This is a genomic window from Enterobacter sp. NFIX58, assembly GCF_900110475.1.
GTDB lineage: Bacteria > Pseudomonadota > Gammaproteobacteria > Enterobacterales > Enterobacteriaceae > Enterobacter > Enterobacter quasiroggenkampii.
Genome location: NZ_FODW01000003.1, coordinates 461910 through 519580 on the forward strand (window position 1 = coordinate 461910; position 57671 = coordinate 519580).

Annotated in this window: 54 protein-coding genes and 2 tRNA genes (1 of these 56 only partly in view); 23 read left to right on the forward strand and 33 right to left on the reverse strand. The window is 57.1% G+C overall.

Going from position 1 to position 57671, the window contains the following annotated elements; genetic code table 11:
- Position 1: 1 nt before the first annotated feature.
- Together BMW97_RS15495 and BMW97_RS15500 are read left to right on the forward strand one after the other, a co-directional pair.
- Positions 2-77, forward strand: a tRNA-Val gene (locus BMW97_RS15495).
- A 4-nt stretch (positions 78-81) separates the two neighbouring features.
- Positions 82-157, forward strand: a tRNA-Lys gene (locus BMW97_RS15500).
- A gap of 43 nt (positions 158-200) precedes the next feature.
- Here the strand turns inward: BMW97_RS15500 and BMW97_RS15505 are convergent.
- The 3 genes from BMW97_RS15505 to xapA form a co-directional block, all read right to left on the reverse strand.
- Entirely contained in the window at positions 201-1085 is an 885-nt protein-coding gene (locus BMW97_RS15505; protein ID WP_048226142.1) for a LysR family transcriptional regulator, read from the reverse strand.
- A 67-nt stretch (positions 1086-1152) separates the two neighbouring features.
- Positions 1153-2409, reverse strand: a complete 1257-nt coding sequence (locus BMW97_RS15510; RefSeq protein ID WP_045909440.1) for a nucleoside permease — start codon at positions 2407-2409, stop codon at positions 1153-1155.
- Positions 2410-2460: 51 nt separating this feature from the next.
- Positions 2461-3285 carry a xanthosine phosphorylase gene (gene xapA / locus BMW97_RS15515; RefSeq protein ID WP_045909441.1) on the reverse strand — a complete coding sequence of 275 codons (825 nt, stop codon included), beginning with the start codon at positions 3283-3285 and terminating at the stop codon, positions 2461-2463.
- Positions 3286-3491: 206 nt separating this feature from the next.
- Here xapA and BMW97_RS15520 point away from each other — a divergent pair, with 206 nt between their 5' ends.
- Positions 3492-3830, forward strand: coding sequence for a FlxA-like family protein (locus tag BMW97_RS15520; RefSeq protein ID WP_045909442.1), 339 nt, complete (start codon positions 3492-3494; stop codon positions 3828-3830).
- Here the strand turns inward: BMW97_RS15520 and BMW97_RS15525 are convergent.
- Positions 3827-4762, reverse strand: coding sequence for a LysR family transcriptional regulator (locus BMW97_RS15525; protein WP_045909443.1), 936 nt, complete (start codon positions 4760-4762; stop codon positions 3827-3829). The genes BMW97_RS15520 and BMW97_RS15525 overlap by 4 nt on opposite strands.
- 89 nt (positions 4763-4851) lie before the next feature.
- Between BMW97_RS15525 and BMW97_RS15530 the strand changes: the two genes are divergently transcribed.
- The gene (locus tag BMW97_RS15530; RefSeq protein ID WP_045909444.1) at positions 4852-5847 is read left to right on the forward strand and encodes a bile acid:sodium symporter family protein; all 996 of its coding nucleotides are present in this window, start codon (positions 4852-4854) and stop codon (positions 5845-5847) included.
- On the opposite strand, the gene BMW97_RS15535 is transcribed toward BMW97_RS15530, so the two are convergent.
- From BMW97_RS15535 to zipA, 3 genes are all read right to left on the reverse strand, one after another.
- Positions 5844-6059, reverse strand: coding sequence for a DUF3820 family protein (locus BMW97_RS15535; protein WP_003861328.1), 216 nt, complete (start codon positions 6057-6059; stop codon positions 5844-5846). The two genes, BMW97_RS15530 and BMW97_RS15535, sit on opposite strands and share 4 nt — an antisense overlap.
- Position 6060: 1 nt before the next feature.
- On the reverse strand, positions 6061-8076 hold the full coding sequence (gene ligA / locus BMW97_RS15540) for an NAD-dependent DNA ligase LigA (protein WP_045909445.1): 2016 nt from the start codon (positions 8074-8076) through the stop codon (positions 6061-6063).
- Positions 8077-8145: 69 nt separating this feature from the next.
- Entirely contained in the window at positions 8146-9129 is a 984-nt protein-coding gene (gene zipA / locus BMW97_RS15545) for a cell division protein ZipA (RefSeq protein ID WP_045909446.1), read from the reverse strand.
- A 230-nt stretch (positions 9130-9359) separates the two neighbouring features.
- Between zipA and cysZ the strand changes: the two genes are divergently transcribed.
- The 5 genes from cysZ (at position 9360) to crr (ending at position 14153) form a co-directional block, all read left to right on the forward strand.
- Positions 9360-10121, forward strand: a complete 762-nt coding sequence (gene cysZ / locus BMW97_RS15550) for a sulfate transporter CysZ (RefSeq protein ID WP_045909447.1) — start codon at positions 9360-9362, stop codon at positions 10119-10121.
- Between the two features lie 163 nt (positions 10122-10284).
- Positions 10285-11256, forward strand: coding sequence for a cysteine synthase A (gene cysK, locus BMW97_RS15555; RefSeq protein WP_045909448.1), 972 nt, complete (start codon positions 10285-10287; stop codon positions 11254-11256).
- 317 nt (positions 11257-11573) lie between these two features.
- Positions 11574-11831 carry a phosphocarrier protein Hpr gene (ptsH, locus tag BMW97_RS15570; protein ID WP_045909449.1) on the forward strand — a complete coding sequence of 86 codons (258 nt, stop codon included), beginning with the start codon at positions 11574-11576 and terminating at the stop codon, positions 11829-11831.
- Positions 11832-11875: 44 nt separating this feature from the next.
- On the forward strand, positions 11876-13603 hold the full coding sequence (gene ptsI / locus BMW97_RS15575) for a phosphoenolpyruvate-protein phosphotransferase PtsI (RefSeq protein WP_023332954.1): 1728 nt from the start codon (positions 11876-11878) through the stop codon (positions 13601-13603).
- 40 nt (positions 13604-13643) lie between these two features.
- Positions 13644-14153 carry a PTS glucose transporter subunit IIA gene (crr, locus tag BMW97_RS15580; protein ID WP_003861316.1) on the forward strand — a complete coding sequence of 170 codons (510 nt, stop codon included), beginning with the start codon at positions 13644-13646 and terminating at the stop codon, positions 14151-14153.
- 44 nt (positions 14154-14197) lie between these two features.
- On the opposite strand, the gene pdxK is transcribed toward crr, so the two are convergent.
- The 10 genes from pdxK to BMW97_RS15630 all read right to left on the reverse strand — a co-directional run bounded on the left by pdxK (position 14198) and on the right by BMW97_RS15630 (position 22543).
- The gene (pdxK, locus tag BMW97_RS15585) at positions 14198-15034 is read right to left on the reverse strand and encodes a pyridoxine/pyridoxal/pyridoxamine kinase (RefSeq protein WP_023308730.1); all 837 of its coding nucleotides are present in this window, start codon (positions 15032-15034) and stop codon (positions 14198-14200) included.
- Between the two features lie 5 nt (positions 15035-15039).
- Entirely contained in the window at positions 15040-15951 is a 912-nt protein-coding gene (gene cysM / locus BMW97_RS15590) for a cysteine synthase CysM (protein WP_044597836.1), read from the reverse strand.
- A 118-nt stretch (positions 15952-16069) separates the two neighbouring features.
- Positions 16070-17164, reverse strand: coding sequence for a sulfate/thiosulfate ABC transporter ATP-binding protein CysA (gene cysA, locus BMW97_RS15595; RefSeq protein ID WP_008501607.1), 1095 nt, complete (start codon positions 17162-17164; stop codon positions 16070-16072).
- Positions 17154-18029: a sulfate/thiosulfate ABC transporter permease CysW gene (gene cysW, locus BMW97_RS15600; protein WP_045909450.1), complete on the reverse strand. Its 876-nt coding sequence runs from the start codon at positions 18027-18029 to the stop codon at positions 17154-17156. The genes cysA and cysW overlap by 11 nt, the downstream gene beginning before the upstream one ends.
- On the reverse strand, positions 18029-18862 hold the full coding sequence (gene cysT, locus BMW97_RS15605) for a sulfate/thiosulfate ABC transporter permease CysT (RefSeq protein ID WP_004123378.1): 834 nt from the start codon (positions 18860-18862) through the stop codon (positions 18029-18031). Before cysT ends, cysW begins: the two co-directional genes overlap by 1 nt.
- Entirely contained in the window at positions 18862-19875 is a 1014-nt protein-coding gene (locus BMW97_RS15610; protein ID WP_045909451.1) for a sulfate ABC transporter substrate-binding protein, read from the reverse strand. The genes cysT and BMW97_RS15610 overlap by 1 nt, the downstream gene beginning before the upstream one ends.
- A gap of 175 nt (positions 19876-20050) precedes the next feature.
- Complete coding sequence (locus BMW97_RS15615; protein ID WP_045909452.1) at positions 20051-20950, reverse strand: Dyp-type peroxidase; 900 nt, start codon at positions 20948-20950, stop codon at positions 20051-20053.
- Positions 20951-21042: 92 nt separating this feature from the next.
- Positions 21043-21618: an RpoE-regulated lipoprotein gene (locus BMW97_RS15620; protein WP_045909453.1), complete on the reverse strand. Its 576-nt coding sequence runs from the start codon at positions 21616-21618 to the stop codon at positions 21043-21045.
- Positions 21619-21681: 63 nt separating this feature from the next.
- Positions 21682-22131, reverse strand: a complete 450-nt coding sequence (locus BMW97_RS15625) for a DUF2919 domain-containing protein (protein ID WP_045909454.1) — start codon at positions 22129-22131, stop codon at positions 21682-21684.
- The gene (locus BMW97_RS15630; protein WP_090392981.1) at positions 22118-22543 is read right to left on the reverse strand and encodes a GNAT family acetyltransferase; all 426 of its coding nucleotides are present in this window, start codon (positions 22541-22543) and stop codon (positions 22118-22120) included. The genes BMW97_RS15625 and BMW97_RS15630 overlap by 14 nt, the downstream gene beginning before the upstream one ends.
- A 212-nt stretch (positions 22544-22755) precedes the next feature.
- On the opposite strand from BMW97_RS15630, the gene amiA reads away from it, so the two are divergent.
- A complete protein-coding gene (gene amiA / locus BMW97_RS15635) occupies positions 22756-23631 on the forward strand; it encodes an N-acetylmuramoyl-L-alanine amidase AmiA (RefSeq protein ID WP_045909455.1) in 876 nt (291 codons plus the stop codon).
- Positions 23631-24530: an oxygen-dependent coproporphyrinogen oxidase gene (gene hemF / locus BMW97_RS15640; protein ID WP_045909456.1), complete on the forward strand. Its 900-nt coding sequence runs from the start codon at positions 23631-23633 to the stop codon at positions 24528-24530. The genes amiA and hemF overlap by 1 nt, the downstream gene beginning before the upstream one ends.
- A gap of 79 nt (positions 24531-24609) precedes the next feature.
- On the opposite strand, the gene maeB is transcribed toward hemF, so the two are convergent.
- Positions 24610-26889: an NADP-dependent oxaloacetate-decarboxylating malate dehydrogenase gene (gene maeB, locus BMW97_RS15645; protein WP_045406103.1), complete on the reverse strand. Its 2280-nt coding sequence runs from the start codon at positions 26887-26889 to the stop codon at positions 24610-24612.
- Between the two features lie 289 nt (positions 26890-27178).
- Here maeB and tal point away from each other — a divergent pair, with 289 nt between their 5' ends.
- Both tal and tkt read left to right on the forward strand, forming a co-directional pair.
- Positions 27179-28129, forward strand: coding sequence for a transaldolase (tal, locus tag BMW97_RS15650; RefSeq protein ID WP_045909457.1), 951 nt, complete (start codon positions 27179-27181; stop codon positions 28127-28129).
- 19 nt (positions 28130-28148) lie between these two features.
- The gene (gene tkt, locus BMW97_RS15655; RefSeq protein ID WP_045909458.1) at positions 28149-30137 is read left to right on the forward strand and encodes a transketolase; all 1989 of its coding nucleotides are present in this window, start codon (positions 28149-28151) and stop codon (positions 30135-30137) included.
- A 430-nt stretch (positions 30138-30567) separates the two neighbouring features.
- Here the strand turns inward: tkt and BMW97_RS15660 are convergent, their stop codons facing one another.
- The 3 genes from BMW97_RS15660 to aegA all read right to left on the reverse strand — a co-directional run bounded on the left by BMW97_RS15660 (position 30568) and on the right by aegA (position 34352).
- Complete coding sequence (locus BMW97_RS15660) at positions 30568-31611, reverse strand: DUF1176 domain-containing protein (protein ID WP_045908589.1); 1044 nt, start codon at positions 31609-31611, stop codon at positions 30568-30570.
- Positions 31612-31712: 101 nt separating this feature from the next.
- Positions 31713-32306: a GDP-mannose pyrophosphatase NudK gene (gene nudK, locus BMW97_RS15665; RefSeq protein WP_045908588.1), complete on the reverse strand. Its 594-nt coding sequence runs from the start codon at positions 32304-32306 to the stop codon at positions 31713-31715.
- A gap of 66 nt (positions 32307-32372) precedes the next feature.
- Positions 32373-34352, reverse strand: a complete 1980-nt coding sequence (gene aegA / locus BMW97_RS15670) for a formate-dependent uric acid utilization protein AegA (protein WP_045908587.1) — start codon at positions 34350-34352, stop codon at positions 32373-32375.
- Positions 34353-34504: 152 nt separating this feature from the next.
- On the opposite strand from aegA, the gene narQ reads away from it, so the two are divergent.
- Positions 34505-36199: a nitrate/nitrite two-component system sensor histidine kinase NarQ gene (narQ, locus tag BMW97_RS15680; protein ID WP_045908592.1), complete on the forward strand. Its 1695-nt coding sequence runs from the start codon at positions 34505-34507 to the stop codon at positions 36197-36199.
- 142 nt (positions 36200-36341) lie between these two features.
- A complete protein-coding gene (gene acrD / locus BMW97_RS15685; RefSeq protein ID WP_045908586.1) occupies positions 36342-39455 on the forward strand; it encodes a multidrug efflux RND transporter permease AcrD in 3114 nt (1037 codons plus the stop codon).
- 109 nt (positions 39456-39564) lie between these two features.
- On the opposite strand, the gene ypfM is transcribed toward acrD, so the two are convergent.
- Positions 39565-39624: a protein YpfM gene (gene ypfM / locus BMW97_RS23930; RefSeq protein WP_015572204.1), complete on the reverse strand. Its 60-nt coding sequence runs from the start codon at positions 39622-39624 to the stop codon at positions 39565-39567.
- Between the two features lie 387 nt (positions 39625-40011).
- On the opposite strand from ypfM, the gene BMW97_RS15690 reads away from it, so the two are divergent.
- Genes BMW97_RS15690 through BMW97_RS15700 form a run of 3 tightly spaced genes read left to right on the forward strand, consistent with a single transcriptional unit; the run spans position 40012 to position 41722 of the window.
- Positions 40012-40362 carry an ArsC family reductase gene (locus tag BMW97_RS15690; RefSeq protein WP_023294259.1) on the forward strand — a complete coding sequence of 117 codons (351 nt, stop codon included), beginning with the start codon at positions 40012-40014 and terminating at the stop codon, positions 40360-40362.
- Between the two features lie 10 nt (positions 40363-40372).
- Entirely contained in the window at positions 40373-41500 is a 1128-nt protein-coding gene (dapE, locus tag BMW97_RS15695) for a succinyl-diaminopimelate desuccinylase (RefSeq protein WP_023294260.1), read from the forward strand.
- Positions 41501-41524: 24 nt separating this feature from the next.
- Positions 41525-41722, forward strand: a complete 198-nt coding sequence (locus BMW97_RS15700; protein ID WP_008501627.1) for a YpfN family protein — start codon at positions 41525-41527, stop codon at positions 41720-41722.
- 38 nt (positions 41723-41760) lie between these two features.
- Here BMW97_RS15700 and ypfH read toward each other — a convergent pair whose 3' ends face one another.
- The 6 genes from ypfH to dapA all read right to left on the reverse strand — a co-directional run bounded on the left by ypfH (position 41761) and on the right by dapA (position 48218).
- Positions 41761-42456 (reverse strand): esterase, encoded by a 696-nt coding sequence (ypfH, locus tag BMW97_RS15705; RefSeq protein WP_045908585.1) that lies wholly within the window; start codon positions 42454-42456, stop codon positions 41761-41763.
- Positions 42457-42529: 73 nt separating this feature from the next.
- Entirely contained in the window at positions 42530-44476 is a 1947-nt protein-coding gene (locus BMW97_RS15710) for a tRNA(Met) cytidine acetyltransferase TmcA (protein ID WP_045908584.1), read from the reverse strand.
- Entirely contained in the window at positions 44476-45345 is an 870-nt protein-coding gene (locus BMW97_RS15715) for a KPN_02809 family neutral zinc metallopeptidase (protein ID WP_028016137.1), read from the reverse strand. Before BMW97_RS15715 ends, BMW97_RS15710 begins: the two co-directional genes overlap by 1 nt.
- Before the next feature lie 120 nt (positions 45346-45465).
- The gene (gene purC, locus BMW97_RS15720) at positions 45466-46179 is read right to left on the reverse strand and encodes a phosphoribosylaminoimidazolesuccinocarboxamide synthase (protein WP_008501631.1); all 714 of its coding nucleotides are present in this window, start codon (positions 46177-46179) and stop codon (positions 45466-45468) included.
- 109 nt (positions 46180-46288) lie between these two features.
- A complete protein-coding gene (bamC, locus tag BMW97_RS15725) occupies positions 46289-47323 on the reverse strand; it encodes an outer membrane protein assembly factor BamC (protein ID WP_028016136.1) in 1035 nt (344 codons plus the stop codon).
- Between the two features lie 16 nt (positions 47324-47339).
- On the reverse strand, positions 47340-48218 hold the full coding sequence (gene dapA / locus BMW97_RS15730; RefSeq protein WP_008501633.1) for a 4-hydroxy-tetrahydrodipicolinate synthase: 879 nt from the start codon (positions 48216-48218) through the stop codon (positions 47340-47342).
- A 145-nt stretch (positions 48219-48363) separates the two neighbouring features.
- On the opposite strand from dapA, the gene BMW97_RS15735 reads away from it, so the two are divergent.
- Entirely contained in the window at positions 48364-48933 is a 570-nt protein-coding gene (locus BMW97_RS15735) for a glycine cleavage system transcriptional repressor (RefSeq protein ID WP_023325845.1), read from the forward strand.
- On the forward strand, positions 48933-49403 hold the full coding sequence (bcp, locus tag BMW97_RS15740; protein ID WP_008501635.1) for a thioredoxin-dependent thiol peroxidase: 471 nt from the start codon (positions 48933-48935) through the stop codon (positions 49401-49403). The genes BMW97_RS15735 and bcp overlap by 1 nt, the downstream gene beginning before the upstream one ends.
- An 83-nt stretch (positions 49404-49486) precedes the next feature.
- On the opposite strand, the gene BMW97_RS15745 is transcribed toward bcp, so the two are convergent.
- Positions 49487-50551 carry an AI-2E family transporter gene (locus BMW97_RS15745; protein WP_045908583.1) on the reverse strand — a complete coding sequence of 355 codons (1065 nt, stop codon included), beginning with the start codon at positions 50549-50551 and terminating at the stop codon, positions 49487-49489.
- A 221-nt stretch (positions 50552-50772) separates the two neighbouring features.
- Between BMW97_RS15745 and bepA the strand changes: the two genes are divergently transcribed.
- Together bepA and arsC are read left to right on the forward strand one after the other, a co-directional pair.
- Complete coding sequence (bepA, locus tag BMW97_RS15750; protein ID WP_090392983.1) at positions 50773-52236, forward strand: beta-barrel assembly-enhancing protease; 1464 nt, start codon at positions 50773-50775, stop codon at positions 52234-52236.
- Positions 52237-52254: 18 nt separating this feature from the next.
- Positions 52255-52611, forward strand: a complete 357-nt coding sequence (gene arsC, locus BMW97_RS15755; RefSeq protein ID WP_032675303.1) for an arsenate reductase (glutaredoxin) — start codon at positions 52255-52257, stop codon at positions 52609-52611.
- Positions 52612-52696: 85 nt separating this feature from the next.
- Here arsC and BMW97_RS15760 read toward each other — a convergent pair whose 3' ends face one another.
- The 4 genes from BMW97_RS15760 to BMW97_RS15775 all read right to left on the reverse strand — a co-directional run bounded on the left by BMW97_RS15760 (position 52697) and on the right by BMW97_RS15775 (position 57141).
- Positions 52697-53398 (reverse strand): DnaA inactivator Hda, encoded by a 702-nt coding sequence (locus BMW97_RS15760; protein ID WP_213014348.1) that lies wholly within the window; start codon positions 53396-53398, stop codon positions 52697-52699.
- A gap of 95 nt (positions 53399-53493) precedes the next feature.
- The gene (gene uraA / locus BMW97_RS15765; RefSeq protein ID WP_032675304.1) at positions 53494-54783 is read right to left on the reverse strand and encodes a uracil permease; all 1290 of its coding nucleotides are present in this window, start codon (positions 54781-54783) and stop codon (positions 53494-53496) included.
- A gap of 86 nt (positions 54784-54869) precedes the next feature.
- Positions 54870-55496, reverse strand: coding sequence for a uracil phosphoribosyltransferase (upp, locus tag BMW97_RS15770; protein WP_008501641.1), 627 nt, complete (start codon positions 55494-55496; stop codon positions 54870-54872).
- Between the two features lie 214 nt (positions 55497-55710).
- The gene (locus BMW97_RS15775; RefSeq protein WP_045908581.1) at positions 55711-57141 is read right to left on the reverse strand and encodes a 6-phospho-beta-glucosidase; all 1431 of its coding nucleotides are present in this window, start codon (positions 57139-57141) and stop codon (positions 55711-55713) included.
- 266 nt (positions 57142-57407) lie between these two features.
- Between BMW97_RS15775 and purM the strand changes: the two genes are divergently transcribed.
- Positions 57408-57671 carry the beginning of a phosphoribosylformylglycinamidine cyclo-ligase gene (gene purM / locus BMW97_RS15780; protein ID WP_025758936.1) on the forward strand. The gene runs 774 nt beyond the window's last position, so 264 of the gene's 1038 nt are visible here — the first part of the coding sequence; it begins with the start codon at positions 57408-57410; the stop codon falls past the right edge of the window.

A 57671-nucleotide genomic window follows, 5' to 3' on the forward strand; every position in this document is an offset into this window, starting at 1 on the left:
TGGGCGATTAGCTCAGTTGGTAGAGCATCTCCTTTACACGGAGGGGGTCGGCGGTTCGAGCCCGTCATCGCCCACCATTTCGGGTCGTTAGCTCAGTTGGTAGAGCAGTTGACTTTTAATCAATTGGTCGCAGGTTCGAATCCTGCACGACCCACCAATGTAAAAAAGCGCCCTAAAGGCGCTTTTTTGCTATCTGCGATTTACATTGTTAACGTCGCAATCAATGTCTTCACCGCTGGGGTCGCCTGCTTCTCGTCATACACCACATACAAATCTGCCGGTATACGCTCTTTCAGCGGGCGGAACACCACGCCCGGCCACTGCATTTGCGCGTAACTGTCTGCGGCAAGCGTAATCCCCATGCCCATGCTGATCATCGCCAGTACCGTTTGCGGCTCAACGGCTTCACGCACGATCATCGGCGAAAACCCGGCCTGCTGGCAGACGCGATGTAAAAATGCCCAGTCAGAATGCGCTGAAGGCATCGTGACAAAATACTCGTCCTGCAACTCTGCGAGCGCAATCGATGATTCGCTCACCAGCCGATGATCCTCCGGCATCGCCACCAGAAAAGCAGCCTCACGTAACCGTACGCTGGTAAACCCAGCGGTGGGCTCGGTTGCCATTCGCCAGATGCCCACATCCAGCTCCCGGCGCTCAAGCAGCGCCATCTGCATGACCGGGGATTTCTCGCGGAATACGACATCTACATTCGGGTGCGATTTCAAAAAAGCGCGCATCACCGTGCGCACCTCACTCCACATGGCGGTACCGACAATACCCAGCTCAATGCGCCCTGCCTCCCCCCGGCCAATCTGCTCAACGCGAGCCAGCGCCTGGTTTGCACCGGCAAGCAAACGACGGGACTCTTCCATCAGCACCTTACCGGCATGCGTCAACGCGACGCTTCGCGAGTGGCGAATAAACAGTAACGTCCCCAGCTGGCTTTCCAGCTCTTTAATATGCAGGCTCAACGGCGGCTGAGACATATTGAGACGGGCCGCAGCCCGTCCAAAATGCAGCTCCTCCGCCACGGCCAGAAAATAGCGCAGCAGCTTGAGATCGGTCCGATAGGCGCGTTCCATCAAAACATATCCTGGCGATAACACTTATGTGCCTACCTTAAAGCCTTTCATCGTGCAGAGGGGAAATTTAGTGCGCAACTGTGCGCATCTCGCTGTTTTTGCAGGTATGGCGATAGTTAAAGCTGAAATAAAACACCACCGCGAGCGCCAGGGCATAGGCCGCGAATACCAGCCAGATCGTCTGCCAGTCCTTCACTCCGTCCACCGAGAAATAATCGACGGCCATACCGCTCAATACCGATCCGAACCAGGCCCCGATACCGTTAACGGTTGTCATAAACAGCCCCTGTGCGCTGGCGCGGATATCGGCGCTCACCTCCTGTTCGACAAACACCGAGCCGGAAATATTGAAAAAGTCGAACGCGCAGCCGTAGACAATCATTGAGAGCATGAGCAGCACAAAGCCTGTTGCAGACGGATCGCCAAAGGCAAACAGCCCAAACCGCAGCATCCAGGCCACCATGCTCATCAGCATGACCGTTTTAATACCAAAGCGTCCGAGGAAGTACGGAATGGTCAGAATGAAGAACACTTCAGAGATTTGCGAAACGGAGAGCAGGATGGACGGATATTTGACGATAAAGCTATCGGCATACGCCGGATTACGCGCAAAATCATGCAGGAAGGGGCTGCCAAACGTGTTGGTTATCTGCAGCACGGCCCCCAGCAGCATCGCGAATAAAAAGAACACCGCCATGCGGGGCTGTTTAAACAGGACAAACGCATTGAGGCCCAGCTTGCTGGCCAGCGACGGAGACGTTTTTGTTTTCGCCACCGGAATGGCTGGCAATGTCAGAGAATAGAGCGCCAGCAGCACGGACGCGGCAGCCGCCATATAGAGCTGCAGGTTGCTCAGCTCTGCCCCCATCAGGCTTATGGTCCACATCGCGGCAATAAAGCCCACGGTGCCATACACCCGCACTCGCGGAAAATGGCTCACCGTATCCAGCCCTGCCTGTTCAAGACAGGAGTAAGAAATCGTATTCGACAGCGCAATCGTGGGCATAAAGGCCATCGCATTCACCAGCATGACCCAGAACATCAGGCCCGGCTCATTGACCTGTGCGGCATAGCAGAGCGCGACGGCGCAAACGAGATGACAAATCACGTAGGCGCGGTCTGCCCGCAGCCATTTGTCGGCAATAATTCCCACCAGCGAGGGCATAACAATCGCGGCAAGTCCTTTGGAGCTGTACACCATGCCCACGTCGGAGCCGGTAAAATGTAGGGTGTTAATCATGTAAGCGCCGAGGGTAACCAGCCAGCTCCCCCAGATAAAATATTGCATAAAGGACATCATCTTTAAGCGAGTCGTGATGTTCATAACCCATTCCTTATAGCAGTGTGGCCCTCACGGGCCACTTTATTGTTTTACTCAGGCAATATGGCGAAGAAAACCGCAGATAAGATTGATAAAGTTCTGGCGGGAAAGCTCAGCGGCAGCGAGGGTTTGTTCATGCGAGAGTTTGATATCGCCCAGCCCTTCCGCGAGATTGGTAATCGCAGAAACGGCCACGACCTTCAGGCCGCAGTGACGCGCGGAAATCACTTCCGGCACTACGGACATGCCCACCACATCGCCGCCGATAATTTGCATCATGCGGATCTCGGCCGCCGTCTCGAAGTTCGGACCGGGATAAGAAACAAACACCCCTTCATGGAGCGGGAAGCCGGCTTTCGTCGCCACGGTTTGCAGAATGGCGCGGTAATCCGCGTCGTAAGCATTGGCCAGCGAGAAGAAACGCTCGCCAAAGCGCTCATCGTTCAGCCCCACCATCGGCGTGCCCGGCATGGTGTTAATATGGTCGCTCAGAGCAACCAGACTGCCTGGCTGAACGTCCGGGCGCAACGAGCCCGCCGCATTGGTGCTAAACAGCAGTTCGCACCCCAGCAGCTTAAAGGTGCGGATCGCATCGGTCATGATGGACATCCCGCGCCCCTCATAGAAATGGCCGCGCCCCTTCATGCAGGCAACCGGCACCCCGGCAAGATGCCCGAGCACCAGCTCCCCGGCATGGCCATGCACGGTGCTCACCGGGAAGCCAGGCAGCGTTTCGTAGCTCAGGGAAACGGCGTCATCAATCTGGTCGGCAAGGGCACCCAGGCCAGAGCCGAGAATAAATGCCACGCGAGGCGTGAAGTTCGGCTTAGCGGCGCGAATGATGTCGGCGCAGTACCACGGATTATTCGAGAGGGTCATAGAGGCTCCTTAAGGATGAAGATCGCGATGCGGGGATCGCATGACTTACGTCTTATATCCGCAGCCTGCCGGTGACCTCCAATACACTTTCACCGCACCATCAATACTGATTGTGTATCGATGCAACTCCCTGCCAGATATGGCAGTTTTGCTCAAGCTAATCCCGTCGGTGCCGATACCTCTGTTTTATAACGCGAGGAAAAAGTATGACGACCATTCAGGCTTCAACCCAACAGATACAAACCAGCGGCGCGAGTGGCACTTCGAGCAGTAACGATATCTCTGCGCAAATCACCCGCATTCTCGACAAGATCAAAAAGCTGACCCAGCAGTTAAAAGAGCTGTCGAACAGCCCCATCAGCACCGATGAGAAGAAAAAGCAGCAGGAACTGATTCAGACCCAGATTAAAGTGCTGCAGGCGCAGCTCGCCGCGCTGCAGCGCCAGCAGGCCGAAGAGGCCCAGAAAAAGCAGGAACAAAAACTGGGCAAAGTGGAAGGCGTGAATAGCCCGTCAGACACTAATCAGATTGATATCTACATCTAATCTTCTGATGCGTTAAACAGTGGATCGCGTATGCGGGCCTCGGTTAATCGCTGTGCCTGGATACGCACCACTTCCCAGATAGCCTGCGCCGCCCCCGAGAGTGAACGATTTTTTCGCCGCACCAGCATTAGCTTTCGCTCAACAACGGGCGTCAACCGCTTCACGGCCAGTCGACTTCCCTGCGGCAGGGGAAGCGCCAGGGCGGGCAATATGCTGATGCCAATGCCGGCTTCCACCATGGGAAACAGCGTTGCCGGGTGACCAATCTCCTGCACGATTGCTGCCTTGACCCTCTGATCCACCAGCGCGGAATCAATCAGCGGGCGGCTGCCCGAAGCATAATCCTGTAAAACCAGGTTCGCGCCCTGCAGTGACTGCCACCTGACCTCCGGTAACGCGGCCAGCGGATCGTCGTCACGGCAGAGCAGCAAAAAGGGCTCTGAAAGTACGCTTTCGCACTCCAGATCGCTCACCTGGCCGGGATCGATAACAATACCAAAATCGACATCTCCCTGGCGGATGCTCTCCAGCACCCACTGTTGCGGTCTGTCATGCAGCACAAAATCAATGTCCGGGTAGCGATGGCTTCCCTCGGCAATACACTGCGGGATAAGGTGCGCAGAGATCGTCTGGCTGGCCGCAACCCGCACGGTACCTGAAAGCTGCTGACCCAGTCTTCCCACGTCTCTGAGCGTGCTGTTCAGTTCATCCAGCAGCCGTTCAAGGCGCAGAGCCAGCTGCTGCCCGGCTTCGGTCAACACCACTTCGCGCGTGGTACGATCGAGTAATCTTACCCCCGTCTGATTCTCCAGCTCTTTCACGCTGTGGCTGACCGCCGACTGGCTCAGGCCAATCATCTCCCCTGCCCGGCTAAAGCTGCGGGCATGGGCGACGGTGACGAAAATGCGAAGCTGGCGTAAGGAATAATTCATCTGTTTAATTCATGAATGGATGCAATAAATCAATTTTATTTCTCAAATGGAAAAAAGCACAATAGCGACATCTGTTTTCAGGAGTCATTATGAAACTATTTCGTATTGTTGATCCGTTTACGCTCACCCTGGTGGTTACCGTTTTACTGGCCTCGTTCTTTCCCGCTCGCGGCGGGTTCGTCCCGTTCTTTGAAGGACTGACGACGGCCGCCATCGCGCTGCTGTTCTTTATGCACGGCGCAAAACTCTCCCGTGAAGCCATTATCGCGGGCGGTAGCCACTGGCGACTGCACCTCTGGGTGATGTGCAGCACGTTTATTCTGTTCCCGATCCTCGGGGTGCTGTTTGCCTGGTGGGCGCCGGTTAACGTCGACCCGGCGCTCTACACCGGCTTCCTGTATCTCTGTATTCTTCCGGCCACGGTGCAGTCCGCCATTGCCTTTACCTCTCTCGCGGGAGGGAACGTGGCGGCCGCGGTCTGCTCGGCATCAGCCTCCAGCCTGCTGGGGATTTTCGTCTCGCCGCTGCTGGTGGGCCTGCTGATGAACATGCACGGTGCGGAAGGTAACCTTGAGCAGGTGGGCAAAATCTGTCTGCAGCTGCTGCTGCCCTTTGTCCTGGGTCATCTCTCCCGTCCGTGGACCGGCGCATTTGTGGCGAAGCATAAAAAATGGATTTCAAAAACCGACCAGACCTCGATTCTGCTGGTGGTTTACTCCGCCTTCAGCGAAGCGGTCGTGAACGGGATCTGGCACAAGGTGGGGGCAGGCTCGCTGCTGTTTATCGTGGTGGTCAGCATTGTCCTGCTGGCGATTGTAATAGCGGTAAACGTCTTTGTGGCACGTAAGTGCGGCTTCAACAAAGCGGATGAAATTACGATTGTGTTCTGCGGTTCGAAGAAGAGCCTGGCGAACGGCATCCCGATGGCCAACATTCTGTTCCCGACCTCGGTGATTGGGATGATGGTGCTGCCGCTGATGATTTTCCATCAGATCCAGCTGATGGTCTGCGCGGTGCTGGCGCGTCGCTACAAGCGCCAGACCGAAAAGCTGGCGCAGGAAGCGACCCGCGCCGCGAAGGCTTAAGGACGTTTCAGGGGCTGCACCAGCTGGGTCAGCCCCTCGGTTTTGATCAGTAACGTTATCGCCATCAGCTCGCCCAGTCGCCCTGCCGGAAATTCATCCTTACGGGCAAACCACAGCAGATACTCCTCCGGCAAATCAATCAGCCTGCGGCCCTTGTATTTACCGAACGGCATCTCGGTATTGGCGATCTCAACGAGCTGCTCTTTCTCCACGTTACTCTCCTAACAGACGCATCATTTCCGCTTCGTCGATAACCTCAATGCCGAGCTCCTGGGCTTTCGCCAGCTTCGAACCCGCCGCATCTCCGGCAATCACCAGGTCGGTTTTCTTCGACACGCTGCCCGCCACTTTGGCCCCCAGCGCCACCAGACGGGCTTTAGCATCGTCGCGTGAAAGCTGGCTCAGGCTGCCGGTGAGCACCACCGTTTTACCGGCGAACGGACTGTCGATCTCTTCAGCATTGACCACCACCGGCGCGGGCCATTTAATGCCCTCTCCCAGCAGTTCGCCGATGACGTTACGGTTACTCTCTTCGGCAAAGAAGTTAAAGACGTGCGTGGCAACGACGATGCCGACATCCGGGACTTTCTGCAGCTCCTCGATGCTCGCCTTTTCCAGCGCCTCCAGCGTACCAAAATACGCCGCCAGCCCCGCAGCCGTGGCTTCACCCACCTCACGAATGCCCAGCGCGTACAGGAAGCGGGCGAAGGTGGTCTCTTTGGCGGCTTCCAGCGCGTTAACCACGTTCTGGGCTGACTTTGGCCCCATGCGGTCCAGACCGGTCAGTTTACCTGCGGTCAGCCTGAAGAGGTCCGCTGGCGTGTGGACATACTCTTTCTCAACCAGCTGATCGATAATCTTGTCGCCCATGCCGTCCACGTCCATTGCGCGACGGGAAACGAAGTGCTTCAGTGACTCTTTACGCTGTGCGCCACAGATTAAGCCCCCCGTACAGCGCGCCACGGCTTCACCTTCCACACGCTCAACGTCCGAGCCACACACCGGGCAATGGGTTGGGAAGACAACCTCGCGCGTATCGTCAGGACGTTCTGACTCCACAACGTTAACCACCTGCGGGATCACGTCCCCCGCGCGGCGAATCACCACTTTGTCACCAATACGCAGGCCCAGGCGGTCGATTTCATCGGCGTTATGCAGCGTGGCGTTACTCACCAGCACGCCCGCCACCTGCACCGGCTCCAGACGGGCGACCGGGGTAATGGCCCCCGTACGTCCCACCTGGAACTCCACGTCGCGGACGAAAGTCATCTGCTCCTGAGCTGGGAACTTAAACGCCACCGCCCAGCGCGGCGCGCGCGCCACGAAGCCCAGCTGCTCCTGCAGCGCCAGTGAATTCACCTTGATGACCACGCCATCAATATCAAAGCCGAGCGTCGGACGTTCCTCTTCCACCTTGTGGTAGAACGCCAGTACCGCTTCCGGCGAGTCGCAGAGCTGAACGCGGTTGCTCACCGGCAGTCCCCACGCCTTAAACTGCAGCAGACGCCCGAGATGGGTATCCGGCAGCTCGCCGCCCTCCAGAATACCGACACCGTAGCAGAAGAAAGTAAGCGGTCGCTTCGCAGTGATGCGCGGGTCAAGCTGACGCAGCGAGCCCGCCGCCGCGTTACGCGGGTTAGCAAACACCTTCCCGCCGGTGCGACGCGCCTCTTCGTTAATTTTCTCGAAGCCCGCCTGCGGCAGGAACACCTCGCCGCGCACTTCCAGACGCGCAGGAATGTTGTCACCCTGAAGCTTCAGCGGGATCGCGCGGATGGTACGCACGTTAGTGGTGATGTCTTCACCCGTCGTGCCGTCGCCACGCGTCGCGGCACGCACCAGCACGCCGTTTTCATAGAGAAGGCTGACGGCCAGGCCATCCAGCTTCAGCTCGCAGCACCAGGTGAGCGCGTCGCTGCTTTTCAGGCGATCCTGCACGCGCTTGTTAAACGCGAGGAAGCTCTCTTCATCGAAGACGTTATCCAGCGACAGCATTGGCACTTCATGCCGCACCTGGCTGAAGGCCCCCAGCGGCTCTGCGCCGACGCGCTGGGTGGGGGAATCCGGCGTGATGAGTTCAGGATGCTGCGCCTCTAATTCCCGCAGCTCACGCATCAGGCGGTCATACTCCGCATCCGGGACTTCCGGTGCGTCCATAACATGATAGAGATATTCATGATGGCGAAGCGTGGTTCGCAGTTCAGTGAGTTGTTGTTCGATTGAGTCCATATCACACCATCAATGAGAAAAAACCCCCGACATGCGGGGGTTGAGGAGGAGTTGAAGTCAACGCGGCGATTACGCGTTAGCTTCCTTAACTTCGCGGATGCGGTCCTGATACTCGCGCAGTTTCTGCGGGGTCATCATTCGACGCTGATCGTCGAGCACCACACCACCGACTTCGTCAGCGATATGCTGAGCGGACTGCAGCATCAGCTTAAAGTTTTGCAGTTCGTCGCCGTAAGACGGCACCTGCATAAAGATAGTGACGCCAGGCGTAACGAAATCACCGGTCATGTCCGGATCAAAGGTACCTGGGTTAACCATGTTGGCCAGGCTGAACAGCGCCGGGCCGCTACCGTCAGGACTCAGGTGACGATGGAAAATGTTCATATCGCCAAACTTGAAGCCTGCCTGTTGAATACTGTTAAGCAGAACGTCACCGTTGAGATGGCTACCGTGATGCGCGGCCACGTTCATGATGATCACCGCTTCTTTACGCTGCGGTTTTTCAACAACCGGTTCTGGCTCTGCAACGGGCTCAGGCTCAACGTGCGGGGCTGGCGCGGGCTGCGGCGCAGGTTGAACATGAACAGGCTGCTGCGGTTGTCGTACCGGCTGTGCAGGCTGCTGTTGCACGGGCTGCTGCAGCGGTTGCTGTTGAACCGGCTGTGGCGCAGCAGGCTGCTGATAGACAGGCTGTTGCGGCGGCTGGCGCACCGGTTCTTCCACAGGCTGCGGCGCTGGCTGGCGCGGCTGTGCAGAAGCATACGGCGGTTGATACTGGTGCTGCGAAGGACGAGGCGCTTCATGCTCCCCATGACCTACGCCGGGCGCAGTATTGACCCGATGAACACGAACTTCACCCACGCCGTCGTCGTCGCTTCCATCGATGTCATCTTCACTGTCATCGTCGTCACGACTGGACTTCATGCGCTTCAGTGGGCGATCGCGAAACATCGAGGAACGCTCTTTACGGCTGGTCCAGAAACCATGTACCAGTAAAGCGATTATGGCGATCGCGCCAACAATGATTAATATCAGACGCAAATCCTGCATCATTATATTCTCTGTTGTTCTAACACCTTGCCACCACGGCAAACATTTACTCACTAAGAGTATTTGCCGTTTACGTCAAGTGCAAGTGTGTGCAGAGCATTCACAGCATAAAGATGAAGGAAATCGTGCTTTTTGCTGGTTTTTCGAACATTTCCGAACTGGTCATTGGTCCGTAAGTGGATAATATAGGCGGGCAATTCCACTGGTTGTGTAAAAAGGAGTACAGCCTGGCTATGGTTTCAACATCTTCTTCCCCCCCGCGCAGCGGCGTCTGGTATTTTTCTCAGGGCTGGAAACTGGTCTCCCTGCCGGGTATTCGACACTTCGTCATCCTGCCGCTGTTGATCAACATTATTCTGATGGGCGGCGCGTTCTGGTGGCTGTTCACAAAGCTGGAGAGCTGGATCCCGTCGCTGATGAGCCATGTGCCAAACTGGCTGCAGTGGCTTAACTACCTGCTCTGGCCGGTGGCGGTGATCTCCGTGCTGCTGGTGTTTGGCTACTTCTTCTCGACGATTGCCAACTGGATAGCCGCACCGTTTAACGGTTTGCTGGCGGAACAGCTGGAAGCGCGCCTTACTGGCGCAACACCGCCGGACACGGGCATATGGGGGATCATGAAAGACCTCCCTCGCATTATGAAGCGTGAATGGCAAAAGTTTGCCTGGTACCTGCCCCGCGCGATTGTGCTACTTATCCTCTATTTTGTGCCCGGCATTGGCCAGACGGTGGCACCGGTGCTGTGGTTCCTGTTCAGCGCCTGGATGCTGGCCATCCAGTACTGCGACTATCCGTTCGACAACCACAAGGTACCGTTTAAAGAGATGCGCACTGCCCTGCGCAGCCAGAAGGTTGCCAATATGCAGTTTGGTGCGCTGACCAGCCTGTTTACCATGATCCCCTTCCTGAATCTGTTCATTATGCCGGTTGCCGTCTGCGGCGCGACGGCAATGTGGGTGGACTGCTACCGTGCTAAGCACGCGTTATGGAAATAATGCAAAAATGTGTAAAGCAGGGGTGGCTTATGCCGCCCCTTATTCCATACTGATCCCCATTATTTCCTTGCAGTATATAGATATGCGAATTCCTTACTTCCCCCTACCTGCTTAGCAGGTATGCTGGGTCGGTATCCCAATTTCATACAGTTAAGGACAGGCCATGAGTAAGATTTATGAAGACAACTCGCTGACTATCGGTCATACGCCCCTGGTTCGACTGAACCGTATCGGTAATGGACGCATCCTGGCGAAGGTCGAATCACGTAACCCGAGCTTCAGCGTAAAATGCCGCATCGGTGCAAACATGATTTGGGATGCTGAAAAACGTGGCGTACTGAAGCCTGGCGTTGAGCTGGTGGAACCGACCAGCGGCAATACCGGGATCGCTCTGGCCTATGTTGCTGCCGCGCGCGGCTATAAGCTGACGCTGACCATGCCTGAAACCATGAGCATCGAGCGTCGTAAGCTGCTGAAAGCGCTGGGCGCGAACCTGGTGCTGACCGAAGGCGCGAAGGGCATGAAAGGTGCCATTCAGAAAGCCGAAGAGATTGTGGCCAGCGATCCGGCGAAATACCTGCTGCTGCAGCAGTTCAGCAACCCGGCAAACCCGGAAATTCACGAGAAGACCACCGGCCCGGAAATCTGGGAAGATACTGACGGCCAGGTTGACGTCTTTATCTCCGGCGTGGGTACCGGCGGTACGCTGACCGGCGTGTCACGCTATATTAAAGGCACGAAGGGTAAAAAAGATCTGATTACCGTTGCCGTTGAGCCGACTGACTCACCGGTTATCACCCAGGCGCTGGCGGGGGAAGAACTCAAACCTGGCCCGCACAAAATTCAGGGTATTGGCGCAGGCTTCATTCCGGGCAACCTGGATCTGAAGCTGATCGATAAAGTGATCACCATTACGAACGAAGAAGCCATCTCTACCGCGCGTCGCCTGATGGATGAAGAAGGTATTCTGGCGGGTATCTCTTCCGGTGCGGCCGTTGCGGCAGCGCTCAAGCTTCAGGAAGATGAAGCCTTTACCAATAAGAATATTGTGGTTATCCTTCCTTCCTCGGGTGAGCGTTACTTGAGCACCGCGCTGTTTGCCGATCTCTTCACTGAAAAAGAGCTGCAACAGTAGTGCCAGCATGTTAATAACGCGTAAAAAAGCACCTTTTCAGGTGCTTTTTTGTGGCCTGCTTCAAACTTTTACCCCTCCTGGCATTGCTTCACCCCGTAGGGTCTGGTATTTAAACCAGCAATTATTTTGATGCGTGAAATTAATCAGCGAATGAAATAGCCTTGCTGAATCGATTTTATGATTTGGTTCAAGTCTTGCTTTCGCTGCATAATGTTTAATGACGATCGAAACGTCAGCGCTAACAATACAGGCTAAAGTTCAGTCGCCAGGCTAGACTTTAGTTCCACAACACTAAACCTATAAGTTGGGGAAATACAATGTTCCAGCAAGAAGTTACCATTACCGCTCCGAACGGTCTGCACACCCGCCCTGCTGCTCAGTTTGTTAAAGAAGCAAAAGGCTTTTCTTCTGAAATCACTGTGACTTCCAACGGCAAAAGCGCGAGCGCAAAAAGCCTGTTCAAACTGCAGACTCTGGGTCTGACCCAGGGCACCGTTGTCACCATCTCTGCGGAAGGTGAAGACGAGCAGAAAGCAGTTGAGCATCTGGTAAAACTGATGGCTGAGCTCGAGTAAGTTTCCGGGTTCTTTTAAATATCAGTCACAAGTAAGGTAGGGTTATGATTTCAGGCATTTTAGCATCCCCGGGTATCGCTTTCGGCAAAGCACTGCTGCTGAAAGAAGACGAGATCGTCATCGACCGGAAAAAAATTTCTGCCGACAAGGTTGATCAGGAAGTTGAACGTTTTCTGAGCGGTCGTGCCAAGGCATCTGCGCAACTGGAAGCAATCAAAACTAAAGCTGGCGAAACTTTCGGTGAAGAAAAAGAAGCCATCTTCGAAGGGCACATCATGCTGCTCGAAGATGAGGAGCTGGAGCAGGAAATCATAGCCCTGATTAAAGATAAAGGCATGACGGCCGACGCGGCTGCGCATGAAGTTATCGAAGGTCAGGCAACTGCCCTGGAAGAACTGGATGATGAATACCTGAAAGAGCGTGCGGCTGACGTACGTGACATCGGTAAGCGCCTGCTGCGCAACATCCTGGGTCTGGCCATTATCGACCTGAGCGCAATTCAGGATGAAGTGATCCTGGTTGCCGCGGACCTCACCCCGTCTGAAACCGCACAGCTGAACCTGAAAAAGGTCCTCGGTTTCATCACCGACGCGGGTGGCCGTACCTCCCACACCTCTATCATGGCGCGTTCTCTGGAACTGCCTGCCATCGTGGGTACCGGTAGCGTCACCTCTCAGGTGAAAAACGGCGACTATCTGATTCTGGATGCCGTAAACAATCTGGTTTACGTCAACCCAACCAATGAAGAGATCGATAAACTGCGCGCGGTTCAGGAGCAGGTTGCGACTGAAAAAGCGGAACTCGCTAAGCTGAAAGACCTGCCAGCCATCACCCTGGACGGCCATCAGGTTGAAGTGTGCGCAAACATCGGTACCGTCCGCGACGTTGATGGCGCTGAGCGCAACGGTGCGGAAGGCGTAGGTCTCTATCGTACTGAATTCCTGTTCATGGACCGCGACGCACTGCCTACAGAAGAAGAGCAGTTTGCCGCGTATAAAGCCGTGGCTGAAGCGTGTGGCTCTCAGGCGGTTATCGTCCGTACCATGGACATCGGTGGCGACAAAGAGCTGCCGTACATGAACTTCCCGAAAGAAGAGAACCCGTTCCTGGGCTGGCGTGCAATCCGTATCGCGATGGATCGTAAAGAGATCCTGCGTGACCAGGTTCGCGCGATCCTGCGTGCCTCTGCGTTCGGTAAGCTGCGCATCATGTTCCCGATGATTATCTCTGTTGAAGAAGTGCGTGCACTGAAGAAAGAGATCGAAATCTACAAACAGGAACTGCGTGACGAAGGTAAAGCGTTTGACGAGTCAATCGAGATCGGCGTGATGGTGGAAACACCAGCGGCGGCGACCATTGCGCGTCATTTAGCCAAAGAAGTTGATTTCTTTAGTATCGGTACCAATGATTTAACGCAGTACACCCTGGCAGTTGACCGTGGTAATGATATGATTTCACATCTCTACCAGCCAATGTCACCGTCCGTACTGAACTTGATCAAGCAAGTTATTGATGCTTCTCATGCAGAAGGTAAATGGACTGGCATGTGTGGTGAGCTTGCAGGCGACGAACGTGCTACACTTCTGTTGCTGGGTATGGGTCTGGACGAATTCTCTATGAGCGCCATTTCCATCCCGCGCATTAAGAAGATTATCCGTAACACGAACTTCGAAGATGCGAAGGTGTTAGCAGAGCAGGCTCTTGCTCAACCGACAACGGACGAGTTAATGACGCTGGTTAACAAGTTCATTGAAGAAAAAACAATCTGCTAATCCACGAGATGCGGCCCAAATTACTGCTTAGGAGAAGATCATGGGTTTGTTCGATAAACTGAAATCTCTGGTTTCTGATGATAAGAAAGACTCCGGAACTATTGAGATTGTTGCTCCGCTCTCCGGCGAGATCGTCAACATCGAAGACGTGCCGGATGTAGTGTTTGCTGAGAAAATCGTTGGTGATGGCATTGCTATCAAACCAACTGGCAACAAAATGGTTGCTCCAGTTGACGGCACCATCGGTAAAATTTTTGAAACCAACCATGCGTTCTCTATCGAATCTGATAGCGGTATCGAACTGTTCGTTCACTTCGGTATCGACACCGTTGAACTGAAAGGCGAAGGCTTCAAACGTATCGCGGAAGAAGGCCAGCGTGTGAAAGTTGGCGACCCGGTGATTGAATTCGATCTGCCACTGCTGGAAGAAAAAGCCAAGTCTACCCTGACTCCGGTTGTTATCTCCAACATGGACGAAATCAAAGAACTGATCAAACTGTCTGGCAGCGTCACCGTGGGTGAAACCCCGGTTATCCGCATCAAGAAGTAATTCTTGCCGCACAGTAAAATGGCGCCTTCGGGCGCCATTTTTGTTTATGCCGGCAGGATAAGCTCGTCGTAGCCTTTCGACTGGGTATAGAGCATCACGTCCGTCACCCGATCGCCAGCCATGCGAATGGCATCGGCAACGGTTTTCCCCTCAACAATGCCGCTCACCAGTTCTGAACAGAACAGATCGCCCGTCCCTTTCAGATCGGTTTCTACCCGCGGATGCGCACTGACGGTAACGCCCTCGCGGGTGACCAGCACCACGTGGATGTTTTGCGGGTCGTCAGCGACCGGCGCACTGGTGATCGCCACCCATTTCAGGCTCTCAGAGAGCAGTCCCTGTGCCGCCGCGATGGCGCTTTCCGGCGTGCGGCACGGTTTGCCGCTTAGCACTTCCAGCTCATAGACGTTTGGCGTGATCCCTTGCGCCAGCGGCAGCAGGTGCTCCCGATACGCCTCGGGGATCTCGGGTTTCACGTACATTCCGCTGTCGATATCGCCGATAACCGGGTCGACCAGCACCAGCAGGTCAGGATGCTGCGCTTTGACCGCCTTCAGCCACTGCGCCAGCAGGACGATCTGGCTGGCATTTCCCATATAGCCGGTAGTGACCGCCTTAAGCTCGCGCAGGATCTCGCGCTCTTCCAGCGCCTTCAGGTAGCCGCTGAACCACTCGTCGGGGATCACGCCGCCGTAGAACGTGTCATAGTGTGGCGTGTTGCTGAACAGTACCGTTGGCACGGCGGTGACGTTCAGCCTGTGGGTTCGTATATTCGGCACCGCGATGCTGTTTCCCACGCTGCCATACACCACCTGCGACTGCACCGCGACAATATCGGTTTGCTGCGCCCGGGTATTATCCCGGAATAGAATCATCTCCATGACGCTTAAATTCCCGCCCCCTGCGAATAACTCTCTTCACCAAAGACGCCGGTAGACAGATAGCGATCGCCGCGATCGCAAATAATCGCCACCACCACCGCGCCCGGGTTTGCCTGCGCCACCCGAATCGCGCCCGCTACCGCGCCGCCCGAGCTGACGCCGCAGAAGATGCCTTCGCGCACGGCCAGCTCACGCATAGTATTTTCCGCCTCGCGCTGGTGAAGATCCAGCACCTGGTCCACAAGCTGCGCATTAAAGATGCCGGGCATATACTCCGCCGGCCAGCGGCGAATGCCCGGAATGCTGCTCCCCTCTTCCGGCTGCAGGCCGACAATGGTGACGGCTTTATCCTGCTCGCGCAGAAAACGCGATACCCCGGTAATGGTGCCGGTGGTGCCCATGCTGGAGACAAAATGGGTGATTCGCCCGTCGGTTTGCTGCCAGATTTCCGGGCCGGTGGTGGTGTAGTGGGCGTAAGGGTTGTCCGGGTTATTAAACTGATCGAGCAGTTTACCTTCACCGCGCTCGGCCATTTCTAACGCTAGGTCGCGCGCGCCTTCCATCCCCTGCTCTTTGGTCACCAGAATCAGCTCGGCTCCGTAGGCACGCATCGCGGCGCGGCGCTCCTGGCTCATGTTATCCGGCATCAGCAGCTTCATGCGGTAGCCTTTCAGCGCCGCAATCATGGCCAGGGCGATACCGGTGTTGCCGCTGGTGGCTTCAATCAGCACGTCGCCCGGCTTAATCTCGCCGCGCTTTTCGGCCTGGACGATCATCGACAGCGCGGCACGGTCTTTCACCGACCCCGCCGGGTTATTACCTTCGAGTTTGACCCAGATTTCGCTGCCGTTGTCTGGCCCCATGCGCTGAAGCTTGACCAGAGGCGTGTTGCCGATGGTATGTTCGAGTGTATTCACGATTTTTACTCAATAAAAAAGCCGGGTTGCGCGCAGCGATCCCGGCCTACAAGACACAGTTTTAGCTGTATGCCCGGTCAGCGCAGCGCCACCGGGCGATAAACATCCTAATAAACTATCAGGCTGACTCCGCCAGAGCAATATCCTCGCGCGTCTCGATGCGTTCCTTGCCGTGATAAATACGGGCATGCTGTAGACCGACAAACAGGCGTTCTCCCCGATGCGGCGGGACGTCGTCGCGCATGACCACCGTCAGCGGCTCGGTATACCAGCCCAGCGGCTGTACCACCAGTTGGGTATAGTGCCCTTTAGGGCTCGCTTCCAGCACCTGCACCGGCAGCGGTGAATCCAGGCTGGTTCGACGGCTCACATCCACTTCCCACGGACGCAGGAACAGATCGACCGGCCCCTGATGCGCGGAGGTATAGCCCAGCGGCCAGCGGTGCGCGCCGACGTGGAACTGTCCGCCGCGAATGGTGCCCTGCAGACGGTTCACCTCGCCCATAAACTCCAGCACGAAGCGGGTCGCCGGTTCACGCCAGAGTTGTTCCGGCTCGTCAACCTGCTCAATGTTGCCCTGACTCATGACCACAACGCGATCCGCGACTTCCATCGCCTCTTCCTGGTCGTGGGTCACAAAGACGCTGGTGAATTTCAGCTCTTCATGGAGCTGACGCAGCCAGCGGCGCAGCTCTTTACGCACCTGCGCATCCAGCGCGCCAAAGGGTTCATCCAGCAGCAGAATTTGCGGCTCAACGGCCAGCGCGCGCGCCAGCGCCACGCGCTGTTTCTGCCCGCCGGACAGCTGGGCCGGGAAACGGTCCGCCAGGTGAGCCAGCTGCACCATCTCCAGCAGTTTGGTCACTTTCGCCTTAATGGTTGCCGCATCCGGGCGTTCGCGACGCGGCAGCACGGTGAGGCCAAACGCAATGTTGTCAAACACGGTCATGTGGCGGAACAGCGCGTAGTGCTGGAACACAAAGCCCACTTTACGATCGCGGGCGTGCAGGCGGCTCACGTCGGTACCGTGGAAGCGGATGTGCCCGCTGGTCTGATGCTCAAGCCCGGCGATAATACGCAGCAGCGTGGTTTTGCCGGAGCCAGACGGCCCCAGCAGCGCCACCATTTGTCCGGAAGGGATATCCAGCGAGATATCATTCAGCACCTGGGTGCGACCAAAAGACTTCTTAATATTGGCAATCTCAATGCTCATGATTTCCCTCCTGATGCAGACGTTTTTCCTGATTTTCTAAACGCCACTGCACCACACTCTTCAAAAACAGGGTCAAAATAGCCATCAGCGTCAGCAACGCTGCGGCAGTAAAGGCGCCGATGGTGTTGTAGTCCTGCTGCAGCAGTTCAATCTGGAGCGGCAGCGACAGGGTTTCACCGCGAATGGATCCGGAAACAACGGAAACAGCACCGAACTCGCCAATCGCGCGGGCGTTGGTCAGCACCACGCCGTAAAGCAGTGCCCAGCGAATGTTCGGCAGCGTCACGCGACGAAACATTTGCCAGCCTGAAGCCCCCAGCAGCACCGCCGCTTCATCTTCGTTGCTCCCCTGGCTTAACATCACCGGCACCAGCTCACGCACCACGAACGGACAGGTCACGAAGATGGTAACCAGCACCATGCCTGGCCAGGCGAACATGATCTGCAGGTTATGCGCATCCAGCCAGCCGCCCAGCGGGCCGTTGGAGCCGTAGAAGAGCAGGTACACCAGACCGGCCACCACAGGCGACACGGCAAACGGAATATCCAGCAGGGTCAGCAGCAGCTGACGTCCCGGGAAGTTAAAGCGCGTCACCAGCCACGCCAGCAGGGTACCAAACACCAGGTTCACCGGAACGGTAATCAGGGCAATCAGCACGGTCAGCCAGATGGCGTGCAGCATATCCGGGTTCGCCAGGTTTTCCAGCGCGGGCATCAGGCCCTTGCTGAACGCCTGAACGAAGATATAAATCGTCGGCACGACGAGAATGAGGGCGGACACCAGCACGCCCGCCCCAATCAGAAACCATTTACCCCAGTTGATGCGGGGCGCATCGTATCGCTTCAATTGCGTAACTTCCGCCATCAGTGACCTACCACACGTCGACCAAAGCGACTTTGCAGAGTGTTAATCGAGTACAGCAGCAGCAGCGAGGCCGCGAGGATCACCGAAGCAATCGCGCTCGCCGCCGGATAATCAAACTCCTGCAGGCGAATGAAAATCATCAGCGAGGTCACTTCCGTTTTCCAGGCGATGTTCCCGGCGATAAAAATCACCGCGCCGAACTCGCCGAGGCTGCGGGTAAACGACAGCGCGACGCCCGCCATCAGCGCCGGAGACAGCTCCGGCAGCACCACCTTGCGGAAGCTCTGCCAACGCGTGGCGCCCAGCGTTTCCGCCGCTTCTTCGTATTCCGGACCTAACTCTTCCAGCACCGGCTGCACGGTACGCACCACAAACGGGATGCTGGTAAAGGCCATCGCCACCGCGATACCGAGCCAGGTATAGGTCACCTTGATGTCAAATTTCGCCAGCCACTCGCCGTACAGCCCGTTCACGGAGAAAAGCGACGCGAGGGTTAAGCCGGCGACCGCCGTCGGCAGCGCAAACGGCAGATCCATCAGGGCGTCAAGCAGCGTGCGGCCCGGGAAGCGATAGCGGGTTAAAATCCATGCCATCAGCAGACCAAACACGCCGTTAAAAATGGAGGCGACAAACGCCGACAGCAGCGTCACCTTATAGGCCGCCACCACCTGGGGGTTAGTGACCACGTCCCAGTACTGCGCCCAGCTCATCTGCGCAAGCTGCATCACCAGGGCGCTGAGCGGCAACAGCAGGATCAGGCAAACGAACAGCAGGCTGGTCCCGAGGCTTAAGGTAAAGCCCGGCAGCACGCGTTTAGTCGATACTGCAAACATTACTTATGCCCCGCCGCCAGCAGTTTGTCTAACTCACCGCCGCTGGCAAAATGCGTTTTCATCACGTCTGGCCAGGAGCCAAAATGATCTTCCACGCGGAACAGCGCGGTCTGCGGGAATTTATCTTTCAGCTTGTTCATCACGTCCGGGTTGTTCACGCGGTAGTAGTAATCGGTAATGATGGTCTGCGCCTGACGGCTGTACAGGTAGTTGAGATAGGCTTTTGCCGCTTTCTCGGTGCCGTTTGCCTGCACGTTTTTATCCACCCATGCGACCGGGAATTCGGCCAGAATGTTGGTTTTCGGGATAACCACCTCAAAGCCCTGCGCTTCATACTGTTTGCGGATGTTGTTCACTTCCGACTCGAAGCTGATCAGCACATCGCCCAGACCGCGCTCTGCGAAAGTCGTGGTCGCCCCGCGGCCGCCGGTATCAAACACTTCGACGTTTTTCAGGAACTGGGTCATGAACTGCTCGGTTTTGGCTTTATCGTTACCGTCAGCCTTGTCCGCCGCGCCCCACGCCGCTAAATAGGTGTAACGCGCGTTACCGGAGGTTTTTGGGTTCGGGAAAATGAGTTTCACGTCGGAACGCACCAGGTCGCTCCAGTCGTGGATATTCTTCGGATTGCCCTTGCGCACCAGGAAACCCATGGTGGAATAGAACGGCGAGCTGTTGTTCGGCAGACGGCTCTGCCAGTCCGCCGGGATGAGCTTGCCTTTGTCATGCAGGATCTGCACGTCAGTGACCTGGTTGTAGGTCACCACATCCGCTTTCAGCCCCTGGAGAATGGCCAGCGCCTGCTTGGACGAACCGGCGTGGGACTGCTTGATGGTCAGCTTATCGCCGTTATTGTCTTTCGCCCACTGCTGTTCGAACGGGGGGTTAAGGGCGGCAAACAGCTCGCGGGAGACGTCATACGAACTGTTCAACAGTTCAGTCGCCTGCGCCTGTGCCACCAGCAGTAAACCTGCCAGCGCCAGAGTTCCTTTTTTCAGTACAGTAACGGCCATTGCGCACCCTTATAAATGTGATGACTATCTTATAGTCATAATATTTATAACGGGGATGAAAGGAGTAACGGTTTTATATACCGTTTGGTGATTTAGAAGCAGAAAAGGGAATAAGGGGCAGGGAAAATTGCCGGGTAGCGCTAACGCTTACCCGGCCTACGTATGGAGAGCGGTTTTACAGCGCCAGCAGACGCTCAACGGACGGCGCGAAGTAGTAGCCGCCGGTCACCGGTTTGGTGAAGCGCAGCATGGCGTCGCGCTTGCCGTCGGTATCGCCGAACATGCTCAGCAGTTGCTGTTCAATATTATACAGGCGCGCGCAGTAGGCGCAGAAGTAGAGGCCGTGCGTGCCGCTTGCCGTGCCGTACGGCAGGCTCTGGCGGACAATCTTCAGTCCTTTACCGTCTTCCTTGAGGTCAACGCGGGTCAGGTGCGAGGTGACCGGACGGTCATCACCGTCGATCTCTTCGTTGGCCTCTTTCGTACGGCCAATCATCATCTCCTGGTCGTGCACGCTCATGCGGTTAAGCTGCTTGAGGTTATGCTCCCAGCGCTGCACGAACACGTAGCTGCCGCCCGCGTCCACGCCGTCTTTGATTACCGCGACTTCACGACGCGTCTCTTCACCCGCCGGGTTTTCCGTTCCGTCGACGAAGCCGCTCAGATCGCGCTCTTCGACCCAGCGGAAACCGTGAACCTCTTCCTGCACCTCAATGCTGTCGCCAAAGGCCGCCACCGCAGCCTGGGCAACGGAGAAGTTCACGTCGTGACGCAGAGAAAGAATGTGGATCAGCACGTCGTACTGGGTCGCCGGAGCCAGGCCTTTGCCGTAAGGGGTGAAGTCTTTCAGCTCTTCCGCCCCTTCCCCGCCGCTCAGCTGACGCCAGACGTTATTGCCAAACGCAACGACGGCGCCGAGGTGGGCTTCCGGGAATTTGGCCTGGAAGGTCGCCAGTTTATCAATAAACGCTTTGCTGGCCGCACGCAGGGCATCCACGTCCCCTTTGACATTGGCTTCAATCCAAATCGCCGCGCGGCAATGTTCTGGCAAAATGCCACTCTGAACCTGAGACATCGCTCCTCCTGAAATAAAGATGCCACGTCAGCGTGGCATTGATGGCGGCTATTATACCCGGATTTCAGCGAGGCGGTTTGTTCAGACGCAAATTACTGCTTCCAGAGTATTTTGCTCACCTTCCAGCTCTTCAGCGTGTCGTCAGACGGCATCAACCCTTCCGGACCGCTCCAGGTGCCGGTAAAAACATAGCTGATGTGCTGGCTGCCTTCCGCCTTACACTCCACTGCAACCTTGTCGTCGGATGGCGCGCTGGAGCAGTTGCCAAAGGCCTGCTTATAAAGATCGCTAAACGGGGTCCCGACCTTCACGCCGCTGGCGGTCGGAATATCTTCGTCCATCACCGCGATCCGGTTTACCGTGCCTTTGTCACCGTTGATCACCAGTGCCAGCTTATCGCCCTTCAGCGCTTCGTAATAGCGCACTATATTGCCATTCTCTGTTTTCATGCCGCTGCGCAGGCGGTAATCGCTGCTGAGCGCATCCTGAATAGCATTCTGATCCAGCGCCGTCGCGGCGGTAATTTTCCCCACGCCCTGCTCGGTCACTTCCGTTGATGAGCCAAACCAGTTCCACGGATACGCGGCGGACCAGTTAATGGAGGAGAGCGTCGAACAGCCGGTCAATGCCAGCGGGAGAGCGCATAAGAGTAAACGCAGCGATTTCATTGAAACGTCCTTACGTGTTAAATCAACGCTTGTTGGAGTGCGACATCGGCAAAAAGTGCCGCATTAATCATCCTGCGGCGCAAAACAGGCGCGAAGGCGCGGGTTGGTCAGCAGCCACAGCAGCGCCACAATATCGGCAACCACCAGCGCAACGCCGATGCCCGTCAGCGGTTCACCGTACCACCAGAGTACCGGCTGCCAGAAGAGCAGCGCAATCTGGGCAAGGATCAGCAGCCCACGAAGCGCGCGCCACAAACGCGGGATCGTATGCCGTCGGCCGCTGCATAAGAAAGCCACCACCGCCGGTACGCCCGGCAGCAAGCCGAGCCAGAAGGCATCGTGATCGGGATAAAAGAGCGTCAGCAGCGTGTCGCCCTGCCCGCGCGACGCGGCGGCCATCACGAACAGCACCCAGGTCCGGGCCTGGAGCAGCAGAACGCACCAGAATAAAAAGGGCAGCCTGACGCGCCCCTGCGCGTCATAGTCTGCCGGATGGATCTCAGTACTCTTCATCTTCGATGAGACGCTTCCCTAAATTCAGCACGTAAGCGTGTACGTAGCCCAGGCGTTCATACATGCCCAGCACCACGTCGTTATCTTCCCGCACCATGATCTGGATTTTCGGACAGCCGCGGGCGATCAGCTTCTTCTCGAGCCGGTTGAGCAGCGCATTGGCGATGCCGCGACCACGGTATTCCGGGTGCACGCCCAGATAATAGGCCGAGCCGCGATGGCCGTCGTAACCGCCCATGACCGTCCCCACGACCTCGCCATTGACTTCCGCGACCAGAAACAGACTGACGTCGTGATTCACCTTACGTTCGATATCCATTTCCGGATCGTTCCACGGACGCAGCAGATCGCAGCGCTCCCAAAGGGTGATCACCTCTTCGAAATCTTCCTGGCGAAAAACGCGTATCTCCATGGTATTAACCGCCTTTTCGGGTTTAAAAACAGTGATTATGGCGCGAACCACGCCTTTAGCCAATAACCGGGGAAAATCTCGCCAAAATTTGGCATAATGTCACTTTGTCACGTATTGAAATGAAAAGTAAAACAATTCTCACTATGGACTGTCGTAACACTAAACGCGATACGATATAACACCAGGACCCCATTTTTTAGTATTCAGGCCGCATGAGCACATTCAAACCATTAAAAGCACTCACATCGCGTCGTCAGGTTCTCAAAGCGGGGCTGGCGGCCTTAACGTTAACGGGCATCGCAAAGCAGGCTCAGGCGAAAAACGAGAGCACGCTCAAAACCAGTAACGGACACAGCAAACCGAAAACGAAAAAGCCGGGCGCGAAGCGTCTGGTGATGCTCGACCCGGGCCACGGCGGTATTGATACCGGCGCCATCGGCAAAAACGGGTCGAAAGAAAAACACGTCGTGCTGGCGATTGCAAAAAATGTGCGGGCGATTTTACGCAGCAACGGCATTGACGCCCGCCTGACGCGCTCTGGCGACACCTTTATTCCGCTGTATGACCGCGTAGAGATCGCCCACCAGCACGGGGCGGATCTGTTTATGTCGATTCACGCCGACGGCTTTACCAACCCGTCAGCCGCCGGCGCCTCGGTGTTTGCGCTTTCCAACCGCGGCGCCAGTAGCGCCATGGCGAAATACCTCTCCGATCGCGAAAACCGGGCGGATGAAGTCGCCGGGAAGAAAGCCACTGACAAGGACCACCTGCTACAGCAGGTGCTGTTCGACCTCGTGCAGACGGATACGATCAAAAACAGCCTGACGCTCGGCTCGCATATTCTGAAAAAGATTAAGCCGGTGCATCGACTGCACAGTAAAGGCACCGAGCAGGCGGCGTTCGTGGTGCTGAAATCACCGTCCATCCCGTCCGTGCTGGTGGAAACCTCGTTCATTACCAACCCGGAAGAGGAGCGACTCCTCGGCACCGCGGCATTTCGTCAGAAGATTGCCAACGCCATCGCTTCCGGCATTATCAGTTACTTCAACTGGTTCGATAACCAAAAAGCGCACTCCAGGAAACGTTGATGAAACCCAATGCTCAACTGGTCAAAACGTTCCTGCTGCAGCTGCAGGATGAGATTTGCCAGAAACTGGCCGCCGCAGACGGCGGAGAATTTCAGGAAGATACCTGGCAGCGCGAGGCCGGTGGCGGCGGGCGCAGCCGCGTGCTGCGTAACGGCGGCATCTTTGAACAGGCCGGGGTGAATTTTTCCCACGTTCATGGCGACGCCATGCCCGCGTCTGCGACGGCACATCGTCCTGAGCTTGCGGGCCGCAGCTTCGAAGCGATGGGCGTCTCGCTGGTGGTGCATCCGCACAACCCGTTTGTGCCGACCAGCCACGCCAACGTGCGTTTTTTCATTGCGGAAAAGCCGGGGGCCGATCCGGTCTGGTGGTTTGGCGGCGGTTTCGACATGACGCCCTACTACGGCTTCGAAGAGGATGCCGTGCACTGGCACACCACCGCGCGGGACCTTTGTCTGCCGTTTGGCGAAGACGTTTACCCGAAATATAAAAAGTGGTGCGACGACTACTTTTACCTGAAGCACCGCGACGAGCAGCGCGGCATCGGCGGGTTGTTCTTTGACGACCTCAACACGCCTGATTTTGATACCGCGTTCAGCTTTATGCGCGCGGTAGGTGAAGGCTATACCGACGCCTATCTGCCCATCGTCGAACGCCGTAAAAACACCGACTACGGCGTGCGCGAACGTGAGTTCCAGCTCTACCGCCGCGGGCGCTACGTGGAGTTCAACCTTGTGTGGGATCGCGGGACGCTGTTTGGCCTGCAGACCGGCGGGCGCACGGAGTCGATTCTGATGTCGATGCCGCCGCTGGTGCGCTGGGAGTACTGCTACGAGCCAAAAGAAGGCAGCCCGGAGGCTGCCTTAAAAGAGTTTATTCAGGTTCGGGATTGGGTGTAACTGCCGGATGGCGCTGCGCTTATCCGGCCTACTCAACCCGTAGGTCGGGTAAGCGAACGCGCCACCCGAGACGCAGCAATTACAGCGGCTGCGTCTGCGCCTCAACCACCGCCAGCGCCACCATATTCACGATACGGCGCACGGAGGCAATCGGCGTTAACACATGCACCGGTTTTGCCACGCCCATCAGCACCGGTCCTACGGTCACCCCTTCAGAACTGGAGACGCGCAGCAGGTTATAGCTGATACGCGCCGCTTCCACGTTCGGCATAATCAGGATATTTGCCGATCCCTTCAGCGGGCTGTCCGGCATACGTTCGTTACGGATGCTCTCCACCAGCGCTGCATCGCCGTGCATTTCCCCGTCAATCATCAGCTCCGGCGCGCGCTCGCGCACCAGCGCCAGCGTCTCACGCATTTTGCACGCCGCCGCCGATTTAGACGAACCAAAGTTAGAGTGCGACAGCAGCGCCACCTTCGGTTCGATACCAAAGCGACGCACGGTCTCGGCGGCCATCACGGTGATCTCCGCCAGCTCGTCCGGGGTGGGATCGTCGTTAACGTAGGTATCGGCAATAAAGGTGTTGCCGCTTGGCAGCAGCAGGGCGTTCATCGCCCCGGCGGTGTGCACGCCGTCGCGATAGCCGAAGATCTCCTGCACCACGCTAAAGTGCTCGTGGTAATCGCCGATGGTGCCGCAGATCAGCGCATCCGCCTCGCCGCGATGAACCATGATCGCGCCGATCACCGTCGTGTTGCTGATGACGGCTTTCTGCGCCTGCTCCTGGGTGATCCCCCGACGTTTCATGATCGCGTAGTATTCGCTCCAGTACTCTTTGAAGCGCGGATCGGATTCGTTGTTGACGATCTCGAAGTCGACGCCCGGCTTAATCTGCAGGCCCAGCTTCTGGATACGCATTTCGATCACGCTCGGACGACCAATCAGAATCGGCTTCGCCAGGCCTAAGGTGATCAGCTCCTGGGTGGCGTGCAGCACGCGCGCCTCTTCCCCTTCCGCCAGCACCACGCGCTTCGCGTCGGCGCGCGCCTGGGAGAAGATCGGCTTCATGAACAGGTTCGTTTTATAAACAAACTCGGTGAGTTTATCGACGTAAGCGTCGAAATCCTCAATCGGACGCGTCGCCACGCCGGAATCCATCGCCGCTTTGGCCACCGCAGGGGCAATTTTGACAATCAGACGCGGGTCGAACGGTTTTGGAATGATGTAGTCCGGGCCAAAGCTCAGATCCTGATCGCCATAGGCTGAGGCAACCACTTCGCTCTGCTCGGCGTGGGCCAGCTCCGCGATGGCGTGCACGGCGGCAAGCTTCATCTCTTCGTTGATTGCCGTCGCGCCGACGTCCAGCGCGCCGCGGAAGATGAACGGGAAGCAGAGCACGTTGTTGACCTGGTTCGGGTAGTCGGAACGCCCGGTACAGATAATGGCATCTTCACGCACCGCTTTCGCCAGCGGCGGCAGAATTTCCGGTTCCGGGTTGGCCAGGGCCAGGATCATCGGCGCGCGCGCCATCTTCTTCACCATCTCCTGGGTCAGCACCTTCGGACCCGAGCAGCCGAGGAAGATATCCGCGCCGTCGATCACGTCCTCAAGCGTGCGTTTACCGTCGTCTTCTACCGCATACGCCGCTTTGGTTTCCGCCATGTTCGGCTCGCGATCTTTGTAAATCACGCCCTTAGAGTCACAGACCACAATGTTGTGTTTCTGCATTCCCAGCGCCACCAGAAGGTTCATACAGGCGATGGCCGCGGCGCCTGCGCCCGACACCACCATGCGCACGTCGGAGAGATTTTTCTCCACCACGCGCAGGCCGTTGAGAATGGCGGCGGTGCTGATAATGGCCGTACCATGCTGGTCGTCATGGAACACGGGAATGTTCATACGCTCGCGCAGCTTCTGCTCGATATAGAAACATTCCGGCGCTTTAATGTCTTCCAGGTTGATCCCCCCGAAGGTCGGCTCCAGCGCGGCCACCACGTTGATGAATTTGTCAGGATCGAGCTCGTCCACCTCGATATCAAACACGTCGATACCGGCGAATTTCTTGAACAGCACCCCCTTGCCTTCCATCACCGGCTTACCGGCCAGCGCGCCGATGTTACCGAGACCCAGTACCGCCGTGCCGTTAGAGATCACGGCAACAAGGTTGCCACGCGCGGTATATTTGTAGGCCGCCAGCGGATCTTTTTCGATTTCCAGACACGGGGCCGCTACGCCCGGCGAATAGGCCAGCGCCAGATCGCGCTGGGTTGCCAGCGGTTTGGTTGGGGAGACCTGAATTTTGCCCGGGACAGGGAACTCGTGAAAATCGAGGGCACTCTGTTTCAACTGCTCATCCATCTTATTTATCCTTTCACGTATCGGTCAAAAGGGTGACGAAAGCGATCCGGTTGCACACCCTGGTGTGCCGCCTAGTATCGCCTCAGACTGCCTCCTAAACTTTGAAGGCTGCCAAACTCTCACCATCACACATTAAAAATTGTTATCAATTTATAACAGCCATGTTACCCGTCTCAAAAGCAATGCTTCCCCCGTCTGCTATGCTTTTTTGTTAAGTCCATCATGATTTTTCCAGAAGTGTGAACTAACGCACTCATCTAACTCTTTTATTTCCAAGGAGTAATCATTTATGAACCAGCTAGACGGCATCAAACAATTCACCACCGTGGTAGCCGACAGCGGCGATATCGAGTCGATTCGTCACTACCAGCCGGAGGATGCGACCACTAACCCTTCGCTACTGCTCAAGGCAGCCGGGCTTGCCCATTTTAGTCATCTGATTGATGACGCGATTGCCTACGGTAAGCAGCGCGGGAAAACGCAGGAGCAGCAGGTCGCCGAAGCCAGCGACAAGCTGGCGGTTAATTTTGGTGCGGAAATTCTTAAAAGCATTCCGGGGCGCGTCTCGACTGAAGTCGACGCCCGCCTCTCGTTCGATAAAGAAAAGAGCATTAATAAAGCGCGTCGTCTGGTGGAACTCTACCAGGAGCAGGGGATCGATAAATCACGCATTCTGATCAAGCTGGCGTCGACCTGGGAAGGCATCCGCGCCGCAGAGGTGCTGGAAAAAGAGGGGATTCACTGCAACCTGACGCTACTGTTCTCCTTTGCCCAGGCGCGCGCCTGTGCCGAAGCGGGCGTGTTCCTGGTGTCACCGTTTGTAGGCCGCATCTACGACTGGTACCAGGCGAAACAGCCGATGGATCCGTACGTGGTGGATGAGGACCCGGGGGTGAAATCGGTGCGCAATATTTACGACTACTACAAGCAGCATCGCTACGAAACCATCGTGATGGGGGCCAGCTTCCGCCGTACCGAGCAGATCCTTGCTCTGGCAGGCTGCGACCGCCTGACCATCTCCCCTAACCTGCTCAAAGAACTACAGGACAAAGAAGAGACGGTGATCCGCAAGCTGGTGCCAACCTCTACCGTTCTGCCAAAACCGAAAGCCATGACCGAAGCGGAGTTCCGCTGGGAGCACAATCAGGACGCAATGGCCGTGGAAAAACTGGCGGAAGGTATCCGTCTGTTCGCCGTCGACCAGCGCAAACTTGAAGATCTTCTCGCTGCCAAACTTTAACCTTGCCACGGAGTGAACTATGTCCCGTAAAGAGCTCGCCAATGCCATCCGCGCCCTCAGCATGGATGCCGTGCAGAAAGCCAATTCCGGCCACCCCGGCGCACCGATGGGCATGGCCGATATTGCCGAAGTGCTGTGGAACGACTTCCTGAAGCACAACCCCAACGATCCCACCTGGTATGACCGTGACCGCTTTATTCTCTCCAACGGCCACGCCTCGATGCTGCTCTACAGCCTGCTACACTTGTCCGGTTACGATCTGCCGCTTGAGGAGCTGAAAAACTTCCGCCAGCTGCACTCCAAAACCCCGGGACACCCGGAGATCGGCTATACGCCGGGCGTGGAGACCACCACCGGGCCGCTCGGTCAGGGGCTGGCAAATGCGGTCGGGCTGGCGATTGCCGAACGTACGCTGGCGGCACAGTTCAACCAGCCGGACCACGAGATTGTCGATCACTACACCTATGTGTTTATGGGTGACGGCTGTCTGATGGAGGGGATCTCCCACGAGGTCTGCTCCCTGGCGGGCACCCTGGGGCTGGGCAAGCTGATCGGGTTCTACGATCACAACGGCATCTCCATCGACGGGGAAACCGAAGGCTGGTTCACTGACGACACGGCAAAACGCTTCGAGGCCTACCACTGGCACGTGGTGCATGAGATCGACGGCCACGATCCTGAGGCGGTGAAAAAAGCGATTCAGGAAGCGCAGAGCGTGAAGGACAAACCGTCCCTGATTATCTGCCGCACGGTTATAGGCTTCGGCTCACCGAACAAGGCGGGCAAAGAAGAGGCGCACGGCGCGGCGCTGGGTGACGAAGAAGTGGCGCTGACCCGCCAGAAGCTGGGCTGGAAATACCCGCCATTTGAAATCCCGAAAGAGATCTACAGAGCCTGGGATGCCCGTGAAGCGGGTGAAAAAGCCCAGCACGCCTGGAACGAGAAGTTTGCCGCCTACAAAAAAGCGTACCCGGATCTGGCCGCCGAGTTTTCCCGCCGCATGAGCGGCGGTCTGCCGGAGGACTGGGACGATAAAACTCAGGCGCTGATTGAAAACCTGCAGTCCAACCCGGCAAAAATCGCCACCCGTAAGGCGTCGCAAAACACCCTGAATGCGATTGGCCCTCTTCTCCCTGAACTGCTGGGCGGCTCGGCGGATCTGGCACCGAGTAACCTGACCATCTGGTCGGGCTCGAAATCGCTGAAAGAGGACATTGCCGGGAACTATATCCACTACGGCGTGCGCGAGTTCGGGATGACCGCGATCGCCAACGGCATCGCTCACCACGGCGGCTTCGTGCCCTACACCGCCACCTTCCTGATGTTCGTCGAGTACGCCCGTAACGCGGCGCGCATGGCAGCGCTGATGAAGGCGCGGCAGATTATGGTCTATACCCACGACTCCATCGGTCTGGGAGAAGACGGTCCCACCCACCAGGCGGTTGAACAGCTGGCGAGCCTGCGCCTGACGCCAAACTTCAGCACCTGGCGTCCCTGCGATCAGGTCGAAGCGGCGGTGGGCTGGAAGCTGGCGGTAGAACGCCATAACGGCCCGACGGCACTGATTCTGTCACGCCAGAACCTGGCGCAGATAGAGCGCACGCCGGAGCAGGTGAAAAACATCGCTCGCGGCGGCTATATTCTGAAAGACAGCGGCGGCAAGCCGGACGTGATCCTGATTGCGACCGGTTCAGAGGTGGAAATCACGGTGAAAGCGGCGGAGAAACTGACCGCCGAAGGCCACGCGGTGCGGGTCGTCTCCCTGCCTTCCACGGATATCTTTGACGCCCAGGACGAGGCGTACCGGGAATCGGTCCTGCCGTCCAGCGTCACGGCGCGCGTGGCGGTGGAGGCCGGTATTGCCGACTACTGGTACAAGTATGTCGGGCTCAAAGGAGCGATTGTGGGCATGCGGGGCTACGGTGAGTCCGCTCCTGCCGATAAGCTGTTCCCGTACTTCGGCTTTACGGTTGAGAACGTGGTGGAGAAGGCGCTGAGCGTGCTGTAGTGCGGCCTGCGTTGCCGGGTGGCGCTATCGCTTACCCGGCCTACGGCTCGGTTTTTTGTAGGCCGGGTAAGGTGAAGCCGCCACCCGGCACATTGCCACAGACCGCAAGATTTGTAGGCCGGGTAAGGCGAAGCCACCACCCGGTACATTGCCACAGACCGCAAGATTTGTAGGCCGGGTAAGGCGAAGCCGCCACCCGGCACATTGCCACAGACCGCAAGATTTGTAGGCCGGGTAAGGCGAAGCCACCACCAGGCGCATTGCCACAGACCGCAAGATTCTTAGGCCGGGTAAGGCGAAGCCGCCCCCCGGCACATTGCCACAGACCACATGATTCGTAGGCCGGGTAAGGCGAAGCCACCACCCGGTACATTGCCACAGACCGCAAGATTTGTAGGCCGGGTAAGCGACTGCGCCACCCGGCTAAAAGCTACCGCGTGATCCACAGCGTGGGCCAGGCGTCTGGCCCGTTCCAGTTATCGCAGCTGGGTTCCTCAGCATAACGCACCAGGCGGAAACGCTGGCCGTCAAACCGCCAGCGCGTCTGGAACCCACAGTCGCCCATACCGCGCCCCAGCGAGAGCGTGGTCAGCTCGCGCGTCTTCTCATCAAAGCTGGCGTTCATCAACTCTATTTCGCTGCTGTCGCTTGACGGCGTAAACGGCAGACGCAGCCTGACGCTGCGGGCAGAGAACGGTTTCTTACGTGACACCAGCCACGCCAGATCGACGGTGTTATAGGCCCCCGCCTCGCAGCTGACGATCAGCAGCGCCTTGTCATCGGTTAACGCGGTGACGCGCACTTCCCGGCGGTTAGGATCCAGCGAGCACTGGCTGCTGTTCATCCTGCCGGTGCCATAATCCAGCAGGTCGTTCAGTTCGGCATGGGAAAGCGGTGTTGGGGTAGGATTAACGGTCGCCACCTTTTTCAGGGCGGGTGCGGGCGGTACGCTTAACGGCGGATCGTCACCTTTTCTGATCCACGCGGTTTCACTGCCCACGCGCTTTTGCTGCGCATCAATGAACAGCAGCGCGGCTTTCAGACCGCTCAGAGATATCACCTGCTTACCGCCGCGAAGGGTCAGGGCCTTCCCTTCCTGGATATTTTTCAGAAAGGCGGTGATGGTGGCCGCATCGTCCGTTTTCAGATGCCAGGGCGTCAGCTGCCAGCGCTGTTTGTCCAGCTTCAGGGGAATATTATCCAGCAGCAGCCGGGGGGCAATCTCAGGCTCTTTCACGGAAGGCGTATCAAGCCCGCCGAGATCGATACGCAGCGTGGCATCCGTTTTCGCCCCGGCGCTTCGGGTGAGCGTCATGACCAGACCACGGTGTTCGCCCGTGTTGCGGGCAAGGCAAAAGTTCTGGTTATTGCAGGTCACCTGCCAGTCAGAAAAGGCTTGCTGCGCGGGTGCAGCCCGCACCTGCGGCGCGAGGAGCACATAAAACAGGGAAAATAAAAAGACGCTGTAGCGCATGAATGGCACAATCCCGGAACGAAAACGCGTAACTGGGCAGTATCTTCGTGTTCCCGCCGGGGTTGCTCAATCGGATTTATCAGATATACCCGAAAAATAGGCTATATCCGTTCGAAAGGGGTATTCATCAGCCCGGTCGTCTGTAAATACTGCAGTAATATCACCGCCTTACCATCCCTGATTTCGCCTGAACGCACCATCTCCAGCGCCCGGGCAAAAGGAAGCTCCAGCACTTCGATATCTTCATCCTCTACGCCGCCGCCCCGGTGAGTGCGCTGCGCGTCGTTGTATTCCGCGATGAAGAAATGGACAATTTCCGTCACGCCGCCCGGCGACATAAACAGCTCGAAGACCTTTTTGACCTCGCCCACTTCGAAGCCGGTCTCTTCGACGGCCTCTTTGCGGATGCAGACTTCCGGCTCATCGTCATCGAGCAGGCCCGCGCAGGTTTCAATCAGACGTCCGTCCGGGTTGCCATTGACCCATGTTGCCACCCTGAACTGGCGGATCAGCACCACGCTCTGCTTTTCACGATTATAGAGCAGGATAGTTGCCCCGTTGCCGCGGTCGTAGACCTCGCGCCTGTGGCGGATCACTTCACCGTTGTTACGCGTCAGATCGTAGGTGATGTTACGCAGGACAAAGTAGTTTTCAGAGAGAATTTTGTCTTTGATAACGTCTATTTTCAGGGTCATACGGGCTCCACGACACAATGAGTCGTCCTATACTACGCCGTGAATCCCGCTTTGTCGCCCGCCGGATTAATGATGCTGTGGCGCATTACCTCCCAGCCAGTCGAGTATTCCTTGCGCGGCATGACGTCCTTCCGCCATCGCGGTCACCACCAGATCCGCGCCGCGTACCGCATCGCCCCCGGCGAAGATCTGCGGGTTGGTCGTCTGGTAACGGTAGCGGCTTTCGACCGAGGCCACGATCCGTCCCCAGTCGTCTGTTTCAACCCCCTGCGCCTGCAGCCAGGGCATCGCGTGAGGATTAAAACCAAACGCCATGATGACCGCATCCGCGGCCATCACAAACTCGCTGCCCGCCACCGGAACGGGCCGACGCCGTCCCTGCGCATCCGGTTCACCGAGCACGGTTCGCAGCATCCGGATACCGTTGACCTTACCGTTCGGATCCAGCGTCAGCTCAACCGGCTGAACGTTAAACTCAAACGCGGCCCCCTCTTCTCTGGCGTTCTTCACCTCTTTCTTCGAGCCTGGCATGTTGGCCTCATCCCGACGATAGGCGCAGGTGACGTTTGCCGCCCCGTGGCGTAACGCAGTACGGACGCAGTCCATCGCGGTGTCGCCTCCGCCCAGCACCACCACGTTCAGGCCACGGGTGTCGATGAACGGTTCGCTGGCCGTCGCCTCCAGCCCCATAACATGCCGCGTGTTGCCCACCAGGAAAGGCAGCGCGTCGTAGACCCCTGGCGCGTCCTCGTTCGGGATACCCGCCTTCATCGAACGATAGGTTCCCACCCCAATAAACAGGGCGTCGTAATCGTGCTTTAGCTGTGACATCGACACGTCCTGGCCCACCTCGCAGTTCAGCTCAAAGCGGATCCCCATCGCGGTAAATATCTCTCTGCGCCGCGCGAGCAGCGATTTGTCGAGCTTAAATGCCGGGATGCCAAAGGTCAGCAAACCGCCGATCTCCGGATGCCGGTCATAGACCGTCACGCTCACGCCGTGGCGCGCCAGCACGTCGGCGCACGCCAGCCCGGCGGGCCCCGCGCCGACAATCGCGACACGTTTACCTGACGGCGTGACGGCGGACATATCCGGCCGCCAGCCCATCGCCAGCGCCCGATCGGCGATATAGCGCTCAATGTTGCCGATGGTCACGGCGCCCGCCGCTTCACGCAGCGTGCAGGCCCCCTCGCATAGCCGGTCCTGCGGACAGACGCGGCCGGTAATTTCAGGTAAACAGTTGGTCTGATGAGAAAGCTCAGCCGCGCCGGTGATATCCTCCGCGTTGAGGCGCTCAATCCACTGCGGAATGTGGTTGTGTAGCGGGCAGGTCCATTCGCAAATGCTGTGCTCGCCGCACTTCAGGCAGCGCGACGCCTCGCGGGCGGCCTGTTCGGCCCGGAACGGCAGGTAAATTTCGCTAAAATGGCTCACGCGTTCGACGGCAGCCAGCTTGTCGGGCTCGCCGCGAGGCGCCGTCGCCTGCATCTGCTGCAGTTTGGTACGCGGCGCGTCCACGCTGACGGCCTCCGCATCATGCCAGGGTTGCGCCTCCAGGCAGGCCGTGCGCTGTCGGCGCGATTTCGCCAGATTATCCAGCACGGCAGGCGTCGCCAGGGAGAGGACATCTGCGGGGCAATTTTCGATACAGGCCGGGCCGTGTGGACGCGTCAGGCAGAGATCGCATTTATTCGCCGAGGCCTTCACGCTGCCATTGTCGAGCGGGGTGACGATAATCTCCATCGTGCCAAACGGGCAGGCCACCACGCAGGCCTTACAGCCGATGCATTTTTGTTGATTCACCTGTACGCTGTCATCGCATTTGCTGATGGCGCCGTTCGGGCAGCTTTGCGCGCAGGGTGCATTTTCGCAATGATGGCAGGTCACCGGGCGGCTCTTCTCGCCGGATCTCAGGACCGTGATACGGGGATGAAAATGGCGCTCGCTCAGGACATGCTGCTCATCGTTGTGCGCCATCACGCAGGCCACTTCGCAGGCGCGACACCCAATGCACTGCTGGCTGTTAGCCATAATAAAACGATTCATAACCACACCTGTTTTTGGTTCAATAACCTTTCTCTTTATAAGAGTATGGTATTTACGCATCACGGTGCGATCGGGCAATGTTCAAATGCCCGGAACGCCCAATTATTTCCAGTGAACCTGTGGCAGATCAATTTTATTCAGAGAGCCGTTCTGTGACCGTTAAACGACCCGTTTCCGGAAGCCTTGCCTGGGCTTTCTTTTCGATCATTGCCCTATCCGTGCTCAGCAGCACCGTCGCGCTGCTGACGCTGGCCAGCAGCCAGCGCGATGCCGAAGCCATCAACATCGCTGGCTCACTGCGCATGCAGAGCTATCGTCTGGGCTACGAGATGCAGCGCAACAGCCCTTTCCTTGAGGCACATCGCGAGAGCTGGCAACAGACGCTCGGCGCGCCTGCCCTGCAGAAGCTGAACCGCTGGTACGTCCCGGACAATGTGAAAGCACGCTATCAGCAGCTGCATGTGGCCTGGCAGGAGATGGATGCGCACATCGCCCGCGGCGACAACGCGTGGTATCAACGCAATATTGAAGATTTTGTCGGCCGCATTGATGCCTTTGTGCTCGCCCTCCAGCACTACACCGAACATAAAATTCAGACGGTCACCCTGCTCTCGCTGGCTGGCGCACTCGGGATCCTGCTGCTGACGCTGTTTACCCTGCGACGCATCCGTCGTCAGGTGGTGCTGCCGCTGAACAACCTGGTGGCGGCCAGCGAACGCATTGAGCGCGGTGAGTTTGCCACCCCTGCGCCGGATAGCGCCCTGCCGAACGAGCTGGGCCAGCTTTCGCGTGCCTTTAACCACATGTCAGCCGAGCTCGATACGCTCTACCGTTCGCTCGAAGCCTCGGTTGCGGAAAAGACGCGGCACCTGCACGAAGCCCACCAGCAGCTCGACATGCTGTTCAAGTGCTCGCAGGCGCTCAATACCGGGCAGATAGACAGCCACTGTTTCCGGCATATCCTGCAGATTGTCCATGACTATACGCAGATGAATTATCTGGAACTGCGCACCAGCGACGACTGGCGGCTGTGTGAAGGGACGGAGGCTGAGGGTATCCCTCTGCAAAACCTGCCGGTACTGATGCAGGACACGCTCTACGGCGAGCTGCGCTGGCAAAGCAAGGCGGACAGTGTCCCCCTTCCGCTGATGAGAAGCGTGGCGACCATGCTCGGGCGCGGACTGTACTTTAACCAGGCGCAAAAGCATTACCAGCAGCTGCTGCTGATGGAAGAGCGCGCCACTATTGCCCGCGAGCTGCACGATTCGCTGGCGCAGGTGCTGTCGTATCTGCGCATTCAGCTTGCGCTGCTCAAACGCGCCGTGCCGGAAGAAAATACCCAAGCGCAGGCCATTATCACCGACTTCTCCCGCGAGCTGAACAACGCCTGGCAGCAGCTTCGCGAGCTGCTGACCACCTTCCGCCTGACGCTGAACCATGCGAATTTACCCGCGGCGCTGCAGGAGTCACTCGACGGGCTGCAGAGCCAGACGCAGGCGAAACTGCATCTCGACTGCCGCCTCTCCTCGCTGGCGCTGGACGCGCAAAAGCAGGTGCATTTGCTGCAGATCGTGCGTGAAGCCGTGCTGAACGCCATTAAGCACGCGCAGGCGAGCGAAATCACCGTCAGCTGCGTGACCGCAGCGGACGGTACGCACAGCGTCAGCATTCGCGACAACGGCATCGGGATTGGCGAAGCCAGCGAGCCGCCGGGACATTACGGACTGAACATTATGCGCGAACGCGCGCAGCGGCTTGGAGGAGTGCTGCACTTTTCACAGCCGCAAAACGGCGGCACGCTGGTCAGCGTGACGTTCCCGGCGCCTTTGCCGTTAACGGGTAAATAACGGTAAAGAGGGAAGCGCAGGGAAAAGCGCATGATAATTTACACTATCTCCTTTATTTCTCCACGTTTGACCTGGGCCTTACCGCTAAAGTTATGCGGGCAATAAACAATAATGACGTGCAGCAAAACGAGGTCACACTTTCATGGCGAATTTTTTCATCGATCGCCCCATTTTTGCCTGGGTGCTTGCCATCCTGTTGTGTCTGACAGGCGTCCTGGCGATTACTTCACTTCCCGTTGAGCAATACCCCGACCTGGCACCGCCGAACGTGCGCATCACCGCAAACTACCCCGGCGCGTCCGCACAGACGCTGGAAAATACCGTGACGCAGGTTATCGAGCAGAACATGACGGGTCTGGATAACCTGATGTACATGTCCTCGCAAAGCAGCGCCACGGGACAGGCGACGGTCACCCTGAGCTTTAAGGCGGGCACCGACCCGGACGAAGCGGTGCAGCAGGTCCAAAACCAGCTGCAATCGGCCATGCGCAAGCTGCCCCAGGCGGTGCAAAACCAGGGCGTGACCGTGCGTAAAACCGGCGATACCAACATATTGACCATCGCGTTTGTCTCGACAGATGGCTCGATGGATAAACAGGACATCGCGGACTACGTCGCCAGTAATATTCAGGATCCCATCAGCCGGATTAACGGCGTCGGGGATATCGACGCCTACGGCTCACAATACTCCATGCGTATCTGGCTCGATCCCAATAAGCTGAACAGCTACCAGATGACGGCAACCGACGTGACGGATGCTATCAAAGCCCAGAACGCCCAGATTGCCGTAGGGCAACTGGGGGGAACGCCTTCCGTTGATAAGCAAGCCCTGAACGCCACCATTAATTCGCAATCCCTGCTGCAGACGCCGGACCAGTTCCGCAATATCACCCTGCGCGTGAATCAGGACGGGTCGGAAGTGCGTCTCGGCGATGTCGCCACGGTGGAAATGGGGGCGGAGAAATACGACTACCTGAGCCGCTTTAACGGCAATCAGGCCTCCGGTCTGGGGATTAAACTGGCCTCCGGCGCGAACGAAATGGCGACGGCAAAACTGGTGTTAGACCGTCTGGACGAGCTGTCGCAGTATTTCCCGCACGGGCTGGAGTACAAAGTCGCCTATGAAACCACCTCCTTCGTAAAAGCCTCCATTGAAGACGTGGTGAAGACTCTGCTCGAAGCCATCGCGCTGGTGTTCCTGGTCATGTACCTGTTCCTGCAAAACTTCCGCGCGACGCTGATCCCCACCATTGCCGTCCCCGTGGTGCTGCTGGGGACCTTTGCGGTGCTCTACGCCTTCGGGTACAGCATTAATACCCTGACGATGTTTGCGATGGTGCTGGCAATCGGCCTTCTGGTGGATGATGCCATCGTGGTGGTTGAAAACGTCGAGCGCATCATGAGCGAAGAAGGGCTCTCTCCGCGCCAGGCGACGCGCAAGTCCATGGGGCAAATTCAGGGGGCGCTGGTCGGGATTGCGATGGTGCTGTCGGCCGTCTTTATCCCGATGGCCTTCTTTGGCGGCACCACCGGGGCGATTTACCGCCAGTTCTCGATCACCATCGTCTCGGCGATGGTGCTCTCCGTGCTGGTCGCGCTGATCCTCACCCCCGCGCTGTGCGCCACCATTCTGAAACCGCTGCACAAAGGAGAGCATCACGGGCAGAAAGGGTTCTTCGGCTGGTTTAACCGCATGTTCAACCGCAACGCCGCGCGGTATGAATCTGCCGTTGGTCGCGTACTGCACCGCAGCCTGCGCTGGATGATGATTTACGTTGTGCTGCTGGGCGGCATGGTCTGGCTGTTCCTGCACCTGCCCACCTCGTTCCTGCCGATGGAAGACCGGGGGATGTTCACCACCTCGGTGCAGCTTCCGAGCGGCGCAACGCAGCAGCAGACGCTGAAAGTGGTCCAGAAAGTGGAACAGTACTTCTTCACCAAAGAGAAAGATAACGTTGTGTCGGTCTTCTCTACCGTCGGCTCTGGCCCGGGTGGTAACGGGCAGAACGTCGCCCGCATGTTTGTCCGCCTGAAGGACTGGGACGAGCGCGATACCCGGACGGGCACCTCGTTTGCCATTATTGAACGTGCGACAAAAGCCTTTGCGCACATCAAAGAAGCGCGCGTCTTTGCCAGCAGTCCGCCGGCGATAAGCGGGCTGGGCAGTTCCGCCGGGTTCGATATGGAGCTGCAGGATCACGCCGGTGCGGGCCACACGGCGCTGATGGCGGCACGCGATAAGCTGTTAGCGCTGGCAGGCAACGATCCCGGCCTGACCCGCGTTCGCCATAACGGCCTCGACGACAGCCCCCAGCTTCAGGTGGATATCGACCAGCGTAAGGCGCAGGCGCTGGGCGTCTCGATCAACGATATCAACGACACCCTGCAAACGGCGTGGGGGTCGAGCTATGTGAATGACTTTATGGATCGCGGCCGCGTGAAAAAAGTGTATGTCCAGTCCGCCGCGCCGTTCCGCATGCTGCCGGATGATATTAACCGCTGGTTTGTCAGAAATAATGCTGGCGGCATGGTGCCGTTCTCCGCCTTTGCCAGTTCGCACTGGGAGAGCGGATCGCCACGCCTGGAACGCTATAACGGCTACTCTGCGGTTGAAATCGTCGGGGAAGCCGCGCCGGGCGTCAGCACCGGTACCGCCATGGACACCATGGAAAAACTGGTGCAACAGCTGCCCGCCGGTTTTGGTCTCGAGTGGACGGCCATGTCTTACCAGGAGCGTCTCTCAGGGGCGCAGGCCCCCGCCCTTTACGCGCTCTCGCTGCTGGTGGTCTTCCTCTGCCTTGCCGCCCTGTATGAGAGCTGGTCGGTCCCGTTCTCGGTCATGCTGGTCGTGCCCCTTGGGGTTATCGGTGCGCTGCTCGCGACCTGGATGCGAGGCCTGGAGAACGATGTTTACTTCCAGGTGGGCCTGCTCACCGTCATTGGGCTATCGGCGAAAAACGCCATTCTGATCGTTGAGTTTGCCAACGAGATGAATGCCAAAGGCCACGAACTGATGGCCGCCACGCTGCACGCCTGCCGTCAGCGCCTGCGCCCAATCCTGATGACGTCGCTGGCGTTTATTTTTGGTGTACTGCCGATGGCGACCAGCACTGGCGCAGGCTCCAGCAGCCAGCATGCCGTCGGCACGGGAGTGATGGGCGGCATGATTTCGGCCACCATCCTGGCCATTTACTTCGTTCCGCTGTTCTTTGTGCTGGTGCGTCGCCGCTTCCCGCTAAAGGAACGTCCTGAGTAAGTGGTTGAAATAAAAAAAGGCGGCTTTATCGGCCGCCTTTTTACTGTGTGATTAATTCACACTATGGTTATTTTACTTATTTTAGTGCTCTTGCAATTCTTACTGAATGTCATTTACGAAGCATGCCTTCGATAAAATCTTTCCAGTTCCCCAGTTCACGTTCAATCATAACAACCTCTCTTATTATTATGCGCATTCTACAAAAACGTACCATCATTGTGAAGACTATTTAACCAATTGCTGTGATTGTACCCCACGTCCTGCGGGGATTTATGATAAATATGAACGGAGAGCCCTCAATTTTTTGTGACGGCCAGCAATATTTTGAAATAACCCTACGAACGGGTGAGTTTTATTTTATTGGCTGAGTTTATTGGGTTTTTAAAGTTTATGGACATCTATGCTTAAATGATGAAAGAATATTCAGCGTACAGTTGTGAGTCGAATTAAGCAGGCGCATTAATCCAGACAATTCCTGAATGTGTTATATTCCACTTAAGGATATATCTTCGAATTTACTGAACATTTAATTATCAGAACATCAAAAGGATTCACCATGGTAGTGATGTACGGCATTAAAAATTGCGACACCATCAAAAAAGCCCGCCGCTGGCTGGACGCTAACAGCGTGGAGTACCGCTTCCACGATTACCGTGCCGATGGGCTCGATGCAGAATTTCTGCATAGCGCTATTCGCGAACTGGGCTGGGAAGCCCTGCTGAACACCCGCGGTACCACCTGGCGTAAACTGGACGACTCTCTGCGCGCCAGCATCAAAGATGCCGACAGCGCGGCAAAACTGATGCTCGAGATGCCGGCAATTATCAAACGCCCATTGCTCTGCGCGCCAGGGCAGCCTATGCTGCTGGGTTTCAGTGAAACCCTTTATTCCGACTTTTTTCGTTGAGGTGTAGTTTATGTCATGCCCGGTCATTGAGCTGACTCAGCAGCTTATTCGCCGTCCTTCCCTTAGCCCGGACGACGCAGGTTGTCAGGCTCTTATGATTGAACGCCTGCGTGCCATCGGTTTTACCGTTGAACGCATGGATTTTGGCGATACCCAGAACTTCTGGGCGTGGCGCGGACAGGGCGAAACGCTGGCCTTCGCCGGGCATACTGACGTCGTTCCCGCCGGTGACGCGGATCGCTGGATTAACCCGCCGTTTGAGCCGACCATTCGCGATGGCATGCTGTTTGGTCGCGGCGCGGCAGACATGAAAGGCTCTCTGGCGGCGATGGTCGTGGCGGCAGAGCGCTTTGTGGCGCAGCATCCGAACCACAAAAACCGTCTCGCGTTTTTGATCACCTCCGACGAAGAAGCCAGCGCGCACAACGGTACCGTAAAGGTCGTTGAAGCGCTGATGGCACGCAACGAGCGTCTCGACTACTGTCTGGTCGGTGAGCCGTCCAGCACCGAAGTGGTGGGTGACGTCGTCAAAAACGGACGCCGTGGCTCGCTGACCTGTAACCTGACCATTCACGGCGTTCAGGGCCACGTTGCTTACCCGCATCTGGCCGATAACCCGGTCCACCGCGCCGCGCCAATGCTGAGCGAGCTGGTGGCGATTGAGTGGGATAAGGGTAACGAGTTCTTCCCGCCGACCAGCATGCAGATAGCAAACGTCAAGGCCGGAACCGGCAGCAATAACGTGATCCCGGGGGATTACTTCGTCCAGTTCAACTTCCGCTTCAGCACGGAACTGACCGATGAGATGATCAAGGCGCGCGTTATCGCCCTGCTGGAAAAATATCAGCTGCGCTATACCGTGGAGTGGTGGCTTTCCGGCCAGCCGTTCCTGACGCAGCGTGGCAAACTGGTGGATGCGGTGGTGAACGCCATCGAGCACTATAATGAAATTAAGCCACAGCTGCTGACAACGGGTGGTACCTCAGACGGACGCTTTATCGCCCGTATGGGTGCTCAGGTTGTCGAACTGGGGCCAGTGAACGCAACCATTCATAAAATAAATGAGTGTGTCAATGCGGCAGATTTACAACTGCTGGCCCGTATGTATCAACGTATTATGGAGCAAATCGTCGCCTGACGAACGCTCTGAGAGGAATAGCGAATGGATTGGCTTTCAAAGTACTGGTGGGTTCTGGTGTTGGTTTTTCTGGTCGGCGTACTGCTTAACGTGATTAAAGACCTTAAGCGCGTGGACCATAAAAAATTTCTCGCCAACAAACCGGATCTTCCCCCGCACCGTGATTTCAACGACAAGTGGGACGATGACGACGACTGGCCGAAGAAAGACCAGAAGAAGTAACCGGTCTGTACCCCCTCTCCTGTGGAGAGGGGGTAACCTCACATAAACTCAACAATATCATCGTTATCCGGCTTACCGCCGCTGAGCGCTTCATCAAAGTAGTGTTTCGGTACGGTATAGCGCAAACGATCGAGCGCAAACTGCATGCTGCGGTCGTCAATGGCGTGGCCCAGATCGTCAACGATATCCAGCGTCACATCCCCACCTTCCCGAATCAGCGCTTCCTGGGCAGCAACCGCATGCGAGAGTTCAATCACCCGGTCTTCACCGCCGTGGATTAAGTGGATCGTGGTCTGCGTGGTTGCGCTTGTCGGTAACGTCGCAAAACGGCCGTTAAACGCGATCACCCGTGACACCAGACCTGGCTGCGCCTTTACGCTTTCCAGCGACATGATTGACCCCTGCGAGAAGCCAATCAGCGCAGTGGCATCGGCTCCTACGCCGCTCTGCTGCTGCCAGTAGCGGACGACCTCGATAAAGGTCGGCATGATGGCATCAATGCGCGCCTGACGGTTCTCTTCCGTCACGCCCTGAACCGAGAACCACTGGCGCCCGTTCGGGCCGCATGGCTCTACGCCCCCGATGCTGACAATCAGCGCGTCGGGAAAAACGGGCGCAAACCAGCTGCCAATCTGACCCATATTGACGGCATTATCGCCAACCCCATGAAACAGAAGCAGTAACTGTTTAGCCGGTTTGTCAGGGCTTTGAACAACAAAATGGTCATGTTTCATGGTGGTCTCCTTAATAGATGACCTGGATTCTACGCCTCCCGGCGGGAATGACCATGCCACTTTACTGAAGAAGTCATTGAAAAAATTGCCATTGCAAAATGGCTTCCTTCAACTGCTGGCAGCGGGGATAATCAAGACTTTCAAGCGCTTGCGCGGTTTCACTGCGCAGCTTGGCCAGCAACGCTTTTCGCCCGACCTCATCCGTTTTCCCTGCCATTTTCCCCCGCAGGGCCGGAAGCGGCATATCAACGGTGAGCAACAACCGCGTCAGCGCAGCAACCGAGGTTGAAAACGCGCGATGGGCAAAAGCAAACCCCGCCAGCTCCCGCCAGTCATCACTATTAAGGGTAGCTTCCCAGCCGTCGTCCACCGGGATCTTTTCACCGTTCCAGGCCGACAGGACGCGCATATCCCGGCACAAACGCTGATGTTCCTGCGCGCACAGCCGATGCCCTGCCTCGCTCAGCGGCAGCAGCGCCATCGCCGTGTAGCAGCCGCTGCTGGCTTCCCGATGGCTCCCCATCCGCACCAGCACAAACCCGCACCGCTGCCAGAAATGCCACAGCTCGTCGGTGTAGCCAAAACTCACCGACAGATAATCTTCCCCGCGGGCGCTACGGATAAGCCGTTGCCCGATGCCTTCCCGCTGGCGCAGGGGGTGAACCGCAATGCGGCTAACCCGTCGCCCTTTCAGCGTCGCCGCAAGCGGAGAGCCGCCGTGCGCCGCCAGGGACTGCGCCACGAGATTCCCGCGTGGACGCCGGTATCCCGCCCACACGGCGCGGCTAAGCTCAGGGGACAACCCGCCCTCTTCCACCAGCCAGAGCGCGCCTGCAATCTCTGCCTCCGTCCCGGCAACAGCAAAGTGCTGTCCGGGCGCGTCCATCATCCGGCGTAAATCGAGCGGTGACGTGCGGTAGTGTGCAGCACACAGCAGTTCATAAACGCTTGCCACGCGTGCCGGGTCGCTCTCCCACATCCGCGGCGCCAGCGGCGTTATACGCACATCGCCTTCCGGTTTGCGGTCGATAAGCGCATCATCAAATAACAGAGCATTCGCCACGAACCGCTCAAGCGGACATCCGGCAGCCCAGCGAATGGGGGTCGATAAGGCATAATGCCGCAGTCCGCTAAAACGGGCGCAAAACTTCAGCAGGAAACCCCTGCCCGTTCCTTCATAGCCCTGCACCGTGGTGGTTAACACTACGCGCGGAAAGCGCGTGACCAGCTTCTCCAGCAGCGGGCCCGGGATGGCAGCCGCTTCATCGACAATCAGCCAGTCGGCCTGCAGCGCGGAGGCCAGCAGCGCATCCGGGGCCATAAAGTGAAAATGCTGGCCCGCGAAGCGCGCAATGACATCCGTTGCCCCTTTAGCCGGTGCCGTGACCACCGCACTCCCCTGAATGTTACTGAGCAGCATCCCAGCCAGCGCTGACTTTCCGCGCCCGCGCGGTGCCGTTACCGCGGCAATGCCCGCAGGCATGGTCAGAAGCGCGTCGAGGATCTCCGCCTGCTCGCGCTGCGGTGCGCCGCTGGCAGGCTGCCAGGCGGGTAAATCCGGCGCAACGGGAACGGACAAGGGGCGATGCTGCTGCCAGACAATCGCATCCGGATCGGCGGCAAGCGTCCGGCAGAAGTGGTGCACAAAGTGTGGAGTGGCGATCGGCTCCGCGCTGTCGCTCCAGCGCAAAGAATCGCTGTCTGGCCTGTCGGCCCAGTCAGCAAGCGGAGGGACCAGCAGTACCAGGAGGCTTCCGGCGCGCAGCGTCCCGCTGAGCGCGGCGAAGGCTGAGACGTCAAACCCGGCGCGCGCGTCAAAGACAGCATGCCGATATTCGCGTCCCAGCAATCCGCTGAGGGCTTTAGAGGGATTATCATCCAGCCACAGCCAGTCTCCCGGCAGGGTATTACGCAGGTCAGTCGCCTGACTCAACGTCCACTGCGCCTCGCCGCTGAGCACCACCAGCCGACGATGGCCGGTGCGCTCAAGCTCGCGTATCAGCTGATCAAACGCCAGCATTACATCGCTTTGCCGAAGGTATTACACTGCGCCGGGTCGCCGCTGTCGAAACCGCGTTTAAACCAGCTGTAGCGCTGCTGTGAGGTACCGTGGGTGAAGCTGTCCGGCACGACGCGCCCCTGGCTCTGCTGCTGAAGACGGTCGTCACCGATCGCCTGAGCGGCATTCAGCGCCTCCTCAAGATCGCCGGATTCCAGCACGCCCTGCTGCTGCATGCTGTGGCCCCAGACGCCCGCGAAGCAGTCCGCCTGCAGCTCCATTTTGACGGACAAACGGTTCACTTCCGCCTGAGACGCATTTTGCTGCAGCTGGCGCACTTTTGGCTCAATCCCCAGCAGCTTTTGCACGTGATGGCCGACTTCATGCGCGATCACGTAGCCTTGGGCAAAATCGCCGTCAGCGCCAAGCTTGCGTTTCATGTCATCGTAAAAGGAGAGATCGATATAGACGGTGCCGTCCGCCGGGCAGTAGAACGGCCCCATCACGGACTGTCCGGTACCGCATCCGGTGCGGGTGGCGCCCCGGTACATCACCAGCTTTGGCTGCTGGTAGGTGCGCCCCATTTTCTCGAAGAGCTGACCCCAGGTATCTTCCGTTGTGGCGAGGATCACGGAGGTAAATTTGGCCGCTTCATCTTCATTCGGGCTGATGGAGCGCTGAGAATGCTGCTGCTGTTGCAGCGGCTGACCGGTCATTAACCCGGTGAGATCGACGCCGTAATACCCCGCGACCAGCACCACTATCAGCAGGATGATACCGCCCTTGCCGCTGGGTAAACGGAAGCCGGGTCCCCCCATGGAAGGACCGCCGCCGCCATCACTGCGTCTGTCTTCTACATTGTCACTTTCACGACGCCCTTGCCAGCGCATAACCACCTCGAACTATTCCATTTATAATAGCTATGATCGTAGGCGGTTAACGACAAGATTACCATAGGAAACAAAGGTAAGACGCCAAAGGATGCGAACATCCTTTGGCAAGTGAGGGAGTTAGTCGAGCTTAACGCCTAAACGGTGAGCAACCGCTTCGTAGGCTTCAATCAGGCCACCCAGGCTCTGACGGAAACGGTCTTTGTCCATTTTATCCAGGGTTTCTTTGTCCCACAGGCGGCTGCCGTCCGGTGAGAACTCATCGCCCAGCACCACTTCGCCTTTGAACAGACCAAACTCCAGCTTGAAGTCGACGAGGATCAGGCCCGCGTCATCAAACAATTTTTTCAGCACGTCGTTGGCTTTGTAGGTCAGCTCTTTCATGCGCGCCAGGTTCTCTTTGTTCACCCAGCCGAAGGTTTCGCAGTAGGAATCATTGACCATCGGGTCGTGCATGGCGTCGTTTTTCAGGAACAGATCGAACAGCGGTGGATTCAGTTCGATACCTTCTTCAATGCCCAGACGCTTCACCAGGGAGCCCGCCGCACGGTTACGAATAACGCACTCAACCGGAACCATATCCAGTTTTTTCACCAGACATTCCGTATCGGACAGCAACGCTTCCATCTGAGTCGGGATACCCGCTTCGGCCAGTTTGGTCATAATGAAGTGGTTGAACTTGTTGTTCACCATGCCTTTACGATCGAACTGCTCAATGCGTGCGCCATCCCCTGCTGACGTATCATTGCGGAACTCGAGCACCAACAGATCCGGGTTTTCCGTGCTGTATACGGTCTTCGCTTTGCCACGATACAACTCAGCTTGCTTCTGCATCTTCATTACTCCTGGTGTGATGATTTGTGTTCAAAACTGGGGATATTATGCCACGCACACGTTTGCGTAGCACGAAAATAAAAAGGGCTGGATTCACCAGCCCTCGTATTTATTTGCTGAATGCTGCCTGGAAGACAGCGACCAGCGCATCGTTCTGCGACTGGGTCAGCGTGTGACCTTTTGGATCGATAAACTGCAGGCTACTGCGGTTATCAAGGTCACCGACCTGAATTTTGTAGTCACCGGAGGCAAGCTGAGGATCTTTTGCACCCAGTTCCTGCCATGCGCTGTCGGAGAGCGGCTTATAGGTTGCCGTTATGCTGCCGGTTGAGCGGGTGCTGTCAGTGACTTTCATGCCCACTTTTTCCAGCGTCGCAGGCAGACGCTGCCAGGTCTGGTTAAACGGTGCGCGCACCACCAGCATTGGCAGGCCAGTATCATCCGCGCCGCTCTGGACATCGAAGGTTACACCGTTGCGGCTCTGCGCGGCGTTGGCGGCATCGGTCGCGGTTTTATCCAGACCTGCGGCAATCACGTTCAGCATTTCGGTGCTGTAACGCTGCAGGGACGAGGCATCCGCAACCGGTTTACCCGCCTGCTCGAGGTTCAACAGCTTAACGTTGACCGCCTGCTGGTAACCCTGTGGTTTTACGGAGACTTGATAGCGACCGCGGTACTGCTGATCTTCATCCAGACGGTTCCATTCGATCCAGTCGGTGGTTAACGTCTGGCTGGCGTCATCGCGTTTATCGATGGTGTAGTTCTTCGACTGAATGACGCTGACAACCTGTGGCCAAAGCGTGCTACCGCGCGCGCTCTCAACCATCAGAGACGCGGTATCACCGGTGAACTGGGTACGCGCCCCGTTAACCAGCGCCAGAGGCTGTGCTGGTGGACGAATATCAAGCGCTTTACCGACCAGGCCGCTGCCGTTGGTCACGGGAATATTATAATCGCCGTTCTGAATCGGCAGGATCATACCAGCCGGTGCGTGAAGTTCAGCAAGCGGGGTCGCATCCAGATAGGATTCATCACCGCTCACCTGGCGCTTGTAGCGCGAGTCTGAACTACAGGCAGCGAGCAGCATAACAAGCGAAACACTCGCAACCTTCGCCAGGCGCGACTTCTGTACTGAATAAGCCATCAAATCTCCCTAAACTCTACAGCAAACCGGCATGCTTCAGCGCTGCCCTGACGATATCACGACCGTGGTCGGTAATCGGTGTCATTGGCAGACGCAGCGTGTCGGTTGCTACAAGCCCCAACTCCTTACATGCCCATTTCACTGGGATCGGATTGGGTTCGACAAATAATTTATTGTGCAGCGGCATCAGACGCTGATTGATGACACGCGCTTCATCAAAGTGACCGGCCGCGGCCAGTTTGCACATTTCAGCCATGTCGCGCGCCGCAACGTTTGCCGTTACGGAGATCACGCCATGACCACCGAGCTGCATAAAGTCCAGCGCGGTCGCATCATCACCGCTCAACAGGATAAAGTCGTCTGAAACCAGCTCTTTGATCTGATGAACGCGGCTTAAGTTCCCTGTCGCCTCTTTAATACCGATAATATTTTTTACTTCCGAGAGACGGCCAACGGTTTCCGGCAGCATATCGCAACCAGTACGGGACGGCACATTATACAGAATTTGTGGCAAGTCAGTATGTTCAGCGATGGCTTTGAAGTGCTGGAACAAACCTTCCTGAGTGGGACGGTTGTAGTAAGGGGTCACCGTCAGACAGCCGACAATGCCGCTGTCGTTAAAACGTTTAGTCAGGCTGATCGCTTCTGCGGTGGCATTCGCGCCTGTGCCCGCGATGACCGGAATACGTCCGTCAGCCAGTTCCAGGGTCAGCATAACCACATCGCCGTGCTCGTCGTGGCTCAGCGTTGCAGATTCACCGGTAGTCCCTACCGAAACGATCGCCGAGGTTCCATTGGCGACATGGTAATCAATCAGCTTCTTCATGCTAGACCGGCAGACGTTACCTTTTTCATCCATCGGTGTTACAAGCGCGACAATACTTCCCGTGAACATGAGCCATCCTCTGTGCGAACAAGAGTCTCAATGGTACGTTTGGAACTGTAATAAAAGCAAGCGACCTGAGGCCCTCAGGCGGTTGTATGCATGTTTTTTTTATGCTTTCCTTAGGAAGACTTAACCATGCAAAGGAAGAACAGGTTTGACAACCTCATCACAACATTACCTGGTTATCACTGCGCTGGGTGCCGACAGGCCGGGTATCGTGAACACCATCACCCGCCACGTAAGCAGCTGCGGCTGTAATATCGAAGACAGCCGTCTGGCCATGCTCGGCGAAGAGTTCACATTCATTATGTTGCTTTCCGGGACATGGAACGCCATCACGTTGATTGAATCGACCCTGCCGCTGAAAGGCGCCGAGCTGGACTTGCTGATCGTCATGAAGCGCACCACCGCGCGACCGCGTCCGGCTATGCCTTCTACCGTCTGGGTGCAGGTTGAAGTGCCTGATTCTCCGCATCTGATTGAGCGCTTCACCGCGCTGTTTGACAGCCATCAGATGAACATCGCCGAGCTCGTTTCCCGCACACAGCCGGGGGACGCAAGCACGGTTCCCACGCTCTTTATTCAAATTACCGCGCACAGTCCTGCATCACAGGATGCGTCAAATATCGAGCAAGCGTTCAAAGCCCTCTGTACAGAATTAAACGCGCAGGGCAGTATAAGCGTCGTCAATTATTCGCAGCACGAACAGGATGGAGTTGAGTAATGAATCCACTGAAAGCCGGTGACATCGCACCGAAATTTAGCTTACCGGATCAAGACGGCGAGCAAGTAAATTTGACCGACTTCCAGGGACAGCGTGTTCTGGTCTATTTCTACCCGAAAGCCATGACCCCCGGCTGCACCGTACAGGCCTGCGGCTTACGCGACAACATGGATGAGTTGAAGAAAGTCGGCGTGGAAGTGCTGGGTATCAGCACCGATAAACCAGAAAAGCTGTCACGATTTGCTGAAAAAGAGCTGCTGAACTTCACGCTGCTTTCTGATGAAGATCATCAGGTTTGCGAGCAGTTCGGCGTCTGGGGCGAGAAGACGTTTATGGGTAAAACCTACGACGGCATTCACCGCATCAGCTTCCTGATTGACGCTGACGGTAAAGTTGAACACGTGTTTGACGACTTCAAAACCAGCAACCACCACGACGTGGTGTTGAACTGGCTGAAAGAAAGTGCCTGAAAGTGAGTGTCGGGTGGCGGCTTCGCCTTACCCGACCTAAAAGGATAAGTCGGCCGGGTAAGCGCAGCGCCACCCGGCAAAACTTACTGCTCTTCTACCGCCGGCACATCCGGCCACGCGTGGACGACTGCTTTAATCAGCGTTGCCAGCGGAATGGCGAAGAACACGCCCCAGAATCCCCACAGCCCGCCGAAAATCACCACCGATAAGATAATCACCAGCGGATGCAGGTTTACCGCTTCGGAGAACAGCACCGGTACCAGCAGGTTACCGTCCAGCCCCTGAATAATCAGGTACACCGCGAAGCAGCTCCAGAACTCGGTTCCCAGCCCAAACTGGAACAACGCCACGCCAACCACCGGAATGGTCACCACAAACGCGCCGATATACGGGATCAGGACCGATAACCCTACCAGCACCGCCAGCAGCAGCGAGTAGTTCAGGCCGAAAATCAGGAAGCCAATCCAGGTGGCGACCCCCACGACAATCATCTCCAGCACCTTGCCGCGAATGTAGTTGGTGATCTGCTGATTCATCTCTTCCCAGACCTGCCCCGCCAGCCCGCGGTTGCGCGGCAGAATACGGCGCACGGCGTTGAGCATCTGGTCTTTATCTTTCACCAGGAAGAAGACCATCAGCGGCACCAGTACAAGGTAGACCGCCAGCGTCAGCAGTCCGACCAGGGACGCCAGCGAGTACTTCACCACCGAATCGCCCATCGTCATGATGCGGGCGCGCATGTTTTCGGCCATCGCGTCGATAATCCCGGCATCCATCAGCGCAGGATAACGACGCGGCAGCGTGGCGGCGAAATCAGACAGCTTGTTCAGCATGCCGGGCATATCGCGGATCAGGTTGATTCCCTGTTGCCAGGCAACCGGCATCACCACAAAGGCCATCAGCAGCAGGATGCCAACAAACAGCACCAGCACGATGCTGGTCGCCCAGCGGCGGGAACAGCCGATATGTTCCAGGCGCGCCGTGGGCCACTCCAGCAGGTACGCCAGCACAATCGCCACCAGCAGAGGGGCAAGCAGACCGCTGAAGAAGAACAGGATACCGAACCCGGCAACCAGAATAACCAACAAAGCAATAGCTTCCGGGTCGCTGAAGCGACGCCGGTACCACTGCATTAACATTTCGAGCATACAACCCTTCCCTGAATCGAATGGCGGGAGTGAGACGGTGAATTGTATCTAACTGTCACAAAAAAGACTTTCGCTTTTTGTATCCCGATCGCAATCCGCAAAAGCCTGATGAATGGGATTTTCTTCATGCTACAACACGGCTACACTCGCAGGGCAGCAGAGATGAACGATATGCCGGTTCATCGGTCAAATTAGCACATCCAACATACAGGACAGTGGTTATGTTCAGGCAATTGAGAAAAACACTGGTTGCAACACTGATTGCCGCGGTGACGGTCGGTCAGGTGTTGCCCGCTTTTGCTGACTCGTCCGATACATTGCCGGACATGGGCACCACAGCAGGAAGCACGCTCTCTATTGGGCAAGAGATGCAAATGGGGGATTACTATGTTCGCCAGCTGCGCGGCAGCGCCCCGCTGATTAACGACCCTTTGCTGGTACAGTACATAAACGGGTTGGGAATGCGTCTGGTGGCGCACGCCGATTCGGTCAGAACCCCCTTCCATTTCTATTTAATCAATAACGACGAAATCAACGCCTTCGCCTTCTTTGGCGGTAACGTGGTGCTGCATTCGGCGTTATTCCGTTACTCAGACAACGAAAGCCAGCTGGCCTCGGTGATGGCGCACGAAATTTCGCACGTCACGCAGCGTCACCTGGCGCGTGCGATGGAAGACCAGAAACGTAACGCTCCCCTTACCTGGGTGGGCGCATTGGGATCGATTCTGCTGGCGATGGCCAGCCCGCAGGCCGGGATGGCAGCGCTGACCGGTACGCTGGCAGGAACGCGCCAGGGGATGATCAGCTTTACCCAGCAGAACGAGCAGGAAGCAGACCGCATCGGCATCCAGGTGTTACAGCGTTCAGGCTTTGACCCGCAGGCCATGCCGAGCTTCCTCGAAAAACTGCTCGATCAGGCGCGTTATTCTTCCCGTCCACCGGAAATTTTGCTCACGCACCCGCTGCCTGAAAGCCGTCTGTCGGACGCGCGTAACCGTGCCAACCAGATGCGTCCGGTTGTGGTCCAGTCTTCGCAGGATTTCTACATGGCGAAAGTGAGAACGCTGGGGATGTACAATTCCGGGCGTAACCAGCTCACCAGCGACCTGCTGGATACCCTGGCGAAAGGCAACGTGCGCGAGAAGAACGCCGCGCAGTATGGTCAGGCGCTCCAGGCGATGGAAGCCAGCAAATACGACGAGGCGCGTAAGGCGCTGCAGCCGCTTCTGGCTGCCGACCCAAACAACCCGTGGTACCTCGATCTGTCGACGGATATCGATCTGGGGCAGAAAAAGCCTGCCGATGCGATTAACCGCCTGAAAGGGGCGAAAGACGTCCGTACCAACCCGGTGCTGCAGCTTAACCTGGCGAACGCTTACTTGCAGGGCGGCCAGCCGGGTGAAGCAGCGACCATCCTGAACCGCTACACCTTTAATAATAAAGACGATCAAAACGGCTGGGATCTGCTCGCTCAGGCGGAAGCCCAGCTCGGCAACCGCGATCAGGAGCTGGCGGCGCGTGCCGAAGGCTTTGCCCTGGTGGGCCGCCTCGATCAGGCCATTTCCGCGCTCAGCAGCGCCAGCTCGCAGGTCAAACTCGGCAGCCTCCAGCAGGCCCGATACGACGCGCGTATCGATCATCTTCGCGGCCTGCAGCAGCGCTTCAAGCCGTACGAGAAGATGTAATCAAGGAGAATTCACGTCATGACAGACGCCGTAAAAATTTACCACAACCCGCGCTGCTCCAAGAGCCGCGATACCCTGAGCCTGCTGAAGTCTAACGGCGTGGAGCCGGAGGTGGTGCTGTACCTCGACACCCCACCGGACGCACAGACCCTCCGCCAGCTGCTGCATATGCTGGGCATGGGCAGTGCGCGGGATCTGATGCGCAAGAAAGAAGATCTGTATACGTCGCTTAACCTGGATGACAGCCGTCTCTCCGAGGCCCAGCTGATACAGGCGATGGTTGAAAATCCAAAGCTGATTGAGCGCCCGATTGTCGTGGCGAACGGCCAGGCGCGCATTGGACGCCCGCCGGAAGACGTGCTCGAGATCCTCTGATGGTTTCTGCCCGGTGGCGCTGCGCTTAGCGGGCCTACGGGTGCCTTATGTAGGCCGGGTAAGGCGCAGCCGCCACCCGGCACAACTATAGCTTCAGAATATCTTTCACAAACGGAATGGTCAGCTTGCGCTGGGCGGTAATGGAGGCGCGATCGAGCTGATCCAGCGTGTCAAACAGCGTACGCATTTCGCGATCCAGCCGCTTCAGCAGGAAACGGCCCACGTCTTCCGGCAGCTCAAAGCCGCGCTGCTTTGCGCGCAGCTGTAGCGCCTGAAGCTTATCTTCGTCCGACAGCGGCTGAAGCTTATAGATTTGGCCCCAGTCCAGGCGAGACGCCAGATCCGGCAGTCCCAGATTCAGCTGGCGAGGCGGACGATCGCCGGTGATCAGCAGCCGGGTTTTGCCCGATTCCAGAATGCGGTTGTAGAGGTTAAAGATCGCCATTTCCCACGGCTCATCCCCCGCCACGCATTCGATGTTATCGATGCAGACCAGGGAGAGATGTTCCATCCCCTCCAGCACGTCAGGGACAAACCAGGTTCGTTTATCCAGCGGCACATAGCCTACCGCATCACCGCGCGCAGAGAGCTCCGCGCAGGCGGCATGCAGCAGGTGGCTGCGCCCCGCGCCTTCGCGTGACCAGATATAGATGTATCCGCTGTGTTCCTGACGCAGCACGTTTTGCAGTGCAGCCAGTAAAGAGGGGTTATCACCCGGCCAGAAACTCGCAAACGTTTCGTCGTCAGGGAGATAGAGTGGCAGAGAGAGCTGTGCCGGTCCGTTCAGAAGTACCTCAACCAGATCTGACATAAAATCGGCATGGAGTTTAACACGGAACCTGCAAGGAGAGAACCGGGCGGATCGTCCGCCCGGTTATAGGATCAGTGTGACGCTTTTTCGTTTTCGTCAGCGTCCAGCACCACCTCTTCCGGACGGATCACGGAGATCAGCTTGAAAATCAGGCTCAGGCCCACGCCGACGATGGTTGCCAGCGCCATGCCTTTCAGCTCGGCCGCGCCGATGTGCACCTTCGCGCCGCTCACGCCGATAATCAGGATCACCGACGTCAGGATCAGGTTCTGCGCCTTGCTGTAATCCACTTTAGATTCAATCAGCACGCGAATACCGGAGGCACCAATTACCCCGTACAGCAGCAGAGACACGCCGCCCATCACCGGAACCGGGATGATCTGAATCGCTGCCGCCAGCTTGCCGACGCAGGAGAGCAGAATGGCGATGATCGCCGCGCCGCCGATAACCCAGGTGCTGTAAACGCGGGTAATCGCCATCACGCCGATGTTTTCACCGTAGGTGGTGTTTGGCGTAGACCCAAAGAAACCGGAGATGATGGTGGAGAAACCGTTCGCAAACATGGAGCGGTGCAGGCCCGGATCGCGGATTAAATCGCGCTTAACGATGTTCGCCGTTACCACCAGGTGGCCGACGTGCTCCGCAATCACCACCAGCGCCGCAGGCAGAATGGTGAAGATCGCAAACCATTCGAAGCGCGGCGTGTAGAAGGTTGGCAGCGCGAACCAGTGCGCCTCGGCAATCGGGGTGGTATCCACCACGCCCATCACGAAGGAGAGCGCATAGCCTGCCAGCACGCCGATCAGGATCGGGATAATCGCCATAAAGCCGCGGAACAGCACGGAGCCAAACACCGTTACGCCCAGCGTCACCAGCGAGATGATAATGGTTTTGGAATCCGGTGACTGGCCGTCCGCAGGCAGCAGACCGGCCATATTCGCCGCCACGCCCGCCAGTTCGAGACCGATGACGGCCACGATGGCACCCATCGCCGCTGGTGGGAACATCACGTCCAGCCAGCCGGTCCCGGCTTTCTTCACGATGAAGGAGACCAGGCAGAACAGTACGCCACACATGATAAAGCCGCCCAGCGCGACCTCATAACCCAGCGGCAGCAACAATAACACCGGAGAGATAAAGGCAAAGCTTGACCCGAGATACGCCGGGATTTTGCCTTTACAGATGAAGAGGTACAGCAGCGTACCGATGCCGTTGAACAGCAGCACGGTAGCCGGGTTAATGTGGAACAGGATTGGCACCAGCACGGTTGCGCCAAACATGGCGAACAGGTGCTGCAAACTAAGCGGGATAGTCTGTAAAAGCGGCGGTCTTTCACTCACCCCGATAGCACGGCGCGTCATAGTGTTTTCCTCTGAGTAGTATCGTTGTTGGTGTTTTATTCAAAAAAAAGCCGACTATCAAAGTCGGCTTATTTATCGTTATTCGATTATTTCGTACCAAAGATCTTATCGCCGGCATCGCCGAGCCCCGGGATGATGTATCCGTGCTCGTTCAGGCCCTGGTCGATAGAGGCGGTATACAGCTCAACGTCCGGGTGCGCTTTTTCCAGCGCCGCGATCCCTTCCGGTGCCGCAACCAGCACCAGCACTTTAATGCTGCTGCAGCCCGCTTTTTTCAGCAGGTCGATAGTGGCAATCATTGAACCGCCGGTTGCCAGCATCGGGTCAACCACCAGCGCCATACGCTCGTCGATGTTGGACACCAGCTTCTGGAAGTAAGGAACTGGCTCGAGGGTTTCTTCGTTACGGTAGATCCCCACCACGCTGATGCGCGCGCTTGGCACGTGCTCCAGCACGCCTTCCATCATGCCGAGACCGGCACGCAGGATAGGCACGACGGTAATTTTCTTACCTTTGATCTGCTCAACCTGTACCGGACCGTTCCAGCCTTCGATGGTGACTTTTTCCGTTTCCAGATCAGAGGTCGCTTCGTAGGTCAGCAGGCTGCCGACTTCAGAGGCCAGTTCGCGAAAACGCTTCGTGCTGATGTCATGCTCACGCATCAGGCCCAACTTGTGTTTAACGAGTGGGTGTTTCACTTCCACAATCTTCATTCTCTTTCTCCTCTGAATGGCATCCGCAAAAAAATCGCGGGATTATACCGCTTTTTTCGGATTAGGCCATACCCATGTTGCTTGACAGGGATCAAGCAAAGACAAAAAACCGGAGATACGTCTCCGGCTTAAGTGCGGGTTCTGCCCGGTGGCGCTGCGCTTACGCGGGCCTACGTGTAGTGTAGGTCGGGTAAGCGTTAGCGCCACCCGACAATTACAGGTTATCCCCGTTGCTCGCGATCACCTGCTTATACCAGTCGAATGACTTCTTCTTGCTGCGGTTCAGCGTGCCGTTGCCTTCATTATCTTTATCGACAAAGATAAAGCCGTAGCGTTTTTTCATTTCACCGGTACCGGCAGACACCAGGTCGATACAGCCCCACGGGGTATAGCCCATCAGGTCTACGCCATCTTCCGCCACCGCTTTTTTCATCTCGCGAATGTGGGCGGCCAGGTAGTCAATGCGGTACTGGTCGTTCACCGTGCCGTCGCTCTCCTGCACGTCGATTGCGCCAAAACCGTTTTCAACGATAAACAGCGGAAGCTGGTAGTGATCCCAGAACCAGTTGAGGGAGTAGCGCAGCCCCACCGGGTCAATCTGCCAGCCCCAGTCGGATTTCTGCACGTACGGGTTGGAGACCAGGCTCTTGCTCTCGTCATAGTCCAGCTGCGGGTTGTCCGCCGTCGCCTTGGTGGCGAAGGACATATAATAGCTAAACCCGATGTAATCCACGCAGCCCTGCGTCAGCGCGGCTTTATCTTCTTCGGTGATATCGAGCGTGAAGCCGCGACGTTCGAAGTAGTTGAGCAGATGCTGCGGGTACTTGCCGCGCACGTGCACGTCGGTGAACCAGTAGCGGCGGTGCATGGCGTTCATCGCCATCATCATGTCGTCCGGCGCGCAGGTCAGCGGGTAGATTGGGCACATGGCAATCATGCAGCCGATCTGCAGGGACGGGTTAATCTCGCGCCCCGCCTTCACCGCCAGCGCGCTGGCCACCAGCTCATAGTGTGCGGCCTGGAACATCACCGGCTCACGGTCTTCGCCCGGCGCGTACTTCAGCCCGGAGTTGGTGAACGGCGCAAAGTCTTCATGGAAGTTGGCCTGGTTGTTGATCTCGTTAAAGGTCATCCAGTACTTCACTTTATGCTGATAGCGCTGGAAAACCACTTTTGCAAAACGAACGAAGAAGTCGATCAGCTTACGGTTGCGCCAGCCGCCGTATTCGGTGACCAGGTGGAAAGGCATCTCGAAGTGAGAGAGGGTAATAACCGGTTCGATACCGTACTTCAGGCACTCGTCGAACAGGTCGTCATAGAATTTTAGGCCAGCCTCGTTCGGCTCACGCTCGTCCCCTTTCGGGAAAATGCGCGTCCAGGCGATAGAGGTGCGGAAGCATTTGAACCCCATCTCGGCAAAGAGTTTGATGTCTTCTTTATAGCGGTGGTAGAAATCGATGGCATCATGGTTAGGGTAATTTTTCCCCGGTAGCACGCCGTTGGTGATTTCACGCGGCACGCCGTGCGCGCCTGCAGTCATGACGTCGGCTACGCTTACCCCTTTACCCCCTTCTTTCCAGCCGCCTTCCAGCTGGTGCGCCGCAACCGCACCGCCCCACAGAAAATCTGCTTTAAATCCTGACATTCGCTTTCCCTCATTCTGCGTTATTTTCTGCAAAAACAATTACAGAAACCGGTTTCAGTTGAATGATGTGCAAAGCCGTTTCGGGTTGCAAGGAGAATACCGAAACCGGTTTCATTTTCGTGAACAGACGCAAGTTTGGGCGCACTGGCAGGCTGCGCGTAAAAAAAGATCCTTTCGCCGAGAATAGGCTCGCAAACGTTTGCCTGGACTGTTAGAATTGCGCCGATTTTTCTTACTAGCTATGCAATCGCGTGGGGATTTAAGCCGTGACCAACAAAACTTCTCTCAGCTACAAAGATGCCGGTGTTGATATTGACGCAGGTAATGCGCTGGTTGACCGAATCAAAGGTGTGGTGAAAAAAACCCGCCGCCCGGAAGTGATGGGGGGTCTGGGTGGATTCGGCGCACTGTGCGCGCTGCCGCAAAAATATCGTGAACCTGTTCTGGTCTCGGGAACTGACGGTGTAGGCACCAAACTGCGCCTGGCGATGGATTTAAAACGTCACGACACGATCGGTATCGATCTGGTC

Coding starts and splice junctions, on each gene's coding strand:
- bepA (WP_090392983.1), top strand. CDS start 50,773: ATGTTCAGGCAATTGAGAAAAACACTGGTTGCAACACTGATTGCCGCG.
- BMW97_RS15700 (WP_008501627.1), top strand. CDS start 41,525: ATGGATTGGCTTTCAAAGTACTGGTGGGTTCTGGTGTTGGTTTTTCTG.
- crr (WP_003861316.1), top strand. CDS start 13,644: ATGGGTTTGTTCGATAAACTGAAATCTCTGGTTTCTGATGATAAGAAA.
- BMW97_RS15520 (WP_045909442.1), top strand. CDS start 3,492: ATGACGACCATTCAGGCTTCAACCCAACAGATACAAACCAGCGGCGCG.
- tal (WP_045909457.1), top strand. CDS start 27,179: ATGAACCAGCTAGACGGCATCAAACAATTCACCACCGTGGTAGCCGAC.
- nudK (WP_045908588.1), bottom strand. CDS start 32,306: ATGACCCTGAAAATAGACGTTATCAAAGACAAAATTCTCTCTGAAAAC.
- pdxK (WP_023308730.1), bottom strand. CDS start 15,034: ATGGAGATGATTCTATTCCGGGATAATACCCGGGCGCAGCAAACCGAT.
- bamC (WP_028016136.1), bottom strand. CDS start 47,323: ATGGCTTATTCAGTACAGAAGTCGCGCCTGGCGAAGGTTGCGAGTGTT.
- cysT (WP_004123378.1), bottom strand. CDS start 18,862: ATGTTTGCAGTATCGACTAAACGCGTGCTGCCGGGCTTTACCTTAAGC.
- cysA (WP_008501607.1), bottom strand. CDS start 17,164: ATGAGCATTGAGATTGCCAATATTAAGAAGTCTTTTGGTCGCACCCAG.
- hemF (WP_045909456.1), top strand. CDS start 23,631: ATGAAACCCAATGCTCAACTGGTCAAAACGTTCCTGCTGCAGCTGCAG.
- aegA (WP_045908587.1), bottom strand. CDS start 34,352: ATGAATCGTTTTATTATGGCTAACAGCCAGCAGTGCATTGGGTGTCGC.
- dapA (WP_008501633.1), bottom strand. CDS start 48,218: ATGTTCACGGGAAGTATTGTCGCGCTTGTAACACCGATGGATGAAAAA.
- zipA (WP_045909446.1), bottom strand. CDS start 9,129: ATGATGCAGGATTTGCGTCTGATATTAATCATTGTTGGCGCGATCGCC.
- BMW97_RS15630 (WP_090392981.1), bottom strand. CDS start 22,543: ATGGAGATACGCGTTTTTCGCCAGGAAGATTTCGAAGAGGTGATCACC.
- xapA (WP_045909441.1), bottom strand. CDS start 3,285: ATGACCCTCTCGAATAATCCGTGGTACTGCGCCGACATCATTCGCGCC.
- BMW97_RS15660 (WP_045908589.1), bottom strand. CDS start 31,611: ATGCGCTACAGCGTCTTTTTATTTTCCCTGTTTTATGTGCTCCTCGCG.
- BMW97_RS15505 (WP_048226142.1), bottom strand. CDS start 1,085: ATGGAACGCGCCTATCGGACCGATCTCAAGCTGCTGCGCTATTTTCTG.
- uraA (WP_032675304.1), bottom strand. CDS start 54,783: ATGACGCGCCGTGCTATCGGGGTGAGTGAAAGACCGCCGCTTTTACAG.
- purC (WP_008501631.1), bottom strand. CDS start 46,179: ATGCAGAAGCAAGCTGAGTTGTATCGTGGCAAAGCGAAGACCGTATAC.
- ptsH (WP_045909449.1), top strand. CDS start 11,574: ATGTTCCAGCAAGAAGTTACCATTACCGCTCCGAACGGTCTGCACACC.
- cysW (WP_045909450.1), bottom strand. CDS start 18,029: ATGGCGGAAGTTACGCAATTGAAGCGATACGATGCGCCCCGCATCAAC.
- ligA (WP_045909445.1), bottom strand. CDS start 8,076: ATGGACTCAATCGAACAACAACTCACTGAACTGCGAACCACGCTTCGC.
- BMW97_RS15715 (WP_028016137.1), bottom strand. CDS start 45,345: ATGCGCTGGCAAGGGCGTCGTGAAAGTGACAATGTAGAAGACAGACGC.
- cysZ (WP_045909447.1), top strand. CDS start 9,360: ATGGTTTCAACATCTTCTTCCCCCCCGCGCAGCGGCGTCTGGTATTTT.
- ptsI (WP_023332954.1), top strand. CDS start 11,876: ATGATTTCAGGCATTTTAGCATCCCCGGGTATCGCTTTCGGCAAAGCA.
- BMW97_RS15745 (WP_045908583.1), bottom strand. CDS start 50,551: ATGCTCGAAATGTTAATGCAGTGGTACCGGCGTCGCTTCAGCGACCCG.
- ypfH (WP_045908585.1), bottom strand. CDS start 42,456: ATGAAACATGACCATTTTGTTGTTCAAAGCCCTGACAAACCGGCTAAA.
- bcp (WP_008501635.1), top strand. CDS start 48,933: ATGAATCCACTGAAAGCCGGTGACATCGCACCGAAATTTAGCTTACCG.
- dapE (WP_023294260.1), top strand. CDS start 40,373: ATGTCATGCCCGGTCATTGAGCTGACTCAGCAGCTTATTCGCCGTCCT.
- BMW97_RS15525 (WP_045909443.1), bottom strand. CDS start 4,762: ATGAATTATTCCTTACGCCAGCTTCGCATTTTCGTCACCGTCGCCCAT.
- arsC (WP_032675303.1), top strand. CDS start 52,255: ATGACAGACGCCGTAAAAATTTACCACAACCCGCGCTGCTCCAAGAGC.
- cysK (WP_045909448.1), top strand. CDS start 10,285: ATGAGTAAGATTTATGAAGACAACTCGCTGACTATCGGTCATACGCCC.
- BMW97_RS15690 (WP_023294259.1), top strand. CDS start 40,012: ATGGTAGTGATGTACGGCATTAAAAATTGCGACACCATCAAAAAAGCC.
- amiA (WP_045909455.1), top strand. CDS start 22,756: ATGAGCACATTCAAACCATTAAAAGCACTCACATCGCGTCGTCAGGTT.
- BMW97_RS15620 (WP_045909453.1), bottom strand. CDS start 21,618: ATGAAATCGCTGCGTTTACTCTTATGCGCTCTCCCGCTGGCATTGACC.
- BMW97_RS15615 (WP_045909452.1), bottom strand. CDS start 20,950: ATGTCTCAGGTTCAGAGTGGCATTTTGCCAGAACATTGCCGCGCGGCG.
- tkt (WP_045909458.1), top strand. CDS start 28,149: ATGTCCCGTAAAGAGCTCGCCAATGCCATCCGCGCCCTCAGCATGGAT.
- BMW97_RS15530 (WP_045909444.1), top strand. CDS start 4,852: ATGAAACTATTTCGTATTGTTGATCCGTTTACGCTCACCCTGGTGGTT.
- BMW97_RS15775 (WP_045908581.1), bottom strand. CDS start 57,141: ATGTCAGGATTTAAAGCAGATTTTCTGTGGGGCGGTGCGGTTGCGGCG.
- upp (WP_008501641.1), bottom strand. CDS start 55,496: ATGAAGATTGTGGAAGTGAAACACCCACTCGTTAAACACAAGTTGGGC.
- maeB (WP_045406103.1), bottom strand. CDS start 26,889: ATGGATGAGCAGTTGAAACAGAGTGCCCTCGATTTTCACGAGTTCCCT.
- BMW97_RS15710 (WP_045908584.1), bottom strand. CDS start 44,476: ATGCTGGCGTTTGATCAGCTGATACGCGAGCTTGAGCGCACCGGCCAT.
- BMW97_RS15510 (WP_045909440.1), bottom strand. CDS start 2,409: ATGAACATCACGACTCGCTTAAAGATGATGTCCTTTATGCAATATTTT.
- acrD (WP_045908586.1), top strand. CDS start 36,342: ATGGCGAATTTTTTCATCGATCGCCCCATTTTTGCCTGGGTGCTTGCC.
- BMW97_RS15610 (WP_045909451.1), bottom strand. CDS start 19,875: ATGGCCGTTACTGTACTGAAAAAAGGAACTCTGGCGCTGGCAGGTTTA.
- BMW97_RS15625 (WP_045909454.1), bottom strand. CDS start 22,131: ATGAAGAGTACTGAGATCCATCCGGCAGACTATGACGCGCAGGGGCGC.